The sequence below is a fragment of the Pseudomonas putida genome (genome assembly GCF_001941965.1).
GTDB classification, from domain to species: domain Bacteria; phylum Pseudomonadota; class Gammaproteobacteria; order Pseudomonadales; family Pseudomonadaceae; genus Aquipseudomonas; species Aquipseudomonas putida_L.
Map to the genome: position 1 here is coordinate 168,353 of NZ_MKZO01000073.1, position 56,659 is coordinate 225,011.

A 56,659-nucleotide genomic window follows, 5' to 3' on the forward strand; every position below is an offset into this window, starting at 1 on the left:
GCCTGCGTGCAGGCGATAGCGAACTTCGACGAATACTACTGTATCGCGGTCGAGCATGACCAGATCAAGCTCGCCGCGTTTGCACCGCCAGTTCCGCGCCAGAAGCACCAGGCCCTGGGTCAGGAGATAATCCAGGGCCTGTTGTTCGGCCGCCAATCCGGCGGCCTGGCGCGAAGGTGCGGGCATCTCAGCGTGGCGTGTCAGGCAGGCGCTTGACCTGGCCACCGGCGAACTCGGCCCATGGCAACTGGCGCTCGATACGCTGGTTCGGGCTCATGCTCAGGCTGCCGGACAGGCCTTCGATACGATTGTCGGGCAGGGTCTTCAGTTGGCCCAGGCGCGGCGCCAGGCTATAGGCGTCGACGCCCATGGCATACAGGCGACCCAGGCTGCCGGCGGCTTGCGGCCACTGGCGCACAACCTGCTGACGCAGGCCGTTGGTGGTGTCGAGCAGCCATGGGGTCTCGCAGAAGAGGATCCCGGTCATGTCGTTGTACTGGTTGACGTCACCACTGGCGCTATAGACGTTGGAGGTGGCGTAGACCGGCACGTCGCCGGCGTACTGGAAGTTAAGGGTCGGCTTGATCTGCTGGGCCTGCTGCGGGGTCGAGGCGAGGAAGATGAAGTCGATGTCCTGGCGCCGCGATGGCTGCGCCGAGACATTGCCGCCCACGGTGCTTTGCAGGCTCTTGGCGCGGCCTTCGCTCTGGCGCAGTTGGAACAGCTCGGCGATCTGCTGGGCCAGGGCTACCGGCTGGGCGATGCGCTCGGCGGCGAGCAAGGTGCCGCCCTTGGCTTCCCAGTCCTGGCGGAAGGCAGCGAGCACGCGGTCGCCCCACTCACCGCTCGGCACCAGGGCCACGGCGCGGCGCTTGCCGTCGGCGTAGGCGCGGCGGGACACTTCACGGGCTTCGTCTTCGGCGGCGAGACCGAACTGGTACAGCTGTGGCGGGGTGTTCTGGCCGGCATCGCTGTAGTTCAGGGCAAGGGTCGGGATCGGCAGTTGTGGATAGGCTGCGAGTTGCTTGACCAGCGGTTTCTCCAGCGGGCCCACCACCAACTGCACGCCAGCGGCTTGCGCCTGGCGGTAGAAATCGTCGAGGGAGGTCAGGCGCGAGCTGTCGAAGACCTGGATGGCAGGCGGGTTCTGGCCGGCTTGCTGGGCCTGGAAGTGAGCAGCCATGAAGCCGTCACGCAGGGCGCGGGCGACCCCGGCCAACTGGCCTTCCTGCGGCAGCAGCAGGGCGATCTTGTTCAGTGGCTGGCTGGTCAGGCTTTTCAGCTTCACCAGGGGCGACGGCAATTGCAGGGCTGCCGGGTGATTCGGGTTCTGCGCTTTCCAGGTGTCGATGGCGGCTTGCTGCTGTTCCAGGGTGCCGGCGCTTTTCACCGCCAGGGCCAGGCTGGTCCAGCCACCTAGGGTGTCGCTGCCACCGGTCTGCAGTTGCTCGGGGGGCAGGGCTGCGACCAGGTTCCAGATGGCATCGTTGTTGGCTGCGGCAGCCTCGCCACTGAGCAGCGGCGCCAGGGCGATACGCTCCTGGGCGGCGGCAAGGGTCTGGCCGTCGGCCTCGAAGGCGGCGGCATGAGCGCTGCGGGTGCGCGCCTGGAGGTCGGCCGGCAATTCGTTCAGGTGTGCCAGGCTCGGGTGGCTGAGGGCGGTCAGCGCGGCTTTCGGCTGGTTGCGGCTCAGTGCCAGTTCGGCGGAGAGGGTGCTGGCGAAGACCTGCTGGGCAGGCTTCAGGGTATCCAGCTGGACCTGTTCGAGGATGCGTGCGGCGCGCGCGTTGTCCTTCTGCCGGTAGGCCAGGTCAGCGGCGCTCAGGCGCAGCAGTGCGGCTTTCTCCGGTGTCTTGCTGTTGGCAGCCTGTTCGAGCAGTTGCTCGATGCTGGCGTCTGGTGTGCGTGGCAGTTCGCCCAGGCTGGACGAAGGCGAACTGGCGCAGGCTGCCAGCAGGGCAGCGAGGCAGAGGGCTGAGAGTAGCCGCAGGCATGCGATCATGTACGGGTCCTGTTACTCGATCAAATTAACCTGTGATTGTACCCAAGCGCTGGCCGGGGCGCGATCTTGCTGGCGTGAATCCTTTGTATCAGTTCGCTGGAAAGGTCTTTCGGTGGGGAATTGTCACCCGCTATCACGCTACAATGGCGGCTTTCATCCAGATGACAGGTGTGTGCTGTGACCGATGCTCCAGGTGCTTCCAACCCCTCTGCCGGGTCTCTTTATGTGGTGGCCACGCCCATCGGCAACCTGGATGACATCAGTGCCCGGGCCTTGAAGATCCTCGCCGACGTCGCCCTGATCGCGGCCGAGGACACCCGTCACTCGGTGCGTTTGCTGCAGCATTTCGGTATCAACACGCCACTGGCGCCCTGCCATGAACACAACGAGCGCGGCGAGGGCAACCGCTTCATCGCGCGCTTGCTGGCCGGGGATAACGTTGCGCTGATTTCCGATGCGGGGACGCCACTGATTTCCGACCCGGGCTATCACCTGGTGCGCCAGGCGCGGGCGGCCGGTATCAATGTCGTGCCGGTGCCGGGGGCCTGTGCGCTGATCGCCGCGCTGTCGGCGGCAGGACTGCCGTCGGATCGTTTCATTTTCGAGGGGTTTCTGCCGGCCAAGGCTGTCGGGCGCCAGGCGCGCCTGAATCTACTCAAGGAAGAACCGCGCACGCTGATCTTCTATGAAGCACCGCACCGGATCCTGGAGTGCCTGCAGGATATGGAAGCGATCTTCGGTGCCGAGCGTCCGGCGGTATTGGGCCGGGAGCTGACCAAAACCTTCGAAACCCTCAAGGGATTGCCTCTGGCCGAATTGCGCGCGTTCGTCGAGAGCGACAGCAATCAGCAGCGCGGAGAGTGTGTGGTGCTGGTGGCGGGGTGGACTGCGCCGGAGGATGAGCAGGCGGTCAGCGGGGAAGTGTTGCGCGTATTGGATTTATTGCTGGCGGAGATGCCGCTCAAGCGTGCGGCAGCATTGGCGGCGGAAATTACCGGTGTGCGGAAGAATGTTCTCTATCAAGTAGCCCTGGATAAACAAAAAAACAAATGATGTCACGATGACATTATCTGTTTTGTCACTTGTTCTCTGAGCCCGCTCCCGTTAATCTTTGCGCCGGAGAGTCGATTGGACAGTCGCTGCCGGTTTTTGTTCCGCAAAAATCGGGGGAGGAAAGTCCGGGCTCCATAGGGCAGAGTGCCAGGTAACGCCTGGGGGGCGCGAGCCTACGGAAAGTGCCACAGAAAACAACCGCCTAAGCACTTCGGTGCCGGTAAGGGTGAAAAGGTGCGGTAAGAGCGCACCGCACGACTGGTAACAGTTCGTGGCTAGGCAAACCCCACTCGGAGCAAGACCAAATAGGGTTCCATATGGCGCGGCCCGCGTTGGAACCGGGTAGGTTGCTAAAGACGTCCAGTGATGGCCGTCGTAGAGGAATGACTGTCCTCGACAGAACCCGGCTTACAGATCGACTCTCCACCTCCTTCCCTTCCTCTGCTGATTCGATAGCAGAAGCCGCTTCGGTAATACCAAAAAAATCTTACTCTTAATAAATCACTTTAACTTCGCACTCTATTCATTTGAGTGAATTCGCTTTTTCCTCCCGAAAAACCCCTCCAAGTACCCTCCTGTCTGTCCTTGTTACGCTAAATCGCCGATCTGTAAGGGTTTTCCTTATATGCGCGCCTTGACGGTGCGGTGGGCGGATTCCTATAGTGTGCGCAAGTGGCAGAAAGTGGCATGAAGTGGGTTTTCAGACACAAAAAAGCTAACATTTAGGGAAGCGCAGCCGTGTTTCGCGGAGCAAACGCAATCAACCTCGACGCCAAGGGCCGTCTCGCAATGCCGAGCCGGTACCGTGACGAGCTTGATTCGCGCAGTTCCGGACAATTGATCGTGACGATCGACGCTGTGGATCCCTGCTTATGTGTGTACCCGCTCGACGAGTGGGAACTGATCGAAGCGAAATTGCGCGCCTTGCCGTCGTTACGTGAAGAGAACCGCCGCCTGCAGCGTTTGCTGATCGGTAATGCGGTAGATCTGGAACTCGACGGCAGCGGGCGTTTTCTGGTTCCGCCGCGTCTGCGCGAATACGCCAAGCTCGACAAGCGCGCGATGCTGGTGGGGCAACTGAACAAATTCCAACTGTGGGACGAGGATGCCTGGAACGCTGTTTCTGCAGCGGATCTGGCAGCCATTCAACAACCGGGCGCCATGCCTGACGAACTGCGTGATTTGATCCTGTGACTATTGATAGCGGCTTTAACCACATCACCGTACTTCTGGACGAGGCCGTCGAGGCTCTTTCGGTGCGCGCGGATGGCTGCTATCTGGATGGCACCTTCGGACGCGGTGGACACAGTCGGCTGATTCTGCAGAACCTCGGCCCGGGAGGTCGCCTCCTCGGGTTCGACAAGGATCCTCAAGCGATTGCCACCGGGCAAGCGCTGGCGGCCGAAGACGGCCGCTTTGTCATTGTGCAGCGCAGTTTTGCCGAGCTGGGTTCGGAAGTCGCCGAGCGCGGTCTGGCCGGCAAGGTCAGCGGCGTGCTGTTCGACCTGGGCGTGTCTTCGCCGCAGCTGGACGACCCGGAGCGCGGCTTCAGCTTCCTCAATGACGGTCCGCTGGACATGCGCATGGATCCGTCCCGTGGCGTCAGTGCGGCCGAGTTCATCGCCACCGCGCCGGAAGAAGAAATCGCCCGTGTCTTCAAGGAATACGGCGAAGAGCGTTTCGCCAGGCGCATGGCCCGTGCCGTGGTCCTGCGTCGTGAAGAGCAGCCGTTCACCCGCACCGCCGACCTGGCGGAAGTGCTCAAGGTCGCCAACCCTGCGTGGGAAAAGGGCAAGAACCCGGCCACCCGTGCGTTCCAGGGGCTGCGCATTCACGTCAACAATGAACTGGGCGATCTCGAGGCCGGTCTCGACGCCGCGCTGGAGGCCCTGGAGGTCGGTGGCCGTCTGGCGGTGATCAGCTTCCATTCCCTCGAAGACCGCATCGTCAAACTCTTCATGCGCAAGCTGGCCAAGGGCGAGCAGGACAACCTGCCGCGCAACCTGCCAGTGCAGTTCAAGCCGTTCGAGCCGAAGATCAAGCTGATCGGCAAGGCGCAGTTCGCCTCCGACGCTGAACTCAAGGCCAACCCACGTTCGCGCAGCGCCGTCTTGCGTGTGGCGGAGAAGCTTCGGTGAGCAGGCTCTACGCCAAACCCTTGCCAGGCGGAAGCTTCCTGATGCTTCTGCTGTTCGTTGGCGTGCTCGTGTCCTCGGTCGCGGTGTCCTACAGCGCGCACTGGAACCGGCAGTTGCTGAACACCCTGTACGGCGAACTCAACGAGCGCGACAAGGCGCAAGCCGAGTGGGGCCGCCTGATTCTCGAGCAAAGCACCTGGACGGCCCACAGCCGCATCGAAGCCCTGGCCAGCGAGCAGTTGAAAATGCGCGTTCCTGCCGCTGACGAAGTGCGGATGGTGGCGCCATGATGAAGCTCGAGGGCGCCCTCTATCCCTGGCGCTTCCGGGTCGTACTGGGTTTGCTGGCCTTGATGGTCGGTGCCATTGCCTGGCAGATCATCGATCTGCAAGTGGTTGACCGCGATTTCCTGAAAAGCCAGGGTGACGCCCGCAGCATGCGGCACATTCCGATCCCTGCGCACCGTGGCCTGATCACCGATCGCAACGGCGAGCCCCTGGCCGTCAGTACCCCGGTCACCACCCTGTGGGCCAACCCCAAGGAAATGCAGGCCTCCAAGGAGCGCTGGCCGGCATTGGCCACGGCGCTCGGGCAGAACCCCAAGCAACTCGCCGAGCGCCTTGAGCAGCAGGCGAACAAGGAATTCATCTACCTGGTCCGGGGCCTGACTCCCGAGCAGGGTCAGTCGGTGCTCGACCTCAAGGTTCCCGGTGTCTATGGCATCGAGGAATTCCGTCGTTTCTATCCGGCCGGTGATGTGGCCGCGCATATGGTCGGCTTCACCGACCTCGACGACCACGGTCGCGAAGGTGTGGAACTGGCCTACGACGAATGGCTGGCCGGCGTGCCCGGCAAGCGCCAGGTGATCAAGGACCGGCGTGGTCGCTTGATCAAGGATGTCCAGGTCACCAAGAACGCCAAGGCCGGGAAGACCTTGGCGTTGTCGATTGACCTGCGCCTGCAATACCTGGCCACCCGCGAGCTGCGCAATGCCATTGCCGAGCAGGAGGCGAAAGCCGGCAGCCTGGTGATCATGGATGTGAAGACCGGCGAAGTCCTGGCCATGGTCAACCAGCCGACCTACAACCCGAACAACCGCCGCAGCATGTTCCCGGCCGCGATGCGCAACCGGGCGATCATCGACGTCTTCGAACCCGGTTCGACCGTCAAGCCGCTGTCCATGAGTGCCGCGTTGCAGAGCGGGCGCTGGAAACCGACCGACAAGGTCGAGGTCTATCCGGGCACCATGCAACTGGGCCGCTACACCATTCGCGACGTGTCCAAGACCGAGGGTCCGATCCTCGACCTGACCGGCATCCTGATCAACTCCAGTAACGTGGGCATGTCCAAGGTCGCCTTCGATATCGGCGGCGAGGCGATCTACCGGGTGATGTCGCAACTGGGCCTGGGCCAGTACACCGGCCTCGGTTTCCCGGGCGAGCGCGTTGGCAACCTGCCGAACCACCGTGAATGGCGCAAGGCCGAGACCGCGACGCTGTCCTACGGCTACGGCTTGTCGGTGACTGCGCTGCAACTGGTGCATGCCTACGCGGCCCTGGCCAACGACGGCAAGATGGTTCCGCTGAGCATTCTCAAGGTGGACAAGGCCCCGGAATCGACCCAGGTGGTGCCGAAGGAAACCGCAGAGACCATCCAGCAGATGCTGCAACAGGTGATCGAGGCGCCGCGCGGTGTCTTCCGTGCACAGGTCCCGTCCTATCACGTGGCCGGCAAGTCGGGTACCGCGCGTAAGGCCACCATCGGCTCCAAGGGCTACACCGAAAACGCCTACCGTTCCCTGTTCGCCGGCTTCGGGCCGATGAGCGATCCGCGCTATGCCATCGTCGTGGTGATCGACGAGCCAAGCAAAGGCGGCTACTTCGGTGGCCTGGTTTCTGCCCCCGTATTCAGCAAGGTCATGTCGGGCACCCTGCGGCTGATGAACGTGCCGCCGGATAACCTGCCCCCTACGCAGCAAGCTGATGCTGCGCCCGCCAAAGGAGGGCGCGGTTGATGACGATGCCACTGAGCAAACTGTTTGCTAACGCCAGCAGCGATCCGCTGATTCGCGAACTGACCCTGGACAGCCGCAATGTGCGTCCAGGCGACCTGTTCCTGGCTGTGCCAGGCGCCAAGGTCGATGGCCGCGACCATATTGCCGACGCCCTGAAGCGCGGCGCGGCGGCGGTTGCCTATGAAGTGCAGGGCGCCACCGTCCTGCCGATCACCGATGCGCCGCTGATTCCGGTGAAAGGCCTGATCGCCCAGCTTTCGGACATTGCCGGACGCTTTTACGGCGAGCCGAGCCGGCTGCTGGACCTGGTGGGTGTTACCGGTACCAACGGCAAGACCAGCGTGACCCAACTGGTCGCCCAGGCCCTCGACCTCTTGGGCCAGCACTGCGGCCTGATCGGCACCCTGGGTACCGGCTTCTACGGCGCGCTGCAAAGCGGACGCCTGACCACCCCCGACCCGCTCGCCGTGCAGGCCACCCTCAACGACCTGAAAAAGGCCGGTGCCCGCGCCGTCGCCATGGAAGTGTCGTCCCACGCCCTGGAGCAGGGCCGGGTCGCTGCGCTGGCCTTCGATATCGTGGTGATGACCAACCTGTCCCGCGACCACCTCGATTATCACGGCAGCATGGAAGCCTACAAGGCGGCCAAGGCCAAGCTGTTCGCCTGGCCGAACCTGCGTTGCCGGGTGGTCAACCTGGATGATGATTTCGGTCGCGAACTGGCGGCCGAGCAGCGCGAGTCGCGGCTGATCAGCTACAGCCTCAAGGATCCGTCGGCCACCCTGTATTGCCGCGAAGCCACCTTCGACGACGATGGCGTGCGCGCCGTGCTGGTCACGCCGCAAGGCGAGCACATGCTGCGCAGCCGCCTGCTCGGTCGCTTCAACCTGAGCAATATGCTGGCTGCGGTCGGCACCTTGCTGGCGATGGACCGTCCGCTCGATGAAATTCTGAAAGTCACCGCCAAGCTGGAAGGCCCGATCGGCCGCATGCAGCGTCTTGGCGGTGGCAGCAAGCCGCTGGTGGTGGTCGATTACGCCCACACTCCGGATGCCCTGGAAAAGGTTCTCGAAGCCCTGCGTCCGCATGCCCGTGGCCAGCTGAGCTGCCTGTTCGGCTGCGGCGGTGACCGTGATCGCGGTAAGCGTCCGCTGATGGCGGAGCTGGCGGAGCGTCTGGCCGATCGCGTCGTCGTCACCGATGACAACCCGCGTACCGAAGATCCTCAGGCCATCTTCGACGATATTCGCCCCGGCTTCTCCAGGGTTGAAAGCGTGGAGTTCATTGCCGGTCGTGGCGAGGCGATCGCCCGTGTCATCGCTGCTGCCGGTGTCGACGACGTCATCGTCCTGGCCGGCAAAGGCCATGAGGACTACCAGGAAATCAACGGCGAACGTCACGACTTTTCCGATCTTGTAGAAGCCGAGAAGGCCCTTGCAGTCTGGGAGGCCTCCCATGCTTGAAGCTCTGTCTCTGAGCCAGTTGACTGAAACCCTGCAAGGCCGCCTGCTGGGCGCCGATGCGCGTTTCGACGGCGTCAGCATCGACAGCCGCAAGATCGCGCCGGGTCAGCTGTTCATCGCATTGACCGGGCCGCGTTTCGACGGCCACGACTACCTCGACGAAGTAGCGGCCAAGGGCGCCGTTGCGGCGCTGGTGGAGCGTGAGGTTCCAGGTTCCAGCCTGCCGCAACTGCTGGTGGCCGATGCTCGTGTGGCCCTGGGTCAGTTGGGGGCGCTTAACCGTTGCGCCTTCAAGCACCCGGTGGCGGCGATCACCGGTTCCAGCGGCAAGACTACGGTCAAGGAAATGCTCGCCAGCATCCTCGCGACCCAGGGCCCGGTGCTGATGACCCGTGGCAACCTGAACAACGATCTCGGCGCTCCGCTGACCCTGCTCGAACTGGCGCCGCAACATACTGCGGCGGTGATCGAACTGGGCGCCAACCATGTCGGCGAGATCCGCTACACCGTCGGCCTTACCCAACCGCATGTCGTGCTGATCAACAATGCCGGTACGGCTCATGTCGGCGAGTTCGGCGGGCCGGAGAAGATTGTCGAAGCCAAGGGCGAGATCCTCGAAGGACTGGGGGAGGGCGGCGTCGCGGTATTGAACCTGGACGACAAGGCCTTTGGCATATGGAAACAGCGCGCCGGTAAACATGCCGTGCTGAGCTTCGCCCTGAGCAATACCGCCGCCGATTTCCACGCCAGCGATATCACCCACGACGAGCGCGGTTGCCCGTCCTTCGTCCTGCATGCGCCGCAAGGCCAGGTGGCGATCCAGCTGAACCTGCTCGGCACCCACAATATCGCCAACGCCCTGGCTGCCGCGGCCGCCGCGCAGACCTTCGGCGTCTCGCTGCAAGGCATCGCCGAAGGCCTGAATACCGTGCAACCGGTCAAGGGCCGCGGCGTCGCGCAGGTCGCGCCCAGCGGTATCCGGGTGATCGACGACACCTACAACGCAAACCCCACCTCGGTATGCGCGGCCATTGATATACTCGCCGGCTTTTCCGGCCGCACCGTCCTGGTGCTCGGGGATATCGGTGAGTTGGGCCAGTGGGCCGAAGAGGGCCACCGCGAGGTCGGGGACTATGCCAGGGGCAAGGTTGCCGCGCTGTATGCCGTAGGTCCGATGATGGCCCATGCGGTCAAGGCCTTTGGCCAGAATGCCCGCCATTTCACCAATCAAGCTGACCTGATCGCCGCCGTTCGCGGCGAGCAGGCCATCAACACCACCATTTTGATCAAGGGTTCGCGTAGCGCTGCGATGGAAAACGTCGTGGCGGCCTTGTGCGATTCCAGCGGGGAGAAACATTAATGCTGCTGCTGTTGGCCGAGTATCTGCAACAGTTCTACAAGGGCTTCGCGGTCTTCCAGTACCTGACCCTGCGCGGGATCCTGGGCGTACTGACCGCGCTGTCCCTGGCCCTGTGGCTGGGCCCATGGATGATCCGTACCCTGCAGATCCGCCAGATCGGCCAGGCCGTGCGTAACGACGGCCCGCAATCGCACCTGTCCAAGTCCGGCACCCCGACCATGGGTGGCGCGCTGATCCTTTCCGCCATCGGCGTGAGCACCCTGCTCTGGGCCGACCTGAGCAACCGTTATGTCTGGGTGGTACTGATCGTCACCTTGCTGTTCGGCGCCATCGGCTGGGTCGACGACTACCGCAAGGTGATCGAGAAGAACTCCCGTGGCCTGCCGAGCCGCTGGAAATACTTCTGGCAGTCGGTGTTCGGCCTGGGTGCGGCGATCTTCCTTTATATGACCGCGCCGACCAGCGTCGAAACCACCCTGATCGTGCCGATGCTGAAAGACGTCACCATTCCCCTGGGCGTCGGCTTCGTGGTGCTGACCTACTTCGTCATCGTCGGCTCGAGCAACGCGGTCAACCTGACCGACGGCCTCGACGGCCTGGCGATCCTCCCGACCGTGCTGGTGGGCGGTGCCCTGGGCATCTTCTGCTACCTGTCGGGCAACGTGAAATTCGCTGAATACCTGCTGATCCCGTATGTCCCGGGCGCAGGCGAGCTGATCGTGTTCTGCGGCGCGCTGATCGGTGCCGGCCTCGGTTTCCTCTGGTTCAACACCTATCCGGCCCAGGTCTTCATGGGCGACGTCGGTGCCCTGGCACTGGGCGCCGCGCTGGGCACCATCGCGGTGATCGTTCGCCAGGAAATCGTCCTGTTCATCATGGGCGGCGTGTTCGTCATGGAGACCCTCTCGGTGGTCATCCAGGTCGCGTCGTTCAAGCTGACCGGCAAGCGGGTATTCCGCATGGCGCCGATCCATCACCACTTTGAACTCAAGGGCTGGCCCGAGCCGCGCGTGATCGTCCGCTTCTGGATCATCACCGTGATTCTCGTGCTGATCGGCCTGGCAACCCTGAAACTGAGGTAGAACGCGTGTCCTTGATCGCAACTGACCACTTCCGCATCGTTGTCGGCCTCGGCAAGAGCGGCATGTCCCTGGTTCGCTTCCTGGCGAACCGGGGCATTGCGTTTGCGGTCGCCGACACGCGCGAGAACCCGCCGGAGCTGGCGACCCTGCGTCGCGACTACCCGCAGGTGGAAGTGCGTTGTGGCGAACTGGACGTGGACTTCCTCTGCCGCGCCGACGAGCTGTACGTCAGCCCCGGCCTGGCCCTCGCTACCCCAGCCCTGCAGCAGGCAGCAGCGCGTGGCGTGAAGCTGTCCGGTGATATCGAACTGTTCGCGCGTCACGCGAAGGCGCCGATCGTCGCCATCAGCGGTTCCAACGCCAAGAGCACCGTGACCACCCTGGTCGGCGAGATGGCGGCTGCGGCGGGCAAGCGCGTGGCGGTCGGCGGCAACCTCGGCACCCCGGCCCTCGACCTGCTCAGCGACGACGTCGAGCTGTACGTGATGGAGCTGTCGAGCTTCCAGCTGGAAACCACCGACCAGCTCAACGCCGAAGTGGCCACCGTGCTCAACGTCAGCGAAGACCACATGGACCGCTACAGCGGCCTGCCGGCCTACCACCTGGCCAAGCACCGGATCTTCCGTGGCGCGCGCCAGGTCGTGGTCAACCGCCAGGACGCCCTGAGCCGTCCGCTGCCGGTGGAAAACCAGCCGTGCTGGACCTTCGGCCTGAACACGCCTGACTTCAAGGCCTTTGGCCTGCGCGAGGAAGACGGTGAGAAGTACCTGGCCTTCGAATTCCAGAACCTGATGCCGGTTCGCGAGCTGAAGATCCGTGGCGCGCACAACCAGTCCAACGCCCTGGCGGCGCTGGCCCTGGGGCATGCCGTGGGCCTGCCGTTCGAGGCCATGCTGGAAAGCCTGCGCAACTTCGGCGGGCTGGCCCACCGTTGCCAGTGGGTTCGCGAGCTGAACGGCGTCAACTACTACGACGATTCCAAGGCCACCAACGTCGGTGCTGCCCTGGCCGCCATCGAAGGCCTGGGTGCCGATATCGACGGCAAGCTGGTGCTGATCGCCGGCGGCGATGGCAAGGGTGCGGACTTCTCCGCCCTGCGTGCGCCGGTTGCCGAACACTGCCGCGCCGTGGTCCTGCTGGGCCGCGACGCCGAGCTGCTGGCCGAAGCCCTGGGTGACAGCGTGGCGCTGATCCGGGTCAGGACCCTCGAGGAAGCCGTGCACAAATCTGCCGAACTGGCCGAGCCCGGCGATGCCGTGCTGCTGTCCCCGGCCTGCGCCAGCCTCGACATGTTCAAGAACTTCGAAGAGCGTGGGCGCCTGTTCGCCCAGGCCGCAGGAGAACTGGCATGATCTTCGGCGCCATCAAGCCCTATCCGTCGCCGCTGATCAGCGGTCGTGGCATCGACCTGGACTTCCCGTTCCTGGTCGGCTGCCTGGCGTTGCTCGGTCTGGGCCTGGTGATGATCACCTCGGCATCGTCGGAAGTCGCGGCGGCGCAGTCGGGCAATCCGCTCTACCACATGTACCGCCACCTGGTGTACGTCGGGCTCGGCGTGGGTGCCTGCCTGGTCACCATGATGGTGCCGCTCTCCACCTGGCAGCGCATGGGCTTCCTGATGCTGATCGGTGCCTTCGGCCTGCTGGTCGCGGTGCTGATCCCGGGGATCGGCCGCGAAGTGAACGGCTCGATGCGCTGGATCGGCTTCAGCTTCTTCAACGTCCAGCCCTCGGAGATCGCCAAGGTCTTCGTGGTGGTCTACCTCGCCGGCTACCTGGTGCGCCGCCAGCAGGAAGTGCGGGAAAGCTGGATGGGCTTCTTCAAGCCGTTCATCGTCCTCCTGCCGATGGCCGGCCTGCTGCTGATGGAGCCGGACTTCGGCGCCACCGTGGTGATGATGGGCTCGGCGGCGGCGATGCTGTTCCTCGGCGGGGTGGGGCTGTTCCGCTTCGGCCTGATGGTGGTGCTGGCGGTGGGCGCGGTGTTCGTCCTGGTCCAGGCCCAGCCGTACCGGATGGCGCGTCTGATCACCTTCACCGACCCCTGGGCCGACCAGTTCGGTTCCGGCTACCAGCTGACCCAGGCGCTGATCGCCTTCGGTCGTGGCGAGTGGTTCGGCGTCGGCCTGGGCAACAGCGTGCAGAAGCAGTTCTACCTGCCGGAAGCCCACACCGACTTTGTGTTCTCGGTGCTTGCCGAAGAGCTGGGGGTGATCGGTTCGCTGCTGACCGTGGCGCTGTTCGTCTTCGTCACCGTGCGCGCGCTGTACATCGGCCTGTGGGCGGAAAAAGCCAAGCAATTCTTCTCCGCCTACGTGGCCTTCGGCCTGGCCTTCCTGTGGATCGGCCAGTTCCTGATCAACATCGGGGTGAACGTCGGCCTGCTGCCGACCAAGGGCCTGACCCTGCCGTTCCTCAGCTACGGGGGCAGCTCGCTGGTGATCTGCTGTGCCTGCGTCGGCTTGTTGTTGCGCATCGAGTGGGAGAGCCGCACGCACCTGGGCAGCGAGGAGCACGAATTCGACGAAAACGATTTTGCCGAGGAGCCGAATCATCATGGCCGCTGACGGCAAGAACGTATTGATCATGGCCGGCGGCACCGGCGGCCATGTGTTCCCGGCGCTGGCTTGCGCCCGGGAATTCCAGGCGCGCGGCTTCACCGTGCACTGGCTGGGCACGCCACGCGGCATCGAGAACGAACTGGTGCCGCAGGCCGGCCTGCAACTGCACCTGATCAACGTCACCGGGCTGCGCGGCAAGAGCAAGCTGTCGCTGCTCAAGGCGCCGTTCACCCTGGTGAAGGCGGTGCTACAGGCACGCCGGATCATTCGCCAGGTCAAGCCGGTCTGCGTGGTCGGCTTCGGTGGCTACGTCACCGGCCCTGGCGGCGTGGCCGCGAAGCTGTGCGGCGTGCCGGTAGTGATCCACGAGCAGAACGCCCGTGCCGGTACTGCCAACCGCTTGCTGGTGCCACTGGCCGGCCGGGTCTGCGAAGCCTTCCCGGAGACCTTTGGTGCCAGCGACAAGCGCCGTACCACCGGCAACCCGGTGCGTGCCGAACTGTTCCTGGAACCAGTGCGCGAAGCCCTGGCCGGACGCCGTGCGCGCCTGCTGGTACTGGGCGGCAGCCTCGGCGCCGAGCCGCTGAACAAGCTGTTGCCCCAGGCCCTGGCCCTGGTGCCGGAAGCGATCCGGCCCGAGGTGTTCCACCAGGCCGGGAAGCATCATGACCGGATCACTGCCGAGCGTTATCGCGAAGCAGGGATCGAGGCTCAGGTAGAGCCCTTCATCAAGGATATGGCCCAGGCCTATGGCTGGGCCGACCTGGTGGTGTGCCGTGCCGGTGCGCTGACCGTCAGCGAGCTGGCGGCCGCCGGACTGCCGTCGATGCTGGTGCCCTTGCCCCATGCGATCGACGACCACCAGACCCACAACGCCCATTATCTGGCACGTGAAGGCGCCGCCTTCCTGATGCCGCAAGCGACAACTGGCGCAGCGCAGCTCGCTGAACGCCTGAACGAGGTGCTGATGCAACCGGAAAAACTCGACACCATGGCCACCACGGCACGCCGCCTGGCCAAACCTGCTGCAACCCGCACCGTGGTCGATATCTGCCTGGAGGTGGCCCATGGTTGAGAACCAGAAAGCCATGCCCCAGCCTGAAATGCGCCGCATCCGTCGCATCCACTTCGTCGGTATCGGCGGCGTGGGCATGTGCGGCATTGCCGAAGTGCTGCTGAACCTGGGTTACCAGGTGTCCGGCTCCGACCTCAAGGACTCGGCCGTGACCGAGCGCCTGAAGTCCTTCGGCGCGGAAATCTTCATCGGCCACCGTGCCGAGAACGCCGCCAGCGCCGACGTGCTGGTGGTCTCCAGCGCCATCAACACCGCCAACCCGGAAGTCGCCACCGCGCTTGAGCGCCGCATTCCGGTGGTGCCGCGTGCCGAGATGCTCGCCGAGCTGATGCGCTATCGCCACGGCATCGCCGTCGCCGGTACCCACGGCAAGACCACCACCACCAGCCTGCTGGCCTCGGTCTTCGCCGCCGGTGGCCTGGATCCGACCTTCGTCATCGGTGGCCGCCTGAACGCCGCGGGTACCAATGCCCAGCTCGGTACCAGCCGCTACCTGATCGCCGAAGCCGATGAAAGCGATGCCAGCTTCCTGCACCTGCAGCCGCTGGTGGCGGTGGTCACCAACATCGACGCCGACCACATGGCGACCTACGAAGGCGACTTCAACAAGCTGAAGAAAACCTTCGTCGAGTTCCTCCACAACCTGCCGTTCTACGGCCTGGCCGTGGTCTGCCTGGACGACCCGGTGGTGCGCGAGATCCTGCCGCTGGTCAAGCGCCCGGCAGTCACCTACGGCTTTAGCGAAGAAGCCGACGTGCGGGCGATCAACGTGCGCCAGTCGGGCATGCAGACCCACTTCACCGTGCTGCGCCGCGACCGCGCGCCGCTGGACGTGTCGGTCAACATGCCGGGCAACCACAACGTGCTCAATGCCCTGGCGACCATCGCCATCGCCACCGACGAAGGCATCAGCGACGAAGCCATCGTCCAGGGCCTGTCGGGCTTCCAGGGGGTTGGCCGACGCTTCCAGGTGTACGGCGAACTGCCGGTGGAAGGCGGCAACGTCATGCTGGTGGACGACTACGGTCACCACCCGACCGAAGTCGCCGCAGTGATCAAGGCCGTCCGCGGGGGCTGGCCGGAGCGCCGCCTGGTGATGGTCTACCAGCCGCACCGCTACAGCCGTACCCGCGACCTGTACGACGATTTCGTCCAGGTGCTGGGCGACGCCAACGTCTTGCTGCTGATGGAAGTCTACCCGGCCGGCGAAGAGCCGATCCCGGGCGCCGACAGCCGCCAGCTGTGCCACAGCATCCGCCAGCGCGGCAAGCTCGACCCGATCTACATCGAGCGCGGCATCGAGCTGGCGCCGCTGGTCAAGCCGCTGCTGCGTGCCGGCGACATCCTGCTGTGCCAGGGCGCCGGTGATATCGGCGGTCTTGCGCCACAACTGTTGAAAAGTCCGTTGTTCGCTGGTGCGGTTGCCAGTCAGGGGAAATCGAAATGACTGCCGAAGCCTACGCCAAGCTGCACTCCACCATTGCCCCGCAAGACTTCGGCCGCGTCGCTGTGCTCTACGGCGGCAAGAGCGCCGAGCGCGAAGTCTCGCTGAAGTCCGGTGCCGCAGTGATCGACGCGCTGCAGAGCGCGGGTGTCGACGTGGTCGCCATCGATGTCGGTGACGACCTGCTGACCCGCCTGCTCAACGAGAAGATCGATCGCGCCTTCATCATCCTCCACGGCCGTGGCGGTGAAGACGGCAGCATGCAGGGCCTGCTGGAGTGCCTGGGCATCCCGTACACCGGCAGCGGCATCCTCGCTTCGGCCCTGGCCATGGACAAGCTGCGCACCAAGCAGGTCTGGCAGAGCCTGGGTATTCCGACCCCGCTGCACACCGTGCTGGCCAGCGAAGCCGACTGTATTTCTGCAGGCGCGGAACTGGGCTTCCCTTTGATCGTCAAACCGGCCCATGAAGGTTCCAGTATCGGTATGGCGAAAGTGTCCAGCGTCGCGGAATTGATCGCGGCCTGGAAAGACGCCGCCAACTACGATTCGCAAGTTTTGGTCGAGCAGTGGATTCAAGGTCCGGAGTTCACCGTTGCGGTGCTGCGCGACCAGGTTCTGCCGCCAATCGCCCTGGGCACCCCGCATTCGTTCTACGACTACGACGCCAAGTACCTGGCTTCCGATACCCAGTACCGGATCCCGTGTGGCCTGGACGCGGCCAAGGAACAGGAATTGATCGACCTCACCGCCCGCGCCTGCGACGCCATCGGCATCGCTGGCTGGGGCCGTGTGGATGTAATGCAGGACGAGCAGGGCCGTTTCTGGCTGCTTGAAGTCAACACCGCACCCGGCATGACCGACCATAGCCTGGTGCCCATGGCGGCACGTGCGGCCGGCCTCGATTTCCAGCAGTTGGTGCTGGCGATCCTGGCGGCCAGTGTCGAGGCGCGAGGTTAAGCCCATGCAAGGCGCGATGTTACGTCATCAGCCACCCGCCCCCGGCCGTAACAAGCCGGTGCCGCGTGGTGCCAGCCGAATGGTGGCCAAGGAGCCACTGTCGGCGCGCCTGCCCAAGCCGAACTTCAGCATCTTCAAGAAGCTGCTGTGGCCGGTCCTGCTGGTCGTCGCGGGCTTCGGTGCCTACGAGGGCGCGCAGCGGCTGATGCCCTATGCCGACCGGCCGATCACCAAGATCGCCGTACAGGGCGACCTCAGCTACATCAGCCAGCAGGCGGTGCAGCAGCGGATCGCCCCCTATGTGGCGGCGAGCTTCTTCACCGTCGACCTGGCGAGCATGCGTACCGAGCTGGAGCAGATGCCCTGGATCGCCCATGCCGAAGTGCGCCGGGTGTGGCCGGACGAAGTGGTGATCCGCCTGGAAGAACAGTTGCCGGTGGCGCGCTGGGGCGAGGATGCCTTGCTCAACAACCAGGGCCAGGCCTTCACCCCGCGCGAACTGGCGAATTACGAGCACCTGCCGCAGCTCTTCGGGCCGCAGCGCGCTCAGCAACAAGTGATGCAGCAATATCAGGTACTGAACCAGATGTTGCGTCCTTTGGGTTTCTCGATCGCACGCCTGGAGCTGCGCGAGCGGGGCAGCTGGTTCCTCACCACCGGCGCCGGCAGTGCCGGCCCGGGGATCGAACTGCTGCTGGGGCGCGACCACCTGGTGGAAAAAATGCGCCGCTTCATTGCCATCTACAACAAGACGCTCAAAGAACAGATCACGAACATCGCCCGCATCGATCTGCGTTACGCCAACGGACTTGCCGTTGGCTGGCGGGAACCGATTGCACAGCCCGCGGCCCAACCCGCCGTGGCGAAGAATTAGAGAGAGGCAGGACCCATGGCAAATGCGCATAGCGGCAAAATGATCGTCGGGCTGGATATCGGCACGTCCAAGGTGGTGGCACTGGTGGGCGAAGTCGCCGCCGACGGCACCCTGGAGATCGTCGGTATCGGCACCCATCCATCGCGCGGGTTGAAGAAAGGCGTGGTGGTCAATATCGAGTCCACCGTGCAGTCGATCCAGCGCGCCGTCGAAGAGGCGCAGCTGATGGCCGGCTGCCGGATCCACTCGGCCTTCGTCGGCGTGGCCGGCAACCACATCCGCAGCCTGAACTCCCACGGCATCGTGGCGATTCGCGACCGTGAAGTCAGCACCGCGGACCTGGAGCGGGTCCTGGACGCGGCCCAGGCCGTGGCCATTCCGGCCGACCAGCGCGTGCTGCACACCCTGCCGCAGGACTACGTGATCGATAACCAGGAAGGCGTGCGCGAGCCCCTGGGCATGTCGGGCGTGCGTCTGGAAGCCAAGGTCCACGTGGTCACCTGCGCGGTCAACGCGGCACAGAACATCGAGAAGTGCGTGCGTCGCTGCGGCCTGGAAATCGACGACATCATCCTCGAGCAACTGGCCTCGGCCTACTCGGTACTGACCGACGACGAGAAAGAGCTGGGCGTGTGCCTGGTGGACATCGGCGGCGGCACCACCGACATCGCCATCTTCACCGAAGGCGCGATCCGTCACACCGCGGTGATCCCGATCGCCGGCGACCAGGTCACCAACGACATCGCCATGGCCCTGCGTACGCCGACCCAGTACGCCGAGGAAATCAAGATTCGCTACGCCTGCGCCCTGGCCAAGCTGGCCGGTGCCGGCGAAACCATCAAGGTGCCGAGCGTCGGCGACCGTCCGCCGCGCGAGCTGTCGCGCCAGGCCCTGGCCGAAGTGGTCGAGCCGCGCTACGACGAACTGTTCACCTTGATCCAGGCGGAGCTGCGTCGCAGCGGCTACGAGGACCTGGTACCAGCGGGCATCGTCCTGACCGGTGGTACCTCGAAGATGGAAGGCGCGGTCGAGCTGGCCGAGGAAATCTTCCATATGCCGGTACGCCTCGGCGTACCACACAGCGTTCGGGGGCTGAGCGACGTGGTTCGCAACCCGATCTATTCCACTGGCGTTGGCCTGCTGACCTATGGCCTGCAGAAACAGTCCGACGGCGTGCCAGTGCCAGGTATCAGAAACGACAGCTATGGCGATGAACCTAAGGCCCCGGTGCTTGAGCGCTTCAAGCGTTGGGTCCAGGGAAACTTTTAAGTTTCAAGAGCAGTAGTGGCAGGCGCAAAAAACTAGAGAACTGAAAGGAGAGGGAAAATGTTCGAGCTCGTAGACAACGTCCCGCAAAGTCCGGTCATCAAAGTGATCGGCGTCGGTGGCGGCGGTGGCAACGCCGTCAACCACATGGTCAAGAGCAGCATCGAAGGCGTCGAATTCATCTGCGCCAACACTGATGCCCAGGCCCTGAAAAACATCGGTGCGCGCACCATTCTGCAACTGGGTACCGGCGTGACCAAGGGCCTGGGCGCGGGTGCCAACCCGGAAATCGGCCGCCAGGCCGCGCTGGAAGACCGCGAGCGTATCGCCGAGGTGCTGCAGGGCACCAACATGGTCTTCATCACCACCGGCATGGGTGGCGGTACCGGTACCGGTGCTGCGCCGATCATCGCCGAAGTGGCCAAGGAAATGGGCATCCTCACCGTTGCGGTGGTGACCCGTCCGTTCCCGTTCGAAGGTCGCAAGCGCATGCAGATCGCCGATGAAGGCATCCGCGCGTTGGCTGACAGCGTCGACTCGCTGATCACCATCCCGAACGAAAAGCTGCTGACCATCCTCGGTAAAGACGCCAGCCTGCTGTCGGCCTTCGCCAAGGCGGACGATGTACTGGCCGGTGCCGTTCGCGGTATCTCCGATATCATCAAGCGTCCGGGCATGATCAACGTCGACTTCGCCGACGTGCGTACCGTGATGAGCGAAATGGGTATGGCGATGATGGGTACCGGCTGCGCCAGCGGTCCGAACCGTGCTCGCGAAGCCACCGAGGCGGCGATCCGCAACCCGCTGCTGGAAGACGTCAACCTGCAGGGCGCCCGCGGCATCCTGGTCAACATCACCGCAGGTCCGGACCTGTCGCTGGGTGAATACTCCGACGTGGGTAGCATCATCGAAGCGTTCGCCTCCGACCACGCGATGGTCAAGGTAGGTACCGTGATCGATCCGGACATGCGCGACGAGCTGCACGTCACCGTGGTCGCCACCGGTCTGGGCGCGAAGATCGAGAAGCCTGTGAAGGTCATCGACAACACCCTGCAATCCGCGGCAGCCCAGGCGTCGACCCCGGCTCCAGCGCCTGTGCGCAACGAGCAGCCAGCGGTGAACTACCGTGACCTGGAGCGTCCGACCGTGATGCGCAACCAGACTCACGCGGGTGCAGCGGCAGCGGCCAAGCTCAACCCGCAGGACGATCTGGATTACCTGGACATCCCGGCCTTCCTGCGTCGCCAGGCCGATTGATGGAATTTATCAGGGGTATTAGGGTGATTGGTGTTCAGCAAAGGTTGGGTCTGTTATCATCCCCAGCCTTTGTTGATACCAGTTCGCAATCTGTGCTGAAGCGGCCAATGCCATGATTAAACAACGCACCCTGAAAAATATCATCCGTGCCACAGGTGTCGGCCTGCACTCCGGGGAAAAGGTTTACCTGACCCTGAAACCCGCGCCTGTGGATACCGGCATCGTATTTTGCCGAGCCGACCTCGACCCCGTGGTGCAAATTCCTGCCCGTGCGGAAAACGTCGGCGAGACCACCATGTCGACCACGCTGGTCAATGGCGATACCAAGGTAGACACGGTTGAGCACCTGCTCTCGGCCATGGCTGGCCTGGGCATCGATAACGCCTACGTCGAGCTCTCTGCCTCCGAAGTCCCGATCATGGACGGCAGCGCAGGCCCCTTCGTATTCCTGATTCAATCCGCCGGCCTGGAAGAACAGGACGCGCCGAAGAAATTCATCCGCATCCTGCGTGAAGTGACTGTTGAAGACGGCGACAAGCGCGCCACCTTCCTGCCTTTCGACGGGTTCAAGGTGAGTTTCGAGATCGATTTCGACCACCCGGTGTTCCGCAACCGGACCCAAAGTGCCAGCGTGGACTTTTCCAGCACCTCGTTCGTGAAGGAAGTCAGCCGCGCCCGTACCTTCGGGTTCATGAGCGACATCGAGTACCTGCGCAAGCACAACCTCGCCCTGGGCGGGAGCGTGGAAAACGCCATCGTGGTGGACAAGGACGGTGTCCTGAACGAAGACGGTCTTCGCTATGAAGACGAATTCGTCAAGCACAAGATCCTCGACGCCATCGGCGACCTGTACCTGCTGGGCAACAGCCTGATCGGCGAATTCCGTGGCTTCAAGTCCGGTCACGCGCTGAACAACCAGCTGCTGCGCAAGCTGATCGAAGAGACCGATGCGTGGGAAGTGGTGACGTTCGAAGACGCCAGCACTGCACCGATCTCCTACATGCGTCCGGTTGCCGCTGTATAAGCTCGAATACTCTCTCTAGTTTTGAAGGCCGCCCTCGGGCGGCCTTTTTTATGCCTGTCTGCTGGCTTGGGAAATGATGTTGTCAGGTCGGGCCCTATCGCTGGCAAGCCAGCTCCCACAGGGTTTATGCCAGCCACAAGATTTGTGCTCGACGCGGACACTGTGGGAGCAGGCTTGCCAGCGATGAGGCCACCAGCAACACCTCAGGCATTGTCTTTATTGCTCTTGCGATGACTCGCCAACCGCTCCAGCGCCGCCCGCAGGTTCGGATCGCTGATCCCCTCCGCGGTGGCCTGGATGGTCTCTGCCGACTTGTCGGAAATATCGATGACATGGCTCGGCGGGCGGACGGTAGTGGCGCTCGGCTGCACCTTGAACAGGATCCGGCTCAGGTTCACGAACACATCCAGCGCTTGCAACTGCCGCTGCAGGCGCTTCTGCTGATAGCGCAGGCGGGTCGCCCAGTGCCCGTCGGTGACGATCAGCGTCAGCGTGCCCTCGCGCCACGACGCCACATGGCAATGCTCCCGCGCTGCCGGCTGCAACTGGCTTTCCACCAGGCGCTGCAACTGCGCCAGGCGTTGCGCCTGGTTGAACAGTGCCTTCAGCGGACGGGCTTCGCGCAACAGCGTGCCGGGGGCGCGAGCGGGGGAGGGGCGGTAGGCCATGATGACACCTGGAAAGTCGATTGCGGTATCTTAACAGATCGCCCGCGAGGGGCTGGAACGCCACTATCCACGTGAATCTTGATCCACGCGGGTTGAAGTTGGGGAAAAAGCCCTTATTGTAAAAAAGCCCCGTCACAGCGCTGTGCCAGCATCGTGGAACTCCACCACTTTCCTCACCATCGTTTCCGGGTAGAATGCTCGTTCGCATGCGGCCAATAAGGGCTGCACGGGCGACTCACGGGGCCGCCCTCCATCCCTACGTGTGGAAGATCCTGCCGATATGTTTGCGCCTTTGTTAAAGAAACTTTTTGGAAGCAAGAACGAGCGTGAAGTGAAGCGCATGCTCAAGACGGTGCAGACCGTCAATGCCTTCGAAGAGCAGATGGTGGCCCTCTCCGACGAACAGCTGCGGGCCAAGACCCCCGAGTTCAAAGAGCGCCTGGCCAAAGGCGAGACCCTCGACCAGATCCTGCCCGAAGCCTTCGCCGTCGCGCGCGAGGCCGGCAAGCGGATCATGGGCATGCGCCACTTCGACGTGCAGCTGATCGGCGGCATGACCTTGCATGAAGGCATGATCGCTGAAATGCGCACCGGTGAGGGCAAGACCCTCGTGGCAACCCTGGGCGTGTACCTCAACGCACTGTCCGGCAAGGGCGTGCACGTGGTCACGGTCAACGACTACCTGGCCCGCCGCGACGCCAACTGGATGCGTCCGCTGTACGAGTTCCTCGGCCTGAGCGTCGGTGTCGTCACCCCGTTCCAGCCGCCTGAAGAGAAACGCGCCGCCTACGCCGCCGACATCACCTACGGCACCAACAACGAATTCGGCTTCGACTACCTGCGCGACAACATGGCGTTCAGCGTGGAAGAGAAATTCCAGCGCGAGCTGAATTTCGCCGTGATCGACGAAGTCGACTCCATCCTGATCGACGAAGCCCGTACCCCGCTGATCATTTCCGGCCAGGCCGAAGACAGCTCCAAGCTGTACATCGAGATCAACAAGCTGATCCCGCGCCTGACCCAGCACATCGAGGAAGTGGAAGGCCAGGTCACCCAGGAAGGCCACTACAAGATCGACGAGAAGAGCCGCCAGGTCGAGCTCAACGAAGCCGGTCACCAGTTCATCGAGGAGATGCTCACCCAGGTCGGCCTGCTGGCCGAGGGCGAGAGCCTCTACTCCGCGCACAACCTGGGCCTGCTGACCCACGTCTACGCCGGCCTGCGCGCGCACAAGCTGTTCCATCGCAACGTCGAGTACATCGTCCAGGACGGCCAGGTCCTGCTGATCGACGAGCACACCGGCCGTACCATGCCGGGCCGCCGTCTGTCCGAAGGCCTGCACCAGGCCATCGAAGCGAAGGAAAACCTGAATATCCAGGCCGAAAGCCAGACCCTGGCCTCGACCACCTTCCAGAACTACTTCCGTCTCTACAACAAGCTGTCCGGCATGACCGGTACCGCTGACACCGAGGCCTTCGAGTTCGCCCAGATCTACGCCCTAAACGTCATGGTCATCCCGCCGAACAAACCGTTGGCCCGGAAGGACTTCAACGACCTGGTGTACCTGACCGCCGACGAGAAGTACGCCGCGATCATCGCCGACATCAAGGAAAGCATGGCCTCGGGCCGTCCTGTCCTGGTCGGTACCGCGACCATCGAAACCTCCGAGCACATGTCCAACCTGCTCAAGAAGGAAGGTATCGACCACAAGGTCCTGAACGCCAAGTACCACGAGAAGGAAGCCGAGATCATCGCCCAGGCCGGTCGCCCGGGTGCGCTGACCATCGCCACCAACATGGCCGGTCGCGGTACCGACATCCTGCTGGGCGGCAACTGGGAAGTCGAAGTGGCTTCCATGGAAAACCCGACCCCCGAGCAGATCGCCCAGATCAAGGCCGACTGGCAGAAGCGTCACCAGCAAGTGATCGAGTCCGGCGGCCTGCACGTGATCGCCTCCGAGCGTCATGAATCGCGCCGTATCGACAACCAGTTGCGTGGTCGTTCCGGTCGTCAGGGTGACCCGGGTTCCAGCCGCTTCTACCTGTCCCTGGAAGACAGCCTGATGCGCATCTTCGCCTCCGACCGGGTGAAGAACTTCATGAAGGCCCTGGGCATGCAGTCCGGCGAGGCCATCGAGCACCGCATGGTGACCAACGCCATCGAGAAGGCGCAGCGCAAGGTCGAAGGTCGCAACTTCGACATCCGTAAACAGCTCCTCGAATTCGACGACGTGGCCAACGAGCAGCGCAAGGTGATCTACCACATGCGCAACAGCCTGCTGGCCGCCGAGAACATCGGCGACACCATCACCGAGTTCCGCCAGGAAACCCTGGACGCCACCTTCGCCCAGCACATTCCGCCACAATCCCTGCCCGAGCAGTGGGACGTGTCCGGCCTGGAAGCTTCGCTGGCCAGCGACTTCGGCGTGAAACTGCCGATCCAGCAATGGCTCGACGAAGACGACAAGCTGTACGAAGAGACCCTGCGCGAGAAGGTCATGGCCGAACTGGTTGCGGCCTACAACGAGAAGGAAGACAGCGCCGGCGCCGAGGCCCTGCGTACCTTCGAGAAGCAGATCCTGCTGCGCGTCCTCGACGACCTGTGGAAAGACCACCTGTCGACCATGGATCACCTGCGTCACGGTATCCACCTGCGTGGCTACGCCCAGAAGAACCCGAAACAGGAGTACAAGCGCGAGTCGTTCACCCTGTTCCAGGAACTGCTGGAGTCGATCAAGCGCGACACCATCCGCGTGCTGTCCCACGTCCAGGTGCGCCGCGAGGATCCGGTCGAGGAAGAAGCCCGTCTGCGCCGCGAGGCTGAAGAGCTGGCCCAGCGCATGCAGTTCCAGCATGCCGCAGCCCCAGGCCTGGAAGCGGCCGAGCAGCTGGAAGAGGGCGCTGAAGTCGCCGTCGCCACCGCGCCGGTACGCAACGACCAGAAGCTGGGCCGCAACGAGCTGTGCTGGTGTGGCTCGGGCAAGAAGTTCAAGCACTGCCACGGGCAGATCAACTGATCGAGCCGTGACACGCTGAAACCTGAACACCGCGCCGCGACCGGTTCCTACCGTCGCGGCGTTGTTCCATCTCAAGCACCGTCGGATCGCCGGCGGTGAATTTTTTCTAGGAGCGCTTTCATGGCTGTTGGTCTTGGTCCTTTGCCAACGTTGCACCCGGTTCCCGGTTTCGAACTCGGTATCGCCTCTGCGGGCATCAAGCGCCCGGGGCGCAAGGATGTGGTGGTGATGCGCTGTGCCGAAGGCTCCAGCGTTGCCGGTGTGTTCACCCTGAACGCCTTCTGCGCCGCCCCGGTGATCATCGCCAAGCAGCGCGTGCAGGGCACCGTCCGCTACCTGCTGACCAACACCGGTAATGCCAACGCCGGTACCGGCGCCCCGGGCCTGGCTGCCGCCGAGCGCACCTGCGCCAAACTGGCCGAGCTGACCGGCGTCGACGCCAGCGCCGTGCTGCCGTTCTCCACCGGTGTGATCGGCGAGCCGCTGCCGGTCGAGAAGATCGAAGGCGCCCTGCAGGCCGCCCTGGACAACCTGTCCGAGAACCACTGGGCCGAAGCCGCCACCGGCATCATGACCACCGACACCCTGCCCAAGGGTGCCAGCCGTCAGTTCCAGCATGAAGGCGTGACCATCACCGTCACCGGCATCAGCAAGGGTGCGGGCATGATCCGTCCCAACATGGCCACCATGCTCGGCTACATCGCCACCGACGCCAAGGTCGCCCCGGCGGTGCTCAAGGACCTGATCCTGGACGGCGCCAACAAGTCGTTCAACCGCATCACCATCGACGGCGACACCTCGACCAACGACTGCTGCATGCTGATCGCCACCGGCAAGGCCGACGTGGCCGAGATCAGCGAAGCCAGCGGCCCGCTGTTCGACGCGCTGAAGAAGGCGGTGTTCGAAGTCTGCATGGAAGTGGCCCAGGCCATCGTCCGTGACGGCGAAGGCGCCACCAAGTTCGTCACCGTGCAGGTCAACGGCGGCGGCAACCACCAGGAGTGCCTGGACGTCGGTTACGCCGTGGCTCACTCGCCGCTGATCAAGACCGCGCTGTTCGCCTCCGACCCGAACTGGGGCCGGATCCTTGCTGCCGTGGGTCGTGCCGGCGTGCCGAACCTCGACGTCAGCCTGATCGACGTGTACCTGGACAGTGTCTGCATCGCCTCCAAGGGCGGCCGCAGCGCTACCTACACGGAAGAGCAGGGCTCCGCCGTCATGGCCCAGGAAGAAATCACCATCCGTATCGAGCTGGGCCGTGGTCAGTGCAACGAGACCATCTGGACCACCGACCTGTCCCACGAGTACGTGAAGATCAACGCGGAATACCGCACCTGATCGAACGCCGCCGCCTGGGCTGGCCGGGCGGCGGCATCCTCTCAATCAGCGGAGTTCAAAGTTGAAACGGATTCATGTCGCCGCCGCCGTCATTCGTGGCGCGGATGGCCGTATTCTCATCGCCCGGCGTGGCGAAACCCAGCATCAGGGCGGTCTCTGGGAGTTTCCCGGAGGAAAGGTCGAGGACGGTGAAGCCGTCGAGGCAGCCCTGGCCCGCGAACTGCGTGAAGAGCTGGGCATCGAGGTGACCGCAGCGCGGCCACTGATCAAGATCAAGCATGACTATCCGGACAAGCAGATCCTGCTCGATGTCTGGGAAGTCGGCGCCTTTACCGGCGAACCCCATGGTGCCGAGGGGCAGCCGCTGGCCTGGGTCTCGCCGCGGGAGCTGGGGCAATACGAGTTCCCCGAGGCCAACCGGCCGATCGTTGCGGCGGCGCGTCTGCCGGGCGAGTACCTGATTACCCCGGACGACCTGGAAACCCCGCAGATGCTGCGCGGGATTCAAAAGGCCATTGCTGGCGGGGTCAAGCTGGTGCAACTGCGTGCGCCGAACATGTACGACCCGAAATACCGTGATGTCGCGGTGGACGCGGTTGGCTTGTGTGCCGGCAAGGCGCAGTTGATGCTCAAGGGGCCACTGGAATGGCTGGGGGACTTCCCGTCTGCCGGCTGGCACCTGACGGCCGAGCAGTTGCGCAAGTACGCGCCCAATGGCCGGCCGTTCCCCAAGGATCGCTGGCTGGCGGCGTCCTGCCACAGTCTTGAAGAGCTGGCGCTGGCCGAGCAGATGGGCGTGGACTTCGTCACCCTGTCGCCGGTGCAGGCGACCCTGACCCATCCTGAGGCTCAGCCGTTGGGCTGGGAGGCGGCGCAGCAGATGATCGACGGCTTCAACAAGCCGGTGTTCCTGCTGGGTGGCGTGGGGCCGAACGAGCGTGAGCGGGCCTGGCAGATCGGTGCGCAGGGTGTGGCCGGGATCCGGGCGTTCTGGCCCGAAGCCTGACCCCGGTGGGAGCTGGCTTGAACAATGATGTTGTCAGGCCTGGCCAATCGCTGGCAAGCCAGCTCCCACAAGGTCCTGGGTCAGCCATGGTTTTTGTGTCCGGCAGATAACCCTGTGGGAGCTGGCTTGCCAGCGATGAGGCCGGCAAGGGCAAAAATGTTGTCAGGGTCTGGCTTCCTATTCAGGGTTTTGCGGCAGCCTGCCAGAGGATTTCGCCGATGCCCTGGCGGCGGGCGATCAAGCGCGCGGCGACGAACAACAAGTCCGACAGCCGGTTGATATACGCCAGCCCAACCCCCTCCAACGGCTCTACCGCATTCAACTGCTGACACCGCCGCTCCGCACTCCGTGCCAGGCTCCGGCACACATGGGCCTGCGCCACCAGCGCCGAGCCTCCCGGAAGGATGAAGTTCTCCAGTGGCCCCAGCTCCTCGTTCCATAGGTCTATCGCCGTCTCCAGCCGTTCTATCTCGGCCTTGTCCAGCGCCTGGTAACTGGGCATCGCCAGTTCGCCACCCAGGTCGAACAAGCGATGCTGACAAGGCGCCAATACGTCGGTCAGCTCGCCCAGCCCCTGCGCAGCCAACCCTGCCAGCAACAACCCCAACTGACTGTTCAGCGTATCCACCTCGCCAATCGCCTCGATCCGCGGATGGTCCTTGGGCACCCGACGCCCATCGCCAAGGCCGGTTTCGCCCTTGTCGCCGGTGCGGGTGTAGATCTTCGACAGGCGGAAACCCATGCTTATGACTCCAGTTTGCGAGTGACGGGCAGCGGGGTGGCAACCAGGGGCAGGCGCAGGGTGAAGCAGGTGCCCTGGCCCGGACTCGATTGCACTTCCATCTGGCCCTTGTGGTTGTTGGTGATGATGAAGTACGAGACGGACAAGCCAAGGCCGGTGCCCTGGCCGATTTCCTTGGTGGTGAAGAACGGCTCGAAGGTGCGCTTGCGGATCGCCTCGGGCATGCCGATACCGTTGTCCTCGACCTGGATCTCCGCCCACGGCGGATTCAGTCTGGTACGCAAGGTAATACGCCCGGGTTCGCGGTCGTCCTCGCGCAGGTGAATGGCCTGGGCGGCGTTCTTCAGCAGGTTGAGCAGTACCTGCTCCAGCTCATTGGCGGTGCCCGGCACCGGGCCGAGCGCCGGGTCGAACTGGCGGACGATGGCCTGGCCCTTGAAGTCGAAGCCGATGGCCAGGTCGAAGTCGTTGCCGGCGATCTCCACCGCCTGGTCGATCAGCGCCGGCAGGTCGCAGGGCGCCATCTGCCGGTTGCTGCGGCGGCTGAAGCTGAGCATATGGGTGACGATCTTCGCCGCCCGCGCCCCGGCCTGCTGGATACCGTCGAGCAGTTGCGGGACCTGGCGCTCTTCAAGGTAGTGATTGACCGTGTCCAGGTCGATGCCGGTCTCGCTGGCGGCCTCGAGGTTCTTCGGCAGGTCCGGCGACAGGCGCCGGCGAATGTTCTGCACGTTGTGCAGGATGGCGCCCAGCGGGTTGTTGATCTCGTGGGCCATGCCCGCCGCGAGGCCGCCCACCGAAAGCATCTTCTCCGATTGCACCATCATTTCCTCCAGCGACAGGCGCTGGGTGATGTCGTCGATACGGATCACCACGCCACGCCCGCCGCCGCCCATCAGCGGGTAGAAGGTCAGGGCGTAGTGGCGCACGTCATCCTCGCGGGTCCAGGTGACCCGCTCGATCTTCGCCACCCGGTGCTTCTCGACGCTTTCCTTGAGTTGCGGCAGGAACGGCTTGAGCGGCTCGAAGGCGAGGAAGATCGGCTGGTTCAGCGCTTCGTCCAGGGGCGTACCGGAGAGGCTGCTGGCCTCCTGGTTCCACTGGGTGACGTAGAGCTGTTCGTCGAGGGCGATCAGCGCCGAGGGCATGGAGTCGATGATGCTGTTGAGGTAGTTCTGGAAGCCGGTGAGCTTGCGCTCGATCTTGCCGCGCACCTGGACTTCCAGTTCCAGCTTGCGGTTGGTGTGGCGGGTTTCCTCGGCCAGGCCCTGGGCCTGGTCGTAGGCCTGCTGGAATTCGTCACGAGCGCGCTTGAGCTGCTGCTCCCGGGCCTCGATGCGCGACAGCATGGTGTTGAAGGCCTCGGCCAGGCTGCCGATCTCGTCGTGGTTGCCGGGGCGGGCGCGCAGGGCATAGTTTTCTTCCCGGGTGACCTGGCGCGACAGTTGTTCGAGCTGGTAGATCGGCTGGGTGATCAGGCGCTTGATCTGCCGGGCGATGATCATCCACAGCAGCACGCTGAACACCAGGATGCCGAGGCTGGCCGTCAGGGTGCCGGTGTAGAAGGCGGTGGGCAGTTCGCTGCTGGCCACCAGCAGCAGATGGCCGGGCGGGCTGCCGGTACGGGGCAGGCGCACCAGTTGGGTACTGCGGAATTCGGTGAGGCGCCAGCCTTCGATATTGCGGTAGCGCTTGGGCAGGGCGATCGGCTCGCCATGCTGCAGCTCCGCGAGCAGCTTGCCGTCGCTGCCGTACAGCGCGGCAGCGCGCAGGGGGGTGTAGGTGTCCAGCTCGTCGAGCAGGCGGTTGGCCGCTTCCGGCGAGTCGGTGGCCTGCTGCGCCAGTTGCGGGTTGGACACCAGGCGACCGATGGTCTGCAGCGCCTGGGGCGCCATGGCCTCCTGGGAAATCCAGTAGGCGGCGCTGATAAAAGTCAGGTTGGCCACCAGCAGGATGGTGATCAGCAGCACCAGCAGTGCGGCCAGCAGTTTCTGGCCGACCGGCAGGTTTTCCAGGCGTTCGCGCAAGGGCATGGTGACGGCGTGGTCCTGTGGGTGATGGGGCAGGGTAACGCTGCCCTCAGTCGCTGGGCAATCCGTGGCTGTCCAGGTGTTCGACCAGGCGCCGATAGAGCCGTTCCAGATGGGGCAGCGGCTGACCGTGGCGCATCGCGCTGCGGCAGACGTGGCCGAGCAGGTAGTGGATCTCGGTCCGGCGGCCGTTGCGTACGTCCTGGTACATCGAAGAGTAGTTCGCGGCGGTGGCCTCGATCACCCGTTGTACCTCGGTTTCCAGGTTTTCCGCCGCTTGTGGCTGGCCGCAGCGCTGCAGCAGCCCGGCCAGCTCGGCGCACAGGGTGGCGACTTCGCAATGATGTCCGGCGAGGCCGCCGTTGCGGCAATCGTAGAGCACGGTCAGCGGGTTGATCGCGCAGTTCAGGGCCAGCTTGCGCCACAGGCGGGTGAGGATGTCCGGTGTCCATTCATGGGGAATGCCGGCGTCGGTGAGGTCGTCGAGCCAGGTCGGTGCCAGCGGGTTGGCAGGATCGCCCAGCCAGTTGAAACCGTGGCCGGCGAAGTTCACCTGCCAGTCGCGCTCGCGGAAAGCGCCTTCGGTGCTGGAAGCGAATATGCAGCGGGCCTGCGGGACCCGGGCGGCGACTTCGTCCTGGCTGCCGAGGCCGTTCTGCAGGAGGATCAGCTCGGCGTCCGGTGCCAGGCGGTGGGCGATGCTGGCGATGGCCTTTTCTGCGTCATAGGCCTTGCAGGCCAGCAGCAGGCGCTGGATCGGCGTGTCTGCGTCGAGGGTTTCCGCGGGGATGGCAAAGGTCGCCGGCTGGCCTTGTTCGACCAGGTTCAGGCCGCCCGCCGCCTCATAGGACTGCAGGCGCTGCGCGCTGCGCAGGATCAGGCGAACCGGTTTGCCGGCGCGGGCCAGGCGACAGGCCCAGAGGCTGCCGAGGCTGCCGGCGCCGAGAATATGCCAGGTGCTGCTCATCAGCGTTTCCCAAGCGTTTATAATGAGCCGGCATTTTAACCGTCAAACCCGGTGCGCTCCATCGCACTCCCGTCAAGGAGTGCCAGCGCACCTTTTATTTTCTGGAGAAAAAGGTATGCCGTCGTTCGACGTGGTATCGGAACTGGACAAGCACGAAGTCACCAACGCCGTGGAAAACGCCATCAAGGAACTGGATCGCCGCTACGACCTGAAGGGCAAGGGCAGCTTCGAGTTCAAGGAAAAGGACCAGACCGTCCTGCTGACCGCCGAAGCCGAGTTTCAGCTGGAAGCCATGGTCGAGATCCTGCGTCTGGCCTTGGTCAAGCGCAAGATCGACGTCCAGTGCCTGGAGATCAAGGACGCCTACGCCTCCGGCAAGGAAATGAAGCAGGAAGCGGTGTTCAAGGAAGGTATCGATAAAGAGCTGGCGAAGAAGATCGTCGCTCACATCAAGGATGCCAAGCTCAAGGTCCAGGCCGCGATCCAGGGCGAGCAGATCCGTGTGACCGGCAAGAAGCGCGACGACCTGCAGGAATGCATCGCCGCCCTGCGTGGCCATGAGTTCGGCATGCCGCTGCAGTTCAACAATTTCCGCGATTGATCACGGCGTTTCAGGAACCTTGGCGCTTTGTCGGCGTCCCAGGTTCCTGGCGTCGCTGAATCGTTTGCGGCGCTTTAATTTCTGTTTTTTGCCGCATCAGGAGGGCATATGGATTTGAATGCAGAGGTCGATCAACTGGTCAGGACTTCGCAGACCTGGATTCCGTTGATCATGGAATACGGCAGCCGCCTGGCCCTGGCGCTGATCACCCTGGCGATCGGCTGGTGGCTGATCAACAAGGTCACCGCGAAACTCGGCAAGCTGCTGGCCCTGCGCAACGCCGACACCGCGCTGCAAGGCTTTATCAGCACCCTGGCCAATATCATCCTGAAGATCCTGCTGTTCGTCAGCGTGGCCTCGATGATCGGCGTGGAAACCACCTCGTTCGTTGCCGCCATCGGTGCCGCCGGCCTGGCCATCGGCCTGGCCCTGCAAGGCAGCCTGGCGAACTTCGCCGGTGGTGTGCTGATCCTGCTGTTCCGTCCGTTCCGCCTCGGCGACTGGATCGAGGCGCAGGGTGTCAGCGGCACCGTGGACAGCATCCAGATCTTCCACACCGTGCTGCGCACCGGCGACAACAAGACGGTGATCGTGCCCAACGGCAACCTGTCCAACGGCATCATCACCAACTACAACCGCCAGCCGACCCGCAAGGTGGTGTTCGACGTCGGTGTCGACTACGAGGCCGACCTGCAGAAGGCCCGCAACGTCCTGCTCGAGCTGGCCAAGAACGACCCGCGGGTGCACAAGGATCCGGCGCCGCAGGCGGTGGTTTCGACCCTGGGCGACAGTTCCATCACCGTTTCCCTGCGGATCTGGGTTAATACTGCGGATTACTGGGACGTGATGTTCATGCTCAACGAGCACGCGCGTGACCGGCTGAAGGACGAGGGGATCGATATTCCCTTTCCGCAGCGCGTGATTCGTGTAGTGCAGGAGACTGCTGCCCAGTAGTCAGCCCTGTGTCGTTGCTGATGGCCCTATCGCTGGCAAGCCAGCTCCCACAAAACCCTGTGGGAGCTGGCTTGCCAGCGATAGGGCCCTGAAGGCATTACACTTCTTCACTTCTCCCCGCTATCGGTCCGACAGGGTTTTCTGGCATACAGCCCGGTCTAGTCTTCAACTGCCGACCGACCCATGACCCCGCTCATCAAGATCACTCCCTTCAGAGCCTTCTGCTTCGCCCTGACCCTGGCCCTGTTCGAACTCCTCACCTACCTCGCCAGCGACGTGGTCATGCCGGCCATGCCGCAGGTGGTCAGCGACCTCGACGCCAGTCCCGAATTCATCCCCCACGCCCTGAACCTCTACCTGCTCGGCGGAGTACTCCTGCAATGGCTGATCGGCCCGCTGGCCGATCGCTATGGCCGGCGCCCGCTGCTGCTCGGCGGCTGCGCGTTCTTCTGCGTGGCCTGCCTGGTGACCTACTGGGTCGACGGTATCGAGATGTTCAACCTGCTGCGCCTGTTGCAGGGCATCGGCCTGGGCTTCGTGGTCACGGTCAGCTACCCGGCCCTGAACGAGGCCTTCAGCGAGGCGGATGCGGTGCGGATGATGGCGCTGCTGGCCAATATCGCCCTGTTGTCGCCGCTGCTCGGGCCGTTGGTGGGCACGCTGCTGCTGGAGTGGGTGTCCTGGCGCTGGCTGTTCGTGCTGTTCGGCATCACTGCCGTGCTGGCCTGGTTCGCCTTGTACCGCTTCATGCCGGAGACCCTGGGGGTCGAGCGCCGTGATGGTTCGCGCCTGGCGTTCCAGCCGATCCACCTGCTGCCGCTGCTGTCCGGCTACGCGCAGTTGCTCGGCAATCGCCGTTTCGTCGCCGGCAGCGCCGCGTTGGGCCTGATCGGCCTGCCGCTGATCGGCTGGATCGGCCTGTCGCCGGTACTGCTGATCCATGACGAGGGCCTGAGCAAGATGGAATACGCGCTGTGGCAGTTGCCGGTGTTCGGCGGGCTGATCCTCGGCAACCTGATCATCAACCGCATCGCCGATCGGTATCCGCTGACCGCACTGGTCCGCGGTGCCCTCTGGCCTTTTCTCGCCGGGTTGGCGCTGGCTTTGCTGGCAACCTGGATCTACCCGAGCGTGCCCAGCCTGGTGGTCGGTCTGTCGATCTATGCCCTGGGCCTGGGTATCGGCAACGCCGTGCTGTACCGCATGACCCTGTTCAGCAGCGAGCAGAGCAAGGGCCTGGTCTCGGCCATGCTGGGGATGATCACCATCGCCCTGCTGGGCCTGGGCGGTGTGGTGATGGCCATGTTCGGCGCCGGGGCCAGCCTGCTGGCGTTCGCCGTGGCTTCGGGCGTGGCCGGGGTGCTGGCGCTGTGGCCGCTGCGGGGCGTGTTGCAGCAGCAGCCCTGATCAGGACTGCTGCTGTTCGCTGGCAGGGGCGGCGGCGGGTTGCTCCGCCTGCTGGTCCGGATCCTTGCCGCGACGGATCTCCTGGTGCCAGTGCAAGGCGATCAGAATCAGGGTCGGTACGCCGAGCAGGGCGGTGATCAGGAAGAAGTCGTGGTAGCCGAACTTCTCCACCAGCACCCCGGAATAGCCGCCGATCAGGCGTGGCAGCAGGAGCATGATCGAGCTGAGCAGGGCGTACTGGGTAGCGGAGAACTTCAGGTTGGTCAGGCTCGACAGGTAGGCGACGAAGGCCGAGGTGGCCAGGCCCGAGCTGAAGTTGTCGAGGGAGATGGTCACCACCAGCATCTGGATGTTCGGGCCCATGTCGGCGAGCATCACGAACAGGATATTGGTCGCGGCCGAGGCGGCGCCGCCGATGAACAGGATCGGCAGGATGCCGAAGCGCACGATCAGCAAGCCGCCGATGCCGGCGCCGAGCAGGGTCATGATCAGGCCGAAGATCTTGCTGACGCTGGCGATCTGGTCCTTGGTGAAGCCCTGGTCGATGTAGAACACGTTGGCCATCACGCCCATCACCGTGTCGGACATCCGGTAGGTGGCGATCAGCCCGAGCAGCAGCAGGGCCTGCCAGCGGTAGCGGTGGATGAAGTCGTTGACCGGCGTCAGCACCGGCGCCAGGCCGCGCCGGCCCATGGCCGAGAGGCACAGGCAGGTCAGGGTGGTGTAGAGGATGGCGCGCAGGAAGGCGCGGTCTTCCAGGAGCAGGTCGAGCAGGCTGACGCCGTCGAACAGCACGCTGGCGAAATCGGTGTTGTACAACTGGGTAAACATCGCAGGGACCGAGACCAGCAGCACGATCAGTACGAACACCGAGATCAGCTGGTGACTGAAGCCGTAGCGCGCGGCCTGCAACTGGGTGCGCAGCGACACCGGGGGTTCACGCATCAGCAGGGTGGTGATCACTGCCGGAAGCATCATCAGGCCGAACAGCACGTAGGTGCCGGTCCAGGCCTTGTGCATGTAGTTGAAACCGGTGGAGCCGAACCACTCGGCGAAGAACAGCGCGCCAGCGGTGGCGAGCAGGGCGGCGACCCGGTAGCCGGCCATGTAGCTGGCGGCGAGGGCGGCCTGGCGCTGGTCGTCGGCGATTTCCAGACGGTAGGCGTCGACGGCGATGTCCTGGGTGGCGGAAGCGAAGGCGACGAGAACGGCCAGGGCGATCAGCCAGGACAAGTGCTTCTGCGGATCGCAGAAGCCCATTCCGACCAGGCCGATAAGCACCAGGATCTGCGACAGCACCAGCCACGAGCGGCGCCGGCCGAGCTTGCCGAGCAAGGGCAGGCGCCATTGATCGAGCAGTGGCGACCAGACCCATTTGAAGGCGTAGGCCAGGCCGATCAGGCTTGCATAGCCGATGGTCTCGCGTGCCACTCCGGCCTCGCGCAACCAGACCGAGAGGGTCGAGAACACCAACATGTAAGGCAGGCCGGCGGCGAAACCGAGCAGCAGGAGCACCACAGTCGACGGGCTGGCATAGGCAGCGAGCGCAGCGCGCCAGGTTTTACGGGGCATGGGCCAACATCTGCCTCAAGAATACGAACACAAAGCGCGCACTCTAACTGGTGTGATCCATCGGACGCCAGCCATGGCGCGACATATCGACGCGATTATTGCGCAGGCTGACCCCTTCGGCGCGCAAGCGCGCCCGTTGCTCATCGCCCGAAGGCGTTCCTTGCTCAAGGCTGAGACGACCGCCGGCACCCAGCACCCGGTGCCAGGGCAGGCGCGTGTCGGCCGGCAACTGGCTGAGGGTACGCCCGACCCAGCGGGCAGCGCGGCCCAGGCCGGCCATTTCGGCCAGTTCGCCATAACTGACCACCTTGCCCGGCGGGATCTGGTTCATGACCAGGTACAGCGCCGTTCGTCGGCCTTCGGCGCTTTCCTGGGTCATGTCGGAGGCGGCATTCATTCGGGTGTTTCCCCCTTCGCGGTGCACACGGAGAAAGGGTTGCTAATTGAACTCATTGGCATTGGGTGGGTCTTTCCTTGCTCTGGGCCTGGGCATCCGGATAATGCCCGACTTTTTCTCGCGAACCTGAACTCAGTGCTGCCTATGTATTCTAGAACCCTGTTGTGCCTTGCAATGGTCGGCGCGTGCGCGCCGGCTCTCGCCGATACCGTGTGGATGAAGAACGGTGACCGCCTGAGCGGCAAGATCAAGGTGTTCGATGGCGGCAAGCTGCTGCTGGAAACCCCTTACGGCGGCTCCATTCCGCTGGACTGGAAGCAGGTCAAGACCCTGGAGAGCGACCAGGAACTGCTGGTCAAGCAGGACGAGTACAACGGTGAGCGCGCCAAGTCGCTGCAGGCCGCCGAACCGGGCAAAGTGATCCTGGCCAACGGCGAGGCGCCGAAGACCGTCGAGCTGGCGAGCATCCAGCAGATCATGAAGCCCAAGCCGGTGGTCGAGGACCTGGTCTGGAAGGGCAACGTCGACCTGGCCCTGGACTACAAGCGCGCCGAGACCAACACCGACGACTACGACGTCGACTTCAAGACAACCGCCCGTCACGGTCGCTGGCGGCACAACGCCGAAGGCGAATACAACCGCGACAGCAAGGACGATGTCACCACCACCAACAACTGGAGCGCCGAGTACGCCCTGGACCGCTTCATCACCGACAAGTGGTTCTGGCAGGGCCGCCTGGAATACAAGCGCGACCATATCGAGGACCTGGCTCGCCAGCGTACCGTCGGTACCGGCCCGGGCTACCAGTTCTGGGATGACGAACTGGGCGCCTTCTCCCTCGGTTCGCTGCTCAACCGCACCGACTACGAGTACGCCGATGGCGGCAAGGACAACTTCTATTCCGTCGGCATGAAGTGGAACTACAACCGCTACCTGATCGGCAAGACGGTCGAGGTCTTCACCAACGGCGAGGTCGGCAAGCCGCTGGGCAATGTCGCCGACTACAGCCTGGATGCCGAGCTGGGTCTGCGCTACAAGGTCACCGAGTGGGCCTCGCTGAACCTCAAGGCGGAAAAGGACATCATCAGCGGCACCCGCGACAGCGATCTGGACAAGACCCGCTACACCGCCGGATTCGGCGTGACCTGGTAACACGGCTCCGGGAAGCGGGCCCCTTGGCATCGGCAACGATAATGATTAGCTTGTCGCTATCGCCGCCCGTGCCGGGTGGTCCGTTTTTCCAGGAGTGCAGACGTGAGTGCCAACGTAGCCAGGCCCGCCCGAGAATTGCTGTTGAAAGAGTACCGCGGGGTGCTCTCGACCCATTCCAAATCCATGCCCGGCTTCCCGTTCGGCTCCGTGGTGCCGTACTGCCTGGACGCTGATGGCAACCCGCTGATCCTGATCAGCCGCATCGCCCAGCACACCCACAACCTGCAGAAGGACCCGAAGTGTTCGCTGCTGGTAGGTGAGCGTGGTGCCGAGGATGTCCAGGCGGTCGGTCGCCTGACCGTGCTGGCCGAAGCGCGCAAGCTGGAGCAGGCCGAGGCCATCGAGGCCGCTGCCGAGCGCTACTACCGCTACTTCCCTGAATCGCGCAATTACCACAGCGCCCACGATTTCGACTTCTGGGTCCTGGAGCCGGTGCGCCACCGCTACATTGGCGGTTTCGGCGCCATCCACTGGATCGATCAGCTGACCCTGGCCAATCCGTTCGCCGGCAAGGCCGAGCTGAGCATGGTCGAACACATGAACAGCGACCACGCCAATGCCATCGCCCACTACGTCGCACTCAGCGGTTTGCCTGACGCGGTACCAGCGCAACTGGCCGGGATCGACAGCGAAGGCATGCACCTGCGCATCGGTCAGGCACTGTATTGGCTGGCGTTTCCGGAGCTTTGCAACACGCCGACACAAGTGCGTGAAGCCTTGGTTTTGCTGGCCCGCGCTGATAAATGGCCACAGGTGCAAACAGCTGAGGCTTGAAATTACGAGCTAAAGTTACCATTTGGGGTCTATTGGAAGATGTCTTCCGCTGAGGAAACCTCGATGCGTGCTTTTCTACTGTTGTTTCTCGCTTTCCCGATCCTGGAGCTGTACGTCTTTTTCAAGGTGAGCAGCTCCATCGGCTTCTTCCCGGCGCTGCTGCTGATCTTCGCCGGCTCCGCCCTGGGTATCCTGGTGGTGCGGGTCGCCGGTCTGGCCACGGCGCTGCGTACCCGTGACAGCCTGCAGCGCGGCGAAATGCCCGCCGAGGACATGTTCCACGGCCTGATGCTGGCGCTGGGTGGCGGCCTGCTGCTGATCCCGGGCTTTATCAGCGATGTGTTCGGCCTGCTCCTGCTGCTGCCGTTCGTCCGTCGCCTGCTCGGGCGCAAGCTGCGCGAGCGCGCCGAGGCCCAGGCCATGCGCCAGCGGGCGTTTGCCGATGAGTACATGAACAGCCAGCCGGGCCAGCCCGGTGCGCAGGGCCGCAACCCCCGGCAGCCGAATGTGATCGAAGGTGAGTACGAGCACCGCGATTCCTGATCCGGATCCGCTCCTGAAAAACGGCCCTTGCGAGGGCCGTTTTTCATTCCAGCCCTTTCATTGCAAAAAAATTCATTTGCGAGCCTTGTAATCCCCTTGGCCGCCCCTATGTATGGGTCACCGCAAGGTTTCTGGGCATCCGCACCAGACATGAACAGATGTGGCCCGCCTGGCGAGCCACGACCGGCAACGCCGGAAGCATCCACCCGCCGGTAACGAAACCGGCCGATGAAAACCACAATCAGGAGAGATCGACAATGAAGCTTCGTCCTCTGCATGACCGCGTCGTTATCCGCCGCAGCGAAGAAGAATCGAAAACCGCTGGCGGTATCGTTCTGCCAGGCTCGGCTGCTGAAAAGCCAAACCGTGGCGAAGTCGTCGCCGTTGGCACCGGTCGCATCCTGGACAACGGTGAAGTGCGTGCGCTGGCCGTGAAAGTGGGTGACAAAGTGGTTTTCGGCCCTTACTCGGGCAGCAACACTGTGAAAGTTGACGGCGAAGACCTGCTGGTAATGAGCGAGAACGAAATCCTCGCCGTTGTCGAAGCTTGATTCCGCTGGTTTCCCGTTACTCCAAAGTATTCAAGGATTAAACGATCATGGCTGCTAAAGACGTAAAATTCGGCGATTCCGCCCGCAAGAAAATGCTCGTTGGTGTCAACGTACTGGCTGACGCGGTCAAAGCGACCCTGGGCCCGAAAGGCCGCAACGTGGTCCTGGCCAAGAGCTTCGGCGCTCCGACCATCACCAAGGACGGCGTTTCCGTCGCCAAAGAGATCGAGCTCAAAGACGCCTTCGAGAACATGGGCGCCCAGCTGCTGAAAGACGTTGCCTCCAAGGCCAACGACGAAGCCGGTGACGGCACCACCACCGCTACCGTCCTGGCCCAGGCCATCGTCAGCGAAGGTCTGAAATCGGTTGCCGCCGGCATGAACCCGATGGACCTGAAGCGCGGCATCGACAAGGCGACCATCGCCATCGTCAAGGAACTGAAAGCCCTGTCCAAGCCATGCGCCGACTCCAAGGCCATCGCTCAGGTCGGCACCATCTCCGCCAACTCCGACAACTCCATCGGCGACATCATTGCCGAAGCCATGGAAAAAGTCGGTAAAGAAGGCGTGATCACCGTCGAAGAAGGCTCGGGCCTGGAAAACGAACTGTCCGTCGTAGAAGGCATGCAGTTCGACCGCGGCTACCTGTCCCCTTACTTCGTCAACAAGCCGGACACCATGGTTGCCGAGCTGGAAGGCCCGCTGCTGCTGCTGGTCGACAAGAAGATCTCCAACATCCGCGAACTGCTGCCAGTCCTGGAAGCCGTTGCCAAGTCCGGCCGTCCGCTGCTGATCGTGGCTGAAGACGTCGAAGGCGAAGCGCTGGCGACCCTGGTCGTCAACAACATGCGCGGCATCGTCAAGGTTGCTGCGGTCAAGGCACCTGGCTTCGGCGACCGCCGCAAGGCCATGCTGCAGGACATCGCCGTCCTGACCGGCGGTACCGTGATCTCCGAAGAAATCGGCCTGAGCCTGGAAGCCGCTACCCTGGAGCACCTGGGCAACGCCAAGCGCGTGACCCTGTCCAAGGAAAACACCACCATCATCGACGGTGCTGGCGCCGAGTCCGACATCGAAGCACGCGTCAAGCAGATCCGTGCCCAGATCGAAGAAACTTCCTCCGACTACGACCGTGAAAAACTGCAAGAGCGTCTGGCCAAGCTGGCTGGCGGTGTTGCCGTGATCAAGGTCGGTGCCGGCACCGAAGTTGAAATGAAAGAGAAGAAAGCCCGCGTTGAAGACGCCCTGCACGCTACCCGTGCAGCCGTCGAAGAAGGCGTGGTGCCTGGCGGTGGTGTTGCCCTGGTTCGTTCGCTGCAAGCGATCGCCGACCTGAAAGGCGACAACGAAGACCAGAACGTCGGTATTGCCCTGCTGCGTCGCGCTGTCGAAGCGCCACTGCGCCAGATCGTTGCCAACGCCGGCGACGAGCCAAGCGTAGTGGTCGACAAGGTCAAGAACGGTTCCGGCAACTACGGTTACAACGCTGCTACCGGCGAGTACGGCGACATGATCGAAATGGGCATCCTGGACCCTGCCAAGGTTACTCGTTCGGCTCTGCAAGCTGCTGCTTCGATCGGTGGTCTGATGATCACTACCGAAGCCATGGTTGCCGACCTGCCGGAAGACAAGCCAGCTGGCGGCGGCATGCCAGACATGGGCGGCATGGGTGGCATGGGCGGCATGATGTAATCCAGCCTTACCCTGCTGCATAAAAGAGCCCCGCTAGATGCGGGGCTTTTTTTATGCCTGTCGGAAAGCAAAGTGGTCCCCTGTGGGGCTTGGCTTCAGTGGCAGGCTGAGGTTCTGTTGGGGACAAGCCCAGGTGTCATGGGCTGGCTCAATACCCTGTGGGAGCTGGCTTGCCAGCGATCTGGCCGGATCTGACAACCCTTTTGTGCTTGCCGGCCTCATCGCTGGCAAGCCAGCTCCCACAGGGTCCGCGTTGCTTATCCAGCCTGGGCTACTTTACCGGCTTCGGCACTCACCACCGGCGCCTTCCGGCGATACAGCACCAGGTAATAGCACCCCAGCCCGATCAGCCAGCAGAACACCGCCGTCCACACGTTGTGCGAGAAGAAGTGCGCCCCTTGCAACATGCGCCCGACCGAGAACACCGTGCCCAGCGCGAAGGCGAACACCAGCGCGGCCCTGGCCATGCGCGGACGCCGATCCCGCAGCACGAAGAACAGCGCAAACAGGGTAAAGCCGGTAGCCGCGTGCCCACCGGGCCAGCAGCGTCCGGGCTTGTCGGTCTGCGGCCGGGCTTCCAGCAGCTTGCTGTAGGTTTCCTTGCCACCGAACTCGCTCAAGCTCCACGGACACTGGACTGCGGTGACCGCCTTGAGTGGAGTAACGAATGCAGTGGCCAGGCCCAGGCTCAGCACCAGGCAACCCAGCTCCCGGCGGATCGGTTTCAGGCGTTGCAGGGTAAAGCTGGCTACAAAGCCGATGATTGCCAGCACACTGAAGCCGATCACCACCTGCTTGGCCCGGTCATGCAGGATGTTTTCCAGGAAATAGCTGTGCCGACCGATGAACTGGCCGGCGCTGTGGTCGAAGAACTGGTTGGCCAGGATCATGTCCAGGTCGGTCATTTCCAGAAGGATCAGGATCACAGCGGTTAACAGGGGAATGCCCAGTACAATCCAGGGATTGAGCGGGCGCGACGGACGGAAGTCGTTGATGGCGGGCATGGGCGATCCTGACGGGATGGAGTCGACCGGCGATTCTCCGCCTCGACACATGGGCCGTTCGTGAATCCGTCGTGAAAAAATCGTCAGGTGACAATATCGTTCGAATGCCCTAGCAGCTTGTCTACTATGACCGTAAGCTGCGCCACCTGAAGGCCATCAGCCGAACATCAAGAGGGACGCCATGCGCATTCTACTGGTTGAAGACAACCGCGATATCCTGGCCAACCTGGCCGATTACCTGGGGCTCAAGGGCTATACCGTGGATTGTGCCCAGGATGGCCTGTCCGGCCTGCACCTGGCCGCCACCGAACACTACGATCTGATCGTCCTCGACATCATGCTGCCCGGGATCGACGGCTATACCCTGTGCAAGCGCCTGCGCGAGGACGCCCGCCGCGATACCCCGGTGATCATGCTGACCGCCCGCGACCAGCTTGACGACCGTCTCCAGGGTTTCCGTTCAGGGGCCGACGATTACCTGCTCAAGCCGTTCGCCTTGTCCGAACTGGCCGCCCGCATCGAAGCGGTGCTGCGCCGGGCCCAGGGCGGCGGACGCCGCAGCCTGCAGGTCGGCGACTTGAGCTACGACCTCGATACCCTCGAAGTCACCCGCCAGGGCCGTCACCTCAAGCTCAACCCGGTCGGCCTCAAGCTGCTCGCCGTGCTGATGCAGAAAAGCCCGCATGTCCTGCGTCGCGAGGTGCTGGAAGACGCCTTGTGGGGCGACGACTGCCCGGACAGCGATAGCCTGCGCAGCCACGTTCACCAGTTGCGCCAGGTGATCGACAAGCCCTTCGACAAACCGCTGCTGCACACCGTGCATGGCGTCGGTTATCGCCTGGCCGAGGGCCGCGATGGAGTTTAAGCAGAGCCTCGCCCAGCGGATCATCATCGCCTTTGCCCTGATGAGCGCGCTGGTGGCGGGAGCGTTCGCCTTCGGGATCGTCGCCACCGTGCATCTGGTGGAAGAACGCCTGATTTCCTCGGTGCTCGGTGGCGATCTGCAACGCCTGCTGCTGATGGACAGTGTCAGCGAGTGGAGCCACCGGCCACGGCCGGACCAGTTGTTCTACTACAGCGGCGGGCGCGATGACTTTGCCTTGCCGTCGGATCTGCGTCACCTCAACCCCGGCTTCCACGAGGTATTCCGCGAGCATCTGTCGTACCACGCCATGGTCGAAGTGGTGGATGGCCGGCGCTATGTGCTGTTGCAGGACCAGAGCGATTTCGAAGAACGCGAGCGGGTGCTGTTCGCTGTGGTGGTGGTGGGCTTCGTGCTCAGCCTGGCGCTGGCGGTGTTCCTCGGCTGGATCCTGGCGCGGCGGGTGATGGCACCGGTCATCCGCCTGGCCCGGCAGGTTCGTCATCGCGACCAGTTGCTCGGCCTGGCCCCGCCGCTGGCGCCGGATTACGCCGCGGACGAGGTGGGCCAGTTGGCGGTGGCCTTCGATGCCACCCTGGGCCGCCTGCGCGACGCGCTGACTCGCGAACGTCTGTTCACCAGCGACGTCAGTCATGAGTTGCGCACGCCCTTGATGGTGCTCGCCAGTTCCTGCGAGTTGCTGATGGAATACCCAGGTATCGAAGGCCGCGCCCGTGCCCAGGTGGAGCGCATTGCCCGTGCTACCGAAGAGATGCAGGAACTGGTCAAGACCTTCCTGATGCTGGCCCGGGCCCAGCGCGATGAAGGCGCCGTGGCGTCACGCACCACCCTCAAGGAGGTGAGTGACGAACTGCTGGGTGTTTGGCGCGACACCATCGAGCAGAAGGGCCTGAAGCTGACCCTGGTGGTCAACGAGCAGTCACCGACCCTGTACAACGCGACCTTCCTGCATTCGGTGATGGGCAATCTGCTGCGCAATGCTGCCCACTATACCGATGAAGGCTTTATCCGCCTGACCCTCGAGGCCGACAGCTTTACCGTCGAGGACAGCGGCGTGGGCATTCCCGTTGAGCAGCGCGAGGCGATGTTCCAGCCGTTCGTGCGCGGTGGCGAGAAGCGCGGGGAGGGGCTGGGGCTTGGCCTGTCGCTGGTGCAGCGCATCTGTGACGACCAGGGCTGGGTGGTCACGCTCAGCGAAACCCAACCCCATGGCTGCCGTTTCCACGTCAGCCTGGGCGACAAGGGGATGGCGCCGGACGCCTAAGGCTGACGGCGCCCGGTGTAATACTTTGTAAAACCTATGGTTTTATCTGACGTTTTTTTCACAACGACATGACCTGACGGCAACGTCGCCACCCGTAACGTGGCGCTCATTGAAGTCAGGAGATGTTCCATGTCCACTCAGACCAAACTCGAGTTTTCCGACAAGTACGACCGCCAGCACGCCCAGGAGTACTTCGAGAAGCACCAGGCCAGCCTGGCCCGGCGCCTGTCCCACCAGCGCGACGAGCAACTGGCCCGGCGTGCACTGACCCTGGCAGGCGACCCCGGCCTGGTCCTCGATCTGCCGTGTGGCGCGGGCCGCTTCTGGCCGATGTTGGCGGAAAAGCACAACCGCGTGATCATCGGCGCCGACAACTCAGCCGCCATGCTGGAGACAGCCTGTCGCTCGCAGCCGGCGGATATCGTGAAACGGGTACGCCCCTTGCAGACTTCTGCGTTCGACATCGACTTGCCTGATAACGCCGTCGACAGCATTTTCTGCATGCGCCTGTTCCACCATATCGGTGAAGCGCCTCACAGGATGCAAATTCTAAAAGAATTTCAAAGGGTTACGCGTGATAGCGTGATTCTGTCGTTGTGGGTCGATGGCAATCTCAAGGCCTGGCGCCGGAAAAAGCTCGAAGCGCAGCGGATTGCCCGGGGCGAAACCGGGGGTTACCAGAACCGCTTCGTGTTACCAGCGGCTACGGTCGAAGCAGAATTCAAGGCGGCAGGTTTCCGCATCCAGGAACGAATGGACTTTCTGCCGTTCTACGCCATGTGGCGAGTTTATGTATTGCGAAAGGGTTGAAGACTATGGATGTGACAGACGCGGGCCGGGCCTCCGGTACTGACCAATTCAAGCACTTCTGGCAGCAGCAGGGTGAATGGGTGGAAGCGCCCAACCAGCGCCGTGGGGGCGAGAGCGGTGTGCAGCGCCTGCGCGACGAGCGGGGCCACATGCTCTATGCCAAGCGCCAGGTCGGGCATATCTATCGCAGCCTGTTGCATCCTTTCGGTCGCCCTACGGTGTTGCGCGAGTACGAGGCACTGCACAGTTTCGAACAACTGGGGGTGCGGGTCCCGCATATCGTGTACTGCGGGGTCGAGCGTGATGCCGATCGTCAGTGGCGGGCGCTGCTGGTCAGCGAGGCACTGGACGGTTTCGAGGAGATCGACAACTGGTATGCCGCAGGTGGCCGCGAGCGCCACGGCGAAGCCCTGCATGATCGCATCCTTGAAGACCTGGCGCGCAACCTCGCGCGCATGCACCTGGGGCACTGGCAGCATGGCTGCCTGTATGCCAAGCATGTCTTCGTCAAGGTGGTGGGCGAAGGTGACGCGGCCCGTGCCGAGGTTGCATTGCTCGACCTGGAGAAATGCCGGCGGCGCATCAGCAAGCATAAGGCGGCTGCCAATGACCTGCGCCAATTGCGCCGCCATTCGTCGTTCAGCGATGCTGACTGGGAAAAGCTGCTCTACTTTTACCGTACGGCGTTTGGCAGCGCAGTCAAAGGTTTAGAGTGATGAAACTAGAAATAGCACGAAGTTTGTTTCTCCTGGCTGCCCTGGCCACCGCAACCGCAGCGGTGGCCGCCTGGGAGCAGCCGCGTCCCGGAGTGATCAGTGCCTCCACGCACTGTCCGCTGCCGCGCACGGCGAAACCGCAGGTCCAGGTACAGCCCGACCATGATCTGCTGCTGTTTCTGTTTGGTATGAGCCAGGGGCTTCGCGCCCAGGGTTGAAGGGCTGCTTCAACCAGCAGGGCCTCATCGCCGGCGTTGCCGGCGATGAGGCCCTCATTGTTTACACAGTCTGCTCGACCGTACGCGGTTCATCCTTCTTCGCCAGCAACGTATACACGCATGGCAGCACGAACAGGGTAAACAGCGTTCCCACCGACATCCCCGTGGCAATCACCGTGCCGATATCGAACCGGCTGACCGCCCCGGCGCCCGTCGCGATGATCAACGGCACCATGCCGAACACCATCGCTGCCGTGGTCATCAGCACCGGCCGCAGGCGGATCGCCGCCGCTTCCTCGATCGCCTCCCGTACCGACAGCCCCTTGTGCTCGCGCAACTGGTTGGCGAACTCGACGATCAGGATCCCGTGCTTGCTGATCAGCCCGATCAGCGTCACCAGCCCCACCTGGGTGTAGATGTTCAGGCTCGACAGCCCGAGGAACAGCGGGATCAATGCCCCGCAGATCGACATCGGCACCGTCACCAGGATCACCAGCGGGTCGCGGAAGCTCTCGAACTGCGCCGCCAGTACCAGGAAGATGATCGCCAGGGCCAGGCCGAAAGTGACCCACAGTGCGCTGCCTTCCTGCACGTATTGCCTAGCCGCGCTGGCGTAGTCGAAGGCGAAGCCGGCCGGTGCTTCCTCCTGGGCGATGCTGCGCACTTCCTGCAAGGCTTCGCCCATGCTCACCAGCGGAACGCCCGAGATGATCGCCGAGTTGAGCTGCTGGAACTGGTTGAGCTGGCGTGGACGGGCGCGGTCGCTGACGGTGATCAGGGTCGACAGCGGCAGCATCTGCCCGTCCTGGTTCTTCACGTAGTAGTTGTTCAGCCAGTCGGGGTTGTCGCGGTAAGCCCGCTCGACCTGGGCGATCACCTTGTAGCTGCGCCCGTCGATGGTGAAGCGGTTGATTTCCGCCTCACCGAGCAAGGTCGCCAGGGTGCTGCCGAGCACATCCATGGACACGCCCATCTGCGCCGCCTTGGCCCGGTCGATGTCCACCACCACTTCCGGCTTGTCGAAGGCCAGGTCGATATCGAGGAAGGCGAACTTGCCGGATTTCTCGGCGCGTTCCTTGACCCGTTGGGCCACGTCCAGCAGCGACTCGTAGTCGTTCGGCGTGTTGATCACGAAGGCGAACGGCAGACCTTCGCCGGTGCCCGGCAGCGACGGTAGGTTGAAGCCGAAGATCTGCAGGCCGGCGATGCCGTCGAGCTTGTGCTGCACCTCCGGCAGCAGCTCCATCTGGGTGCGCGTGCGGTCCCCCCAGGGCTTGAGCAGGAAGCCGCCGATCCCGGATTGCACGCCGTTGAAACCGTTGATCTGGAATGACGAGTAGTACTCCGGGAACTCCTTGAACAGCGCGGTGAATTCGTCGGTGTAGGCGTTCAGGTAATCGAGGTTGGCCGGCTGCGGCGCGGTGGCCATCATGAAGATGATGCCCTGGTCCTCGTTCGGCGCCAGTTCCGAGGTGCTGAACTTGACGAACAGCGGAATCAGGCACAGCACGATCAGGCCGAAGACGATCACCACCGGACGGGTATCGAGGGTGGCGTGCAGCAGCTTCTGGTAGCGCAGCTTGAGCCGTTCGAAGAGCTGGTCGAGACGGTGGGCGAAGCCGCTGGGGTTTTCCTCGTGACGCAGCAGCTTGGCGCACATCATCGGCGACAGGGTCAGGGCGACGATCCCGGAGATGATCACCGCCCCGGCCAGGGTCAGGGCGAACTCCTTGAACAGCGCCCCGGTCAGCCCCTCGAGGAAGCCGATCGGGGCGTACACCGCGGCCAGGGTGATGGTCATCGAGACCACCGGCATGGCGATTTCCCGCGCACCTTCCAGCGCTGCCTCATGCGGCGTCTTGCCCTCCTCGATATGCCGGTGGATGTTCTCCACCACGACGATGGCGTCGTCCACCACCAGGCCGATGGCCAGAACCATCGCCAGCAGGGTCAGCAGGTTCAGCGAATAGCCCATCAACTGCATGAAGAACAGCACGCCGATCATCGACAGCGGGATGGTGATCACCGGGATCAGCACCGAGCGGAACGCGCCGAGGAACAGGAACACCACGACGATCACGATCAACACCGCCTCGACCAGGGTCTTCACTACCTCGTCGATGGAGGCCTGGATGAACAGGGTCGCGTCATAGGCAATGGACGCCTTGAGGTTGGGCGGCAACTGGGCCTCCAGCTCCGGCATCAGCTTGCGTACTTCCTTGATCACATCCAGCGGGTTGGCCCCGGGCGTGGCCTTGATGCCGATATACACCGAGGGCGTGCCATCGAAGGAGCTGACCGTGTCGTAGTTCTCTGCGCCCATCTCGACCCGCGCCACGTCGCCGAGCAGCACCCGGCTGTTGCCGCTGGTCTTCAGCGGGATGGCGGCGAAGGCCTCGGCGGATTTCAGTTCGGTATTGGCGTTGATGCTGGTGACCACGTACTCGCCCTTCACCTCGCCGGCGGCGGAGAGGAAGTTGTAGCGGCGCACTGCATCGGTTACGTCGCTGGCGCTGAGGCCGTAGCCGGCCAGGCGCACCGGGTCGAGCCACAGGCGCATGGCGAACAGCTGGTTGCCGAGGATTTCCGCCTCGGCCATGCCCGGCAGGGTCGCCAGCTTCGGCTGGATGACCCGTGACAGGTAGTCGGTGATCTGCGGGTTGCTCAGCTCGCTGCTGTAGAAGCTGATGTACATCAGGGCCGAGGCGTCGGCGGCCTCCTTGCTCAGCACCGGGTCTTCGGCATCCTGGGGCAGTTTGTTCTTGACCTCGTTGGCCTTGGCCAGCAACTCGGTGAACAGCCGGTCGCTGTCCGCGCCGATACGTGCGTAGATCGAGATCACCGAGAAGTTCTGCCGGCTCACCGAGGTCATGTAGTCGATGCCCTCGGCACTGGCCAGGCTCTGTTGCATCGGCTGGGTGATGTAGCCCTGGATGGTTTCGGCGTTCGCCCCGGGGTAGGCGGTGGTCACCGTGATCAGGGCGTTTTCCATCTGCGGGTACTGGCGGATCGGCAGCTTGCTCCAGGCCTGGAAGCCGAGCAGGACGATCAGCAGGCTGACCACGCTGGCCAGCACCGGACGGCGGATGAACGGATCGGTAAATGCCATGGTGCCTCCTTGTCAGTTGGCGCCAGGCTGGCTGTTCGGTTGATCCTTGAGGGTCTTGTCCGGGCTGACGGTGATGTGCGCGCCCTGGGTCAGCTTGAGCTGCCCGGCGGTGACCACCTGTTCGCCGGCCTTCAGCCCCTTGCTGACCACTACCAGGCCGTCACGGTGCTCGCCGGTGGTGACGAAGCGGCGTTCGGCCATCAGGGCGTCTTTCTCCTCCTCGCCGTTCTCGGCTTTTTTCGGCACTGCGACATACACCGAATTGCCGTAGAGGGTGTAGGTCACCGCGCTCTGCGGCACCACCACTTCGTTGCGCGGGTTGGGCAGCAGCACCTGGACGTTGGCGAACATCCCCGGCAGCAGCTTGCCGTCGGGGTTGGCCAGGGTGGCGCGGACCAGCACGTTGCGGGTGGCGTCCTCGACCTTGGGGTTGATCGCGCTGACCCGGGCGGAGAAGGTCTGGCCGGGGAAGGCGGCGACGTCGATCAGCGCTTCCTGGCCTATGCCGACCTTGGGCAGGCTCTGTTCCGGGATCGAGAAGTCGACATACAGGCTGCTGAGATCCTGCAGGGTGGCGATCACCGTGCCGCTGGGCAGGTACTCGCCGACATCCACCTGGCGGATGCCGATGGTGCCGCTGAACGGAGCGGCGATGCTCTTCTTGTCGAGGGAGGCCTTGAGCTGCTCGACCACCGCCTTGTTACGGCGGAACTGCGAGGTGAGGCGATCGAATTCGCCCTTGGAGATGGCCTGGCTGCCGACCAGTTGGCTACCACGACCGAAGTCCACTTCCGCCAGCTTGAGATCGGCCTGGGCGGTGCCGAGCAGGGCGGTCTCGGCTTTCTGGTCCAGTTCCAGCAACGGCTGGCCCTGCTTGACCTTCTGCCCCGATTCGAACATCAGCTTGGTCACCGTGCCATCGGTTTCCAGGCTCAGGTCGACGCCTTGCAGCGCCTTGAGGCTGCCCACCGCCGGCAGGCGGCTTTGCCAGGCGAGTTCCCGCGCCTCGGTGGCCGCCACGGCGAGGGCGGGTTTCGGTGCGGTGAACATCTGGATCTGCTTGTAGATCGAGAAGGCCTTGTAGCCTCCCAGGATCAACACGATCAACAGCACGATGCCCAACATGATCAGCATGCGACGGCGCAGCATAGGTCCATTTCCCTGGATAGATGTTGGCGAAGTCTAGTCCGTTGCCCTTCGCCCGGCGACAAGTCTTCAGATGAGGTGCAGGTGGTTGTCCCACAGTCCCGACGGCAGTTGCAGCGGCTGGCCGACCAGCGTCTCCTGACGGCAGTCGTACAGACGGCAGCGGCCCTGCCCGGAGGTGACCACAAAGCCATCGGCCACGGCGCCCACGCCGGCGCAATCCGGCATCGGCGCATCGAGGCGGATGCTGGCGTCGTCGAGGTTCCAGATGAACAGGCGGTTGGCCCGCGGCGCGGTCATCGCCACCAGGCGCAGCTCGCTGTGCACGGCGACGCTGGCGGTGTACTGGGCCATGGATTGCAACTGGTGCTCCGGCACCGGGAAGGCCTCGAACGGCTGGCCTGGACGCTTGATCGCCAGCAACTCGGCGGTTTCGTGGGCATCGCCCATGAACTGCTGGCAGGCGACCACGGTGCCATCACTGGCGATGGCCAGGTGACGCACGCTGTTCATCTGCTGACCGAGGGTTTCCTTGCTGATCAGGCTGCCGTCGCGGTGCATCAGCACCAGGCTTGGCTCCATGGCGTTCAGGTTCATTTCCACCCGGCTTTCCGCTTCGGTACGGATACCGCCGTTGGCCACCACCAGGGTTTCCCCGTCGGGCAGCCAGCTGACCTGGTGCGGGCCGACGCCATGGGTAGAGATTTCGCCCGTGTGTACCAGGCGCTCGCCTTCGAAGCGGTACACGCCGAGCACGCCACGTCCCGGGTCGGTGGTGTCGTTCTCGGTGGCGTACAGCCATTCCCCGCTCTTGTGGATCACGGCGTGACCATAGAAGTGGCGATTGGGTTGCGACACGATGGTCTGCAGCAAGCGCCCGTCGCGCAGGTCGACCAGGTAGCTTTCGGTGCCCGGGCGACGGGCGACGAACAGGGCGATGGGCAACTCGGGGTGATTGATGATGTCGTGGCAACGCTGGGCCACCCGGGTGGCGAACACCTGGGTGCCGTCCAGGCGATAGCCGACCGCGTAATGCTGGCCGTCCCCGTCATCACGGGCCGACAGCAGGAGGGGCGGCTGATCCTTTCGCCGCAGCAGGGTCCAGCCGCCCAGGGTCAGGGCGCTGAGCAGAACGCTACCGAGTTTCAGGGCCTGGCGTCGCAACATGATCAGTCACCGTCGTTGGCATTGAAGCCGAGCTGGATGTTCAGCGCCTTGGCCAACTCGCCTTCGTGCAGGCGATGCACCACGTTCAGGCTGTCGTAGATGGCGTTGAGCTGCTGGCGCCCGGCCTCGTCCTGGAGCAACTCGTCGAGGGTGCGCGGGGTGCTTTCCAGCTTCTGCATCGCGTCGGCGTAGGCGGCGTCGATCTTGTCGGCCAGGGCCTTCTGGTCCTTGCCCAGCAGGCCACGCACGCCCTGGTTGTCGACACCGACCCAGACGGTCTGGGCAGCGGCCAGGCTGGCGGCGATGCTCTTCAGCGACGACTGGCTGCGCCAGGCTTCGGCCTGCAGCGGCTGCGGAATGCCCTTGCTCATGCGGCCCATCGGGGTGCCGAGCTTCTTCTTCAGGGTGTCCAGGGCGGTGACCTGGGCGCGCAGCAAGTCGGCGATGGCCTCGTGGGAATCGGCGTAGCGCTGGTTGGGGAACTTGGTCATCTGCGCGAGCATGCCGTCGGTGCTGTTCCAGCCCTTGAGGATGTCTTCGGCCATGGTCTTCTGGTAGTCGGCGATGGCCACCAGCAGCGGACAGTAGCGCGCCTTCTGCTCAGGGTTGGCGGCGTCCGGCTTGCTGTCGAAGAGGATGTATTCGTAGGCGGACAGGCCGCGCACGACCACGCTGGACTTGGCCACGGTGGCTGCGTCCACCGGCTTGTCGCCACCGACCAGGGCTTCGACCTGACGGCCGACCAGGTTCTTCTTGTCCGGCCAGAACTGCACCTGCCAGGCCCGGTTGCCCTCGGCCAGCGGGCCGATCAGCAGCGGTTGCAGTTCGGCCCAGGCCTTCTGCGCATGCAGGTAGTCGGCGCGGGCGGTTTCCAGGCTGGCCTTGCCTTCGCAATAGGCCAGGGCGCTGACGGCCAACTGGCGGTCGGCTTCGACCCAGCGGCTGTAGGTCGGCATGATCACCTGCTTGGCGATGGCGGCGGAGGTCACCGCCTGCGGGTCTTGCGGCGAGCAGGCGCCCAGGGCAAGGGCGGCGAGGCTGGTGAACAACAGCTTGGGACGGAACATGTGTCCGGTTCCTCTCTCAGAGTGAATTCAGGAAGGCCAGCAGCGCGTCGCGCTGGCCGGCGTCGAAGGACAACACACGCTGGCGCGCCGCCTCTGCCTCGCCGCCGTGCCAGAGCACGGCTTCGAGCAGGTTGCGGGCCCGGCCATCGTGAAGGAATTGGGTGTGGCCGCTGACCACCTGGTTCTTGCCGATGCCCCACAGCGGCGGGGTGCGCCAGTCCTGGCCGCTGGCGGCGAATTCGCTGCGCTGGTCGGCCAGGCCCGGGCCCATGTCGTGCAGGAGCAGGTCGCTGTAGGGCCAGATGGTCTGGTTGGCCAGTTCCGGCTCGGCGGCGTTGGCCGAGGTCACGAACGTGGGCGTGTGGCAGCCCTGGCAGCCGGCCTGGTAGAACAGGTTCTTCCCCGCCAGGACCTGCGGCGAGTCGACGTCCTTGCGTGCCGGCACGGCCAGGTTGCGGGTGTAGTAGAGGATCAGGCGGAGGATGTTGTCGCTGACCTCCTGTTCGCCATTGGTGCCATTGCCGTTGGGCGCGGCAAGGCAATCGACCTGGGCCGGGGTGCAATCGTCCATGGGCCGCAGGGTGGTGGTCAGGCCCATGTCGCCGGAGAGGGCGTGGACGTTCTGCTGATTGAGGTTGGGTTGCCCGGCCTTCCAGCCGAAGCGGCCGAGCACGGTTTCGCCCTTGGCGTCGTCCCACACCCGGTTCGGGCGGCCACGGATGCCGTCGCCGTTGCGGTCGTCCGGGTCGGCGTTGGCCAGGATCGCTTCTTCGGGAATGGCTTCGAGCAGGCCGAGGCCGATCATCGGCGGGGCGATGCGCGCCGAAAAACGGGTGTCCGGGTGCATCGGGCCATAGCCGAGCTGGGTGATGTCCAGTTTCGGCTTGCGCAGTTCGACCTGGGTGCCGTCCTTGAAGGTCACGGTCTGCGGCTCGTAGTCGACCCGCACCTTGCCTTCCGGGGCCACACCGGGGATCGCCATGTCCTGCAACTGACCGCCGTAGACCGGCTCGGGGACGATACCCAGGCGCTCGATGACCTTGACGTACTCCGGCTGGTTGGGGATCGACAGGCGTACCAGCATCGACACCGCGTTGCTGTCGCCGGGCTCCGGCGGATGGCCGCGGCCATCGCGGATATGGCAGTTCTGGCAGGCGTTGGTATTGAACAGCGGGCCGAGGCCGTCGCGGGCGGTGGTGGTCGACGGGGCGATGACCCAGGGATTGCGGAAGAAGCTGTTGCCGACGTTGAAGTCCAGGCGCCGGGCCGGGGTCAGGTTGGACGAGGGCATCTGGTAGGCCCCGCGGTCGCCGCGGTTCACCGTGGTATCGCCACCGGCACGGGCTTCACCCGGCTCGGCCTGGGTGAAGCGCGGGGCTTCGTCGCAGGCGGCCAGGGGCAAGGCCAGCAGCAGGGGCAGACAAAGGCGAAGCAGCGAGGGCATGGACGATCCCGGACGGTGTTCGAAAAAACAGCCCGCAAGCTTAACAGGAGCGGGCGGAGTGAATAAGAGGGATTTGCGTTTGCTGGATGAAATCGTTGTCGGGGGAGCTGCAAGCTTCAAGCTTCAAGCTGCAAGAAAGAGCAGTCCGTGGCGCCGCGGCTTTTTCTTATGACTTGCAGCTTGAAGCTTGCAGCTCAAAAAAAAGGCGACCCGAAGGCCGCCTCTGACTACTCCCGCACCGAATCAGAATTCGTGATCGGCGGTATCCGGGTTCAGGTCGGTGATGCCCAGCTTGCCGGCAGCCTGTTCGATCGCGCCGGTCTGCTTGACCAGCGAAGCGATGGCGTCACGCACGATCTGGTTGCCGGCGGTGTTGTCGGCAGCGATCAGCTGGTCGTAGTGCTCGCCTTTCAGGGCGTGGTCGACGATGACCTGGATCTTGGCTTCGGTAGCGGCCAGATCGTCCTGCAGGGTCTTGTCCGCAGCCGGATCGACCTTGGCCACCAGCGACGACAGGCTCGGGCCGGTCATCTTGCTGCCGTCGACACGGGTGTACTCGCCCAGGTAGACGTTGCGGATGCCCTTGGCGTCGTAGAAGTGCGAGTAGTGGGTGTTGTCGCTGAAGCAGTCATGCTCGTCTTCCGGCGAGTTGGCTTCCAGGGAAACCTTCATGCGCTCGCCCGCCAGTTCACCCAGCGACAGGCTGCCCATGCCGAACAGCATCTTGCGCAGGCCGTTGGCAACCGGCTCGGCCTCCAGGCTGGCGCGATAGTTGTCGGTGACGTTCGGCGCCCAGTTCTTGACCATTTCTTCCAGGTCGCTGACCAGCAGGTCGGTCACCGCTTTCAGGTAGGCACGACGACGGTCGTTGTGGCCGCCGGTAGCGCCCTGGCCTTCCAGGTAGTCCGAAGCCGGACGGTTGCCGGCGCCCGGGCCGGTGCCGTTCAGGTCCTGGCCCCAGAGCAGGAACTCGATGGCGTGGTAGCCGGTGGCGACGTTCGCCTCGGAACCGCCCAGCTCGTTCAGGGTGGCCAGCTTCTCGGGGGTAATGTCCTTCACGTCGACCTTGTCTTCGCCGACCTGGATCTCGGTGTTGGCGATGATGTTGGCGCTGGCCGCCGGGTTGCCCAGGGCATGCTCGTAGCTCTTGTCGACGTAGTCGATCAGGCCTTCGTCCAGCGGCCAGGCGTTCACCTGACCTTCCCAGTCGTCAATGATGGTGTTGCCGAAGCGGAACGCCTCGCTCTGCAGGTACGGAACGCGCGAGGCGGCCCAGGCAGCCTTGGCGGCTTTAAGGGTGTCGTCGTTCGGGTTGGCGAGGAACGCGTCGATGGCGGTCTGCAGGGTTTTCGCGGTGCTCAGCGAGTCGCTGTACACGGCATAGACGATCTCGGCGTAGTGCTTGACCACGGCCTGGGCAGCAGCCTCGTCGACCGCGCCGGCGGCGGCTGGAGCAGCCGGGGTGGCGGCAGCGGCAGGGGCCTGGGCTTGCGGCGCGGTGGCCTTGTCCTTGCCTTCGCCGCAACCGGCGAGGGAGATGGCAATGGCCAACAGACTGGCGGTGGCCAGAGGCATACGAATCATGGCGAATTCCTGCATCGGAGGGTTGAACAGACGTGCAGAAGGCCGCACGCGAAAAAAAAGCTGCGACATAATGCGAAAGATTTGCATTTTATGTAAAGAGGCCATCACGCAAATATTCCGGGGCTGTCGCACCCGGACAAGCACGACGTCGTCTCAGAGTATCGAGGCCTGGGTACGCTGCGCCTGCTTGAGGAAGGCCGTGAGTTCACGGGCCGGCAGCGGCTTGCTGTAGTGGTAGCCCTGGCCCTCGTGGCAGCCCTGGGCAACGATGTAGGCCTCCTGTTCCGCGGTTTCCACGCCCTCGGCGATGACCTGCATGCCGAGGCTTTTGCCGAGCTGGATGATGGCGCGGACGATGGTCGCATCGTCGTCGTCCTCCAGCAGGTCCTGGACGAAGCTCTTGTCGATCTTGATCTTGTCCAGCGGCAGGGATTTCAGGTAGCTCAGGGACGAGTAGCCGGTACCGAAGTCGTCGATGGCGATCAACGCGCCGGAGCGGCGCAGGCTCAGCAGGTGCTGGGCGGCGGTGCTGATGTCTTCCATCAGGCCGGTCTCGGTGACTTCCAGTTCCAGGCTGCGTGGCGGCAGGCGGTAGACCTGGAGCAGATTGTTGACCACTCGCGGCAGTTCGCTGTGGTGCAGTTGCACGGTGGACAGGTTGACCGCCATGCGCAGCTCGGTGAAGCCCTGGTCGTGCCATTCGCGCAACTGGCGGCAGGCCTGGTCGAGCACCCATTCGCCGATCACCACGATATTGCCGTTCTGCTCGGCCAGGGGGATGAACTGGTCCGGCGGGACCATGCCCAGTTCCGGATGCTGCCAGCGCAGCAGCGCCTCGACCCCGACCACGCGCTGGTCGCGGTAGCTGATCTGCGGTTGGTAGACCAGGTACAGCTGGTTGCGCGACAAGGCTTCGCGCAGGTCCTTTTCCAGTTCGCGGCGGCGGCGCATCTCGCTGTCGACGCTGGCGATGTAGAACTGGTAGCGGTTGCGCGAGCGGGACTTGGCCAGGGTCATGGTCTGCTCGGCCTTTTGCAGCAGTTTCTCGGTGCTGTCGCCATCCTCCGGGAACAGGGTGATGCCGATGGTGGCGCGCAGGCGGATTTCCTGGAGGTCGAGGGCGAAGGGGGCTTCCAGGTCGTCGAGGATGCTCTGCGCCAGTTCGGCGGCTTCGTAGGGCTGCTCGATATCGGCCTGGACCAGGGCG

At 63.8% G+C, this 56,659-nt stretch carries 49 protein-coding genes and 1 other RNA gene (2 of these 50 cut by a window edge); 34 read left to right on the forward strand and 16 right to left on the reverse strand.

Going from position 1 to position 56,659, the window contains the following annotated elements; all coding sequences use genetic code 11:
* Positions 1–186, reverse strand: partial view of a YraN family protein gene (locus tag PSEMO_RS29750; protein WP_075806436.1) — the 5' portion only. 186 nt of this gene lie to the left of the window's left edge; only the first 186 of its 372 coding nucleotides appear in the window; its start codon is at positions 184–186; its stop codon lies beyond the left edge, outside the window.
* A gap of 1 nt (position 187) precedes the next feature.
* The gene (locus PSEMO_RS29755; protein WP_075806437.1) at positions 188–2,002 is read right to left on the reverse strand and encodes a penicillin-binding protein activator; all 1,815 of its coding nucleotides are present in this window, start codon (positions 2,000–2,002) and stop codon (positions 188–190) included.
* A gap of 177 nt (positions 2,003–2,179) precedes the next feature.
* On the opposite strand from PSEMO_RS29755, the gene rsmI reads away from it, so the two are divergent.
* The 18 genes from rsmI (at position 2,180) to lpxC (ending at position 21,571) form a co-directional block, all read left to right on the forward strand.
* Positions 2,180–3,055, forward strand: coding sequence for a 16S rRNA (cytidine(1402)-2'-O)-methyltransferase (gene rsmI, locus PSEMO_RS29760; protein ID WP_075806438.1), 876 nt, complete (start codon positions 2,180–2,182; stop codon positions 3,053–3,055).
* Positions 3,056–3,122: 67 nt separating this feature from the next.
* Positions 3,123–3,482, forward strand: an RNA gene (rnpB, locus tag PSEMO_RS29765) — RNase P RNA component class A.
* Positions 3,483–3,793: 311 nt separating this feature from the next.
* Entirely contained in the window at positions 3,794–4,249 is a 456-nt protein-coding gene (gene mraZ, locus PSEMO_RS29770; protein ID WP_009396653.1) for a division/cell wall cluster transcriptional repressor MraZ, read from the forward strand.
* Positions 4,246–5,193 carry a 16S rRNA (cytosine(1402)-N(4))-methyltransferase RsmH gene (gene rsmH, locus PSEMO_RS29775; RefSeq protein ID WP_075806439.1) on the forward strand — a complete coding sequence of 316 codons (948 nt, stop codon included), beginning with the start codon at positions 4,246–4,248 and terminating at the stop codon, positions 5,191–5,193. The genes mraZ and rsmH overlap by 4 nt, the downstream gene beginning before the upstream one ends.
* A complete protein-coding gene (gene ftsL, locus PSEMO_RS29780; RefSeq protein ID WP_075806440.1) occupies positions 5,190–5,483 on the forward strand; it encodes a cell division protein FtsL in 294 nt (97 codons plus the stop codon). The genes rsmH and ftsL overlap by 4 nt, the downstream gene beginning before the upstream one ends.
* Positions 5,480–7,207 (forward strand): peptidoglycan D,D-transpeptidase FtsI family protein, encoded by a 1,728-nt coding sequence (locus PSEMO_RS29785; RefSeq protein ID WP_075806441.1) that lies wholly within the window; start codon positions 5,480–5,482, stop codon positions 7,205–7,207. Before ftsL ends, PSEMO_RS29785 begins: the two co-directional genes overlap by 4 nt.
* A complete protein-coding gene (locus tag PSEMO_RS29790) occupies positions 7,207–8,670 on the forward strand; it encodes a UDP-N-acetylmuramoyl-L-alanyl-D-glutamate--2,6-diaminopimelate ligase (RefSeq protein WP_075806442.1) in 1,464 nt (487 codons plus the stop codon). The genes PSEMO_RS29785 and PSEMO_RS29790 overlap by 1 nt, the downstream gene beginning before the upstream one ends.
* Positions 8,663–10,030 carry a UDP-N-acetylmuramoyl-tripeptide--D-alanyl-D-alanine ligase gene (locus tag PSEMO_RS29795; protein ID WP_075806443.1) on the forward strand — a complete coding sequence of 456 codons (1,368 nt, stop codon included), beginning with the start codon at positions 8,663–8,665 and terminating at the stop codon, positions 10,028–10,030. Before PSEMO_RS29790 ends, PSEMO_RS29795 begins: the two co-directional genes overlap by 8 nt.
* Positions 10,030–11,112, forward strand: coding sequence for a phospho-N-acetylmuramoyl-pentapeptide-transferase (gene mraY, locus PSEMO_RS29800; protein WP_042122971.1), 1,083 nt, complete (start codon positions 10,030–10,032; stop codon positions 11,110–11,112). The genes PSEMO_RS29795 and mraY overlap by 1 nt, the downstream gene beginning before the upstream one ends.
* 5 nt (positions 11,113–11,117) lie before the next feature.
* Entirely contained in the window at positions 11,118–12,464 is a 1,347-nt protein-coding gene (murD, locus tag PSEMO_RS29805) for a UDP-N-acetylmuramoyl-L-alanine--D-glutamate ligase (RefSeq protein ID WP_075806444.1), read from the forward strand.
* The gene (gene ftsW, locus PSEMO_RS29810; RefSeq protein WP_075806445.1) at positions 12,461–13,678 is read left to right on the forward strand and encodes a putative lipid II flippase FtsW; all 1,218 of its coding nucleotides are present in this window, start codon (positions 12,461–12,463) and stop codon (positions 13,676–13,678) included. The genes murD and ftsW overlap by 4 nt, the downstream gene beginning before the upstream one ends.
* Positions 13,668–14,747 carry an undecaprenyldiphospho-muramoylpentapeptide beta-N-acetylglucosaminyltransferase gene (gene murG, locus PSEMO_RS29815; RefSeq protein ID WP_075806446.1) on the forward strand — a complete coding sequence of 360 codons (1,080 nt, stop codon included), beginning with the start codon at positions 13,668–13,670 and terminating at the stop codon, positions 14,745–14,747. The genes ftsW and murG overlap by 11 nt, the downstream gene beginning before the upstream one ends.
* Positions 14,740–16,194, forward strand: coding sequence for a UDP-N-acetylmuramate--L-alanine ligase (murC, locus tag PSEMO_RS29820; protein WP_075806447.1), 1,455 nt, complete (start codon positions 14,740–14,742; stop codon positions 16,192–16,194). The genes murG and murC overlap by 8 nt, the downstream gene beginning before the upstream one ends.
* Positions 16,191–17,150 (forward strand): D-alanine--D-alanine ligase, encoded by a 960-nt coding sequence (locus PSEMO_RS29825; protein ID WP_075806448.1) that lies wholly within the window; start codon positions 16,191–16,193, stop codon positions 17,148–17,150. The genes murC and PSEMO_RS29825 overlap by 4 nt, the downstream gene beginning before the upstream one ends.
* 4 nt (positions 17,151–17,154) lie before the next feature.
* Positions 17,155–18,024, forward strand: a complete 870-nt coding sequence (locus PSEMO_RS29830) for a cell division protein FtsQ/DivIB (RefSeq protein ID WP_075806449.1) — start codon at positions 17,155–17,157, stop codon at positions 18,022–18,024.
* 15 nt (positions 18,025–18,039) lie between these two features.
* Positions 18,040–19,293 (forward strand): cell division protein FtsA, encoded by a 1,254-nt coding sequence (ftsA, locus tag PSEMO_RS29835; RefSeq protein WP_009396676.1) that lies wholly within the window; start codon positions 18,040–18,042, stop codon positions 19,291–19,293.
* Positions 19,294–19,350: 57 nt separating this feature from the next.
* A complete protein-coding gene (gene ftsZ, locus PSEMO_RS29840; RefSeq protein ID WP_075806450.1) occupies positions 19,351–20,547 on the forward strand; it encodes a cell division protein FtsZ in 1,197 nt (398 codons plus the stop codon).
* Positions 20,548–20,659: 112 nt separating this feature from the next.
* A complete protein-coding gene (lpxC, locus tag PSEMO_RS29845; protein WP_075806451.1) occupies positions 20,660–21,571 on the forward strand; it encodes a UDP-3-O-acyl-N-acetylglucosamine deacetylase in 912 nt (303 codons plus the stop codon).
* A 203-nt stretch (positions 21,572–21,774) separates the two neighbouring features.
* On the opposite strand, the gene PSEMO_RS29850 is transcribed toward lpxC, so the two are convergent.
* Complete coding sequence (locus tag PSEMO_RS29850; protein ID WP_075806452.1) at positions 21,775–22,239, reverse strand: DUF721 domain-containing protein; 465 nt, start codon at positions 22,237–22,239, stop codon at positions 21,775–21,777.
* Between the two features lie 280 nt (positions 22,240–22,519).
* Between PSEMO_RS29850 and secA the strand changes: the two genes are divergently transcribed.
* The 3 genes from secA (at position 22,520) to PSEMO_RS29865 (ending at position 27,599) form a co-directional block, all read left to right on the forward strand.
* The gene (gene secA / locus PSEMO_RS29855; protein ID WP_075806453.1) at positions 22,520–25,255 is read left to right on the forward strand and encodes a preprotein translocase subunit SecA; all 2,736 of its coding nucleotides are present in this window, start codon (positions 22,520–22,522) and stop codon (positions 25,253–25,255) included.
* 120 nt (positions 25,256–25,375) lie between these two features.
* The gene (gene argJ, locus PSEMO_RS29860; protein ID WP_075806454.1) at positions 25,376–26,593 is read left to right on the forward strand and encodes a bifunctional glutamate N-acetyltransferase/amino-acid acetyltransferase ArgJ; all 1,218 of its coding nucleotides are present in this window, start codon (positions 25,376–25,378) and stop codon (positions 26,591–26,593) included.
* A gap of 61 nt (positions 26,594–26,654) precedes the next feature.
* Positions 26,655–27,599 (forward strand): Nudix family hydrolase, encoded by a 945-nt coding sequence (locus tag PSEMO_RS29865; RefSeq protein ID WP_075806455.1) that lies wholly within the window; start codon positions 26,655–26,657, stop codon positions 27,597–27,599.
* A gap of 181 nt (positions 27,600–27,780) precedes the next feature.
* Here the strand turns inward: PSEMO_RS29865 and PSEMO_RS29870 are convergent, their stop codons facing one another.
* From PSEMO_RS29870 to PSEMO_RS29880, 3 genes are read right to left on the reverse strand one after another with little or no spacing between them, the layout of a single operon-like run.
* Positions 27,781–28,341, reverse strand: a complete 561-nt coding sequence (locus tag PSEMO_RS29870) for a cob(I)yrinic acid a,c-diamide adenosyltransferase (protein ID WP_075806456.1) — start codon at positions 28,339–28,341, stop codon at positions 27,781–27,783.
* 2 nt (positions 28,342–28,343) lie between these two features.
* Entirely contained in the window at positions 28,344–30,374 is a 2,031-nt protein-coding gene (locus PSEMO_RS29875; protein ID WP_075806457.1) for a sensor histidine kinase, read from the reverse strand.
* A 46-nt stretch (positions 30,375–30,420) separates the two neighbouring features.
* Positions 30,421–31,338, reverse strand: coding sequence for a putative 2-dehydropantoate 2-reductase (locus PSEMO_RS29880; protein ID WP_075806458.1), 918 nt, complete (start codon positions 31,336–31,338; stop codon positions 30,421–30,423).
* A 115-nt stretch (positions 31,339–31,453) separates the two neighbouring features.
* On the opposite strand from PSEMO_RS29880, the gene PSEMO_RS29885 reads away from it, so the two are divergent.
* The 3 genes from PSEMO_RS29885 to PSEMO_RS29895 all read left to right on the forward strand — a co-directional run bounded on the left by PSEMO_RS29885 (position 31,454) and on the right by PSEMO_RS29895 (position 34,300).
* A complete protein-coding gene (locus PSEMO_RS29885) occupies positions 31,454–31,939 on the forward strand; it encodes a YajQ family cyclic di-GMP-binding protein (RefSeq protein WP_075806459.1) in 486 nt (161 codons plus the stop codon).
* 108 nt (positions 31,940–32,047) lie between these two features.
* Entirely contained in the window at positions 32,048–32,893 is an 846-nt protein-coding gene (locus tag PSEMO_RS29890) for a mechanosensitive ion channel family protein (RefSeq protein ID WP_075806460.1), read from the forward strand.
* Between the two features lie 183 nt (positions 32,894–33,076).
* Entirely contained in the window at positions 33,077–34,300 is a 1,224-nt protein-coding gene (locus PSEMO_RS29895; RefSeq protein ID WP_075806461.1) for an MFS transporter, read from the forward strand.
* On the opposite strand, the gene PSEMO_RS29900 is transcribed toward PSEMO_RS29895, so the two are convergent.
* The gene (locus tag PSEMO_RS29900) at positions 34,301–35,872 is read right to left on the reverse strand and encodes an AmpG family muropeptide MFS transporter (protein ID WP_075806462.1); all 1,572 of its coding nucleotides are present in this window, start codon (positions 35,870–35,872) and stop codon (positions 34,301–34,303) included. It lies immediately after the preceding gene.
* Positions 35,873–35,915: 43 nt separating this feature from the next.
* Positions 35,916–36,269: an MGMT family protein gene (locus PSEMO_RS29905; protein WP_075806463.1), complete on the reverse strand. Its 354-nt coding sequence runs from the start codon at positions 36,267–36,269 to the stop codon at positions 35,916–35,918.
* Between the two features lie 144 nt (positions 36,270–36,413).
* On the opposite strand from PSEMO_RS29905, the gene PSEMO_RS29910 reads away from it, so the two are divergent.
* From PSEMO_RS29910 to groL, 5 genes are all read left to right on the forward strand, one after another.
* Positions 36,414–37,421: a DUF481 domain-containing protein gene (locus PSEMO_RS29910; protein WP_075806464.1), complete on the forward strand. Its 1,008-nt coding sequence runs from the start codon at positions 36,414–36,416 to the stop codon at positions 37,419–37,421.
* Between the two features lie 102 nt (positions 37,422–37,523).
* Positions 37,524–38,255: a HugZ family pyridoxamine 5'-phosphate oxidase gene (locus PSEMO_RS29915; protein WP_075806465.1), complete on the forward strand. Its 732-nt coding sequence runs from the start codon at positions 37,524–37,526 to the stop codon at positions 38,253–38,255.
* Positions 38,256–38,318: 63 nt separating this feature from the next.
* Entirely contained in the window at positions 38,319–38,798 is a 480-nt protein-coding gene (locus tag PSEMO_RS29920; RefSeq protein WP_075806466.1) for an FxsA family protein, read from the forward strand.
* A gap of 257 nt (positions 38,799–39,055) precedes the next feature.
* The gene (locus PSEMO_RS29925) at positions 39,056–39,349 is read left to right on the forward strand and encodes a co-chaperone GroES (protein WP_075806467.1); all 294 of its coding nucleotides are present in this window, start codon (positions 39,056–39,058) and stop codon (positions 39,347–39,349) included.
* 47 nt (positions 39,350–39,396) lie between these two features.
* Positions 39,397–41,040, forward strand: a complete 1,644-nt coding sequence (gene groL, locus PSEMO_RS29930; RefSeq protein ID WP_075806468.1) for a chaperonin GroEL — start codon at positions 39,397–39,399, stop codon at positions 41,038–41,040.
* Positions 41,041–41,297: 257 nt separating this feature from the next.
* Here the strand turns inward: groL and PSEMO_RS29935 are convergent, their stop codons facing one another.
* Positions 41,298–42,044, reverse strand: a complete 747-nt coding sequence (locus PSEMO_RS29935; RefSeq protein ID WP_075806469.1) for a phosphatase PAP2 family protein — start codon at positions 42,042–42,044, stop codon at positions 41,298–41,300.
* Positions 42,045–42,225: 181 nt separating this feature from the next.
* Here PSEMO_RS29935 and colR point away from each other — a divergent pair, with 181 nt between their 5' ends.
* From colR to PSEMO_RS29960, 5 genes are all read left to right on the forward strand, one after another.
* Positions 42,226–42,909: a two-component system response regulator ColR gene (colR, locus tag PSEMO_RS29940; RefSeq protein ID WP_075806470.1), complete on the forward strand. Its 684-nt coding sequence runs from the start codon at positions 42,226–42,228 to the stop codon at positions 42,907–42,909.
* On the forward strand, positions 42,899–44,191 hold the full coding sequence (locus tag PSEMO_RS29945; protein ID WP_075806471.1) for a sensor histidine kinase: 1,293 nt from the start codon (positions 42,899–42,901) through the stop codon (positions 44,189–44,191). The genes colR and PSEMO_RS29945 overlap by 11 nt, the downstream gene beginning before the upstream one ends.
* 129 nt (positions 44,192–44,320) lie before the next feature.
* Positions 44,321–45,001 (forward strand): class I SAM-dependent methyltransferase, encoded by a 681-nt coding sequence (locus PSEMO_RS29950; protein ID WP_075806472.1) that lies wholly within the window; start codon positions 44,321–44,323, stop codon positions 44,999–45,001.
* Between the two features lie 5 nt (positions 45,002–45,006).
* Positions 45,007–45,717, forward strand: coding sequence for a lipopolysaccharide kinase InaA family protein (locus PSEMO_RS29955; RefSeq protein WP_075806473.1), 711 nt, complete (start codon positions 45,007–45,009; stop codon positions 45,715–45,717).
* A complete protein-coding gene (locus PSEMO_RS29960) occupies positions 45,717–45,935 on the forward strand; it encodes a hypothetical protein (protein ID WP_075806474.1) in 219 nt (72 codons plus the stop codon). Before PSEMO_RS29955 ends, PSEMO_RS29960 begins: the two co-directional genes overlap by 1 nt.
* A 61-nt stretch (positions 45,936–45,996) precedes the next feature.
* Here the strand turns inward: PSEMO_RS29960 and PSEMO_RS29965 are convergent, their stop codons facing one another.
* The 7 genes from PSEMO_RS29965 to PSEMO_RS29995 all read right to left on the reverse strand — a co-directional run.
* On the reverse strand, positions 45,997–49,044 hold the full coding sequence (locus tag PSEMO_RS29965; protein ID WP_075806475.1) for a multidrug efflux RND transporter permease subunit: 3,048 nt from the start codon (positions 49,042–49,044) through the stop codon (positions 45,997–45,999).
* A 12-nt stretch (positions 49,045–49,056) separates the two neighbouring features.
* Entirely contained in the window at positions 49,057–50,193 is a 1,137-nt protein-coding gene (locus PSEMO_RS29970; RefSeq protein WP_075806476.1) for an efflux RND transporter periplasmic adaptor subunit, read from the reverse strand.
* Positions 50,194–50,259: 66 nt separating this feature from the next.
* A complete protein-coding gene (locus tag PSEMO_RS29975) occupies positions 50,260–51,357 on the reverse strand; it encodes a DUF1513 domain-containing protein (protein WP_075806477.1) in 1,098 nt (365 codons plus the stop codon).
* A 2-nt stretch (positions 51,358–51,359) separates the two neighbouring features.
* The gene (locus PSEMO_RS29980; protein ID WP_075806478.1) at positions 51,360–52,424 is read right to left on the reverse strand and encodes an imelysin family protein; all 1,065 of its coding nucleotides are present in this window, start codon (positions 52,422–52,424) and stop codon (positions 51,360–51,362) included.
* Positions 52,425–52,440: 16 nt separating this feature from the next.
* A complete protein-coding gene (locus tag PSEMO_RS29985; RefSeq protein WP_075806479.1) occupies positions 52,441–53,868 on the reverse strand; it encodes a di-heme oxidoreductase family protein in 1,428 nt (475 codons plus the stop codon).
* A 243-nt stretch (positions 53,869–54,111) separates the two neighbouring features.
* A complete protein-coding gene (locus tag PSEMO_RS29990) occupies positions 54,112–55,452 on the reverse strand; it encodes an imelysin family protein (protein ID WP_075806480.1) in 1,341 nt (446 codons plus the stop codon).
* A 153-nt stretch (positions 55,453–55,605) separates the two neighbouring features.
* Positions 55,606–56,659 carry the 3' portion of a putative bifunctional diguanylate cyclase/phosphodiesterase gene (locus tag PSEMO_RS29995; RefSeq protein ID WP_372239149.1) on the reverse strand. Its footprint extends 1,028 nt past the window's final position, so only the last 1,054 of its 2,082 coding nucleotides appear in the window; the start codon falls outside the window, past its right edge; the stop codon is at positions 55,606–55,608.

What these genes read in the sequence shown, in the direction of transcription:
- PSEMO_RS29985 (WP_075806479.1), bottom strand. Translation starts at nt 53,868, where the DNA reads ATGCCCTCGCTGCTTCGCCTTTGTCTGCCCCTGCTGCTGGCCTTGCCC.
- PSEMO_RS29920 (WP_075806466.1), top strand. Translation starts at nt 38,319, where the DNA reads ATGCGTGCTTTTCTACTGTTGTTTCTCGCTTTCCCGATCCTGGAGCTG.
- PSEMO_RS29965 (WP_075806475.1), bottom strand. Translation starts at nt 49,044, where the DNA reads ATGGCATTTACCGATCCGTTCATCCGCCGTCCGGTGCTGGCCAGCGTG.
- ftsZ (WP_075806450.1), top strand. Translation starts at nt 19,351, where the DNA reads ATGTTCGAGCTCGTAGACAACGTCCCGCAAAGTCCGGTCATCAAAGTG.
- PSEMO_RS29980 (WP_075806478.1), bottom strand. Translation starts at nt 52,424, where the DNA reads ATGTTCCGTCCCAAGCTGTTGTTCACCAGCCTCGCCGCCCTTGCCCTG.
- lpxC (WP_075806451.1), top strand. Translation starts at nt 20,660, where the DNA reads ATGATTAAACAACGCACCCTGAAAAATATCATCCGTGCCACAGGTGTC.
- PSEMO_RS29830 (WP_075806449.1), top strand. Translation starts at nt 17,155, where the DNA reads ATGCAAGGCGCGATGTTACGTCATCAGCCACCCGCCCCCGGCCGTAAC.
- PSEMO_RS29955 (WP_075806473.1), top strand. Translation starts at nt 45,007, where the DNA reads ATGGATGTGACAGACGCGGGCCGGGCCTCCGGTACTGACCAATTCAAG.
- PSEMO_RS29935 (WP_075806469.1), bottom strand. Translation starts at nt 42,044, where the DNA reads ATGCCCGCCATCAACGACTTCCGTCCGTCGCGCCCGCTCAATCCCTGG.
- secA (WP_075806453.1), top strand. Translation starts at nt 22,520, where the DNA reads ATGTTTGCGCCTTTGTTAAAGAAACTTTTTGGAAGCAAGAACGAGCGT.
- argJ (WP_075806454.1), top strand. Translation starts at nt 25,376, where the DNA reads ATGGCTGTTGGTCTTGGTCCTTTGCCAACGTTGCACCCGGTTCCCGGT.
- PSEMO_RS29945 (WP_075806471.1), top strand. Translation starts at nt 42,899, where the DNA reads ATGGAGTTTAAGCAGAGCCTCGCCCAGCGGATCATCATCGCCTTTGCC.
- murG (WP_075806446.1), top strand. Translation starts at nt 13,668, where the DNA reads ATGGCCGCTGACGGCAAGAACGTATTGATCATGGCCGGCGGCACCGGC.
- colR (WP_075806470.1), top strand. Translation starts at nt 42,226, where the DNA reads ATGCGCATTCTACTGGTTGAAGACAACCGCGATATCCTGGCCAACCTG.
- PSEMO_RS29790 (WP_075806442.1), top strand. Translation starts at nt 7,207, where the DNA reads ATGACGATGCCACTGAGCAAACTGTTTGCTAACGCCAGCAGCGATCCG.
- PSEMO_RS29990 (WP_075806480.1), bottom strand. Translation starts at nt 55,452, where the DNA reads ATGATTCGTATGCCTCTGGCCACCGCCAGTCTGTTGGCCATTGCCATC.
- PSEMO_RS29880 (WP_075806458.1), bottom strand. Translation starts at nt 31,338, where the DNA reads ATGAGCAGCACCTGGCATATTCTCGGCGCCGGCAGCCTCGGCAGCCTC.
- PSEMO_RS29795 (WP_075806443.1), top strand. Translation starts at nt 8,663, where the DNA reads ATGCTTGAAGCTCTGTCTCTGAGCCAGTTGACTGAAACCCTGCAAGGC.
- PSEMO_RS29960 (WP_075806474.1), top strand. Translation starts at nt 45,717, where the DNA reads ATGAAACTAGAAATAGCACGAAGTTTGTTTCTCCTGGCTGCCCTGGCC.
- PSEMO_RS29975 (WP_075806477.1), bottom strand. Translation starts at nt 51,357, where the DNA reads ATGTTGCGACGCCAGGCCCTGAAACTCGGTAGCGTTCTGCTCAGCGCC.
- PSEMO_RS29850 (WP_075806452.1), bottom strand. Translation starts at nt 22,239, where the DNA reads ATGGCCTACCGCCCCTCCCCCGCTCGCGCCCCCGGCACGCTGTTGCGC.
- PSEMO_RS29785 (WP_075806441.1), top strand. Translation starts at nt 5,480, where the DNA reads ATGATGAAGCTCGAGGGCGCCCTCTATCCCTGGCGCTTCCGGGTCGTA.
- PSEMO_RS29950 (WP_075806472.1), top strand. Translation starts at nt 44,321, where the DNA reads ATGTCCACTCAGACCAAACTCGAGTTTTCCGACAAGTACGACCGCCAG.
- mraY (WP_042122971.1), top strand. Translation starts at nt 10,030, where the DNA reads ATGCTGCTGCTGTTGGCCGAGTATCTGCAACAGTTCTACAAGGGCTTC.
- PSEMO_RS29755 (WP_075806437.1), bottom strand. Translation starts at nt 2,002, where the DNA reads ATGATCGCATGCCTGCGGCTACTCTCAGCCCTCTGCCTCGCTGCCCTG.
- PSEMO_RS29895 (WP_075806461.1), top strand. Translation starts at nt 33,077, where the DNA reads ATGACCCCGCTCATCAAGATCACTCCCTTCAGAGCCTTCTGCTTCGCC.
- ftsA (WP_009396676.1), top strand. Translation starts at nt 18,040, where the DNA reads ATGGCAAATGCGCATAGCGGCAAAATGATCGTCGGGCTGGATATCGGC.
- PSEMO_RS29890 (WP_075806460.1), top strand. Translation starts at nt 32,048, where the DNA reads ATGGATTTGAATGCAGAGGTCGATCAACTGGTCAGGACTTCGCAGACC.
- PSEMO_RS29905 (WP_075806463.1), bottom strand. Translation starts at nt 36,269, where the DNA reads ATGAATGCCGCCTCCGACATGACCCAGGAAAGCGCCGAAGGCCGACGA.
- PSEMO_RS29825 (WP_075806448.1), top strand. Translation starts at nt 16,191, where the DNA reads ATGACTGCCGAAGCCTACGCCAAGCTGCACTCCACCATTGCCCCGCAA.
- groL (WP_075806468.1), top strand. Translation starts at nt 39,397, where the DNA reads ATGGCTGCTAAAGACGTAAAATTCGGCGATTCCGCCCGCAAGAAAATG.
- PSEMO_RS29970 (WP_075806476.1), bottom strand. Translation starts at nt 50,193, where the DNA reads ATGCTGCGCCGTCGCATGCTGATCATGTTGGGCATCGTGCTGTTGATC.
- PSEMO_RS29925 (WP_075806467.1), top strand. Translation starts at nt 39,056, where the DNA reads ATGAAGCTTCGTCCTCTGCATGACCGCGTCGTTATCCGCCGCAGCGAA.
- PSEMO_RS29870 (WP_075806456.1), bottom strand. Translation starts at nt 28,341, where the DNA reads ATGGGTTTCCGCCTGTCGAAGATCTACACCCGCACCGGCGACAAGGGC.
- ftsW (WP_075806445.1), top strand. Translation starts at nt 12,461, where the DNA reads ATGATCTTCGGCGCCATCAAGCCCTATCCGTCGCCGCTGATCAGCGGT.
- PSEMO_RS29875 (WP_075806457.1), bottom strand. Translation starts at nt 30,374, where the DNA reads ATGCCCTTGCGCGAACGCCTGGAAAACCTGCCGGTCGGCCAGAAACTG.
- murC (WP_075806447.1), top strand. Translation starts at nt 14,740, where the DNA reads ATGGTTGAGAACCAGAAAGCCATGCCCCAGCCTGAAATGCGCCGCATC.
- PSEMO_RS29900 (WP_075806462.1), bottom strand. Translation starts at nt 35,872, where the DNA reads ATGCCCCGTAAAACCTGGCGCGCTGCGCTCGCTGCCTATGCCAGCCCG.
- PSEMO_RS29910 (WP_075806464.1), top strand. Translation starts at nt 36,414, where the DNA reads ATGTATTCTAGAACCCTGTTGTGCCTTGCAATGGTCGGCGCGTGCGCG.
- PSEMO_RS29885 (WP_075806459.1), top strand. Translation starts at nt 31,454, where the DNA reads ATGCCGTCGTTCGACGTGGTATCGGAACTGGACAAGCACGAAGTCACC.